General features: G+C 58.9%; 51 protein-coding genes, 2 tRNA genes and 1 pseudogene (1 of these 54 running past the window's edge). 38 read left to right on the forward strand and 16 right to left on the reverse strand.

Going from position 1 to position 57,671, the window contains the following annotated elements:
- Window positions 1-365: 365 nt before the first annotated feature.
- Window positions 366-605 (forward strand): annotated as a pseudogene (locus J2D73_RS13175) (recombinase family protein); the annotation flags it as partial.
- A 314-nt stretch (window positions 606-919) separates the two neighbouring features.
- Here J2D73_RS13175 and J2D73_RS13180 read toward each other — a convergent pair.
- A tRNA-Arg gene (locus J2D73_RS13180) sits at window positions 920-996 on the reverse strand.
- 400 nt (window positions 997-1,396) lie between these two features.
- On the reverse strand, window positions 1,397-1,600 hold the full coding sequence (gene rpsU, locus J2D73_RS13185) for a 30S ribosomal protein S21 (RefSeq protein ID WP_084440514.1): 204 nt from the start codon (window positions 1,598-1,600) through the stop codon (window positions 1,397-1,399).
- Between the two features lie 221 nt (window positions 1,601-1,821).
- Between rpsU and def the strand changes: the two genes are divergently transcribed.
- The 5 genes from def (at window position 1,822) to J2D73_RS13210 (ending at window position 5,956) form a co-directional block, all read left to right on the forward strand.
- Window positions 1,822-2,373: a peptide deformylase gene (def, locus tag J2D73_RS13190; RefSeq protein ID WP_207882000.1), complete on the forward strand. Its 552-nt coding sequence runs from the start codon at window positions 1,822-1,824 to the stop codon at window positions 2,371-2,373.
- Window positions 2,370-2,987 carry a hypothetical protein gene (locus tag J2D73_RS13195; RefSeq protein ID WP_207882001.1) on the forward strand — a complete coding sequence of 206 codons (618 nt, stop codon included), beginning with the start codon at window positions 2,370-2,372 and terminating at the stop codon, window positions 2,985-2,987. The genes def and J2D73_RS13195 overlap by 4 nt, the downstream gene beginning before the upstream one ends.
- 3 nt (window positions 2,988-2,990) lie before the next feature.
- Window positions 2,991-3,548, forward strand: coding sequence for a MarR family winged helix-turn-helix transcriptional regulator (locus J2D73_RS13200; protein ID WP_207882002.1), 558 nt, complete (start codon window positions 2,991-2,993; stop codon window positions 3,546-3,548).
- Complete coding sequence (locus J2D73_RS13205; RefSeq protein ID WP_207882003.1) at window positions 3,538-4,308, forward strand: response regulator; 771 nt, start codon at window positions 3,538-3,540, stop codon at window positions 4,306-4,308. Before J2D73_RS13200 ends, J2D73_RS13205 begins: the two co-directional genes overlap by 11 nt.
- A 280-nt stretch (window positions 4,309-4,588) precedes the next feature.
- Entirely contained in the window at window positions 4,589-5,956 is a 1,368-nt protein-coding gene (locus J2D73_RS13210; protein WP_207882004.1) for an ATP-binding protein, read from the forward strand.
- Window positions 5,957-6,004: 48 nt separating this feature from the next.
- Here the strand turns inward: J2D73_RS13210 and J2D73_RS13215 are convergent, their stop codons facing one another.
- A complete protein-coding gene (locus tag J2D73_RS13215; RefSeq protein ID WP_207882005.1) occupies window positions 6,005-6,595 on the reverse strand; it encodes an outer membrane protein assembly factor BamE in 591 nt (196 codons plus the stop codon).
- A 168-nt stretch (window positions 6,596-6,763) separates the two neighbouring features.
- Here J2D73_RS13215 and J2D73_RS13220 point away from each other — a divergent pair, with 168 nt between their 5' ends.
- The 7 genes from J2D73_RS13220 to J2D73_RS13250 all read left to right on the forward strand — a co-directional run bounded on the left by J2D73_RS13220 (window position 6,764) and on the right by J2D73_RS13250 (window position 11,005).
- On the forward strand, window positions 6,764-7,336 hold the full coding sequence (locus tag J2D73_RS13220) for a DUF177 domain-containing protein (RefSeq protein ID WP_207882006.1): 573 nt from the start codon (window positions 6,764-6,766) through the stop codon (window positions 7,334-7,336).
- A 149-nt stretch (window positions 7,337-7,485) separates the two neighbouring features.
- Window positions 7,486-7,689 carry a 50S ribosomal protein L32 gene (gene rpmF / locus J2D73_RS13225; RefSeq protein ID WP_084440511.1) on the forward strand — a complete coding sequence of 68 codons (204 nt, stop codon included), beginning with the start codon at window positions 7,486-7,488 and terminating at the stop codon, window positions 7,687-7,689.
- Between the two features lie 76 nt (window positions 7,690-7,765).
- Window positions 7,766-8,875, forward strand: coding sequence for a phosphate acyltransferase PlsX (gene plsX / locus J2D73_RS13230; protein WP_207882007.1), 1,110 nt, complete (start codon window positions 7,766-7,768; stop codon window positions 8,873-8,875).
- Between the two features lie 61 nt (window positions 8,876-8,936).
- Window positions 8,937-9,902, forward strand: a complete 966-nt coding sequence (locus tag J2D73_RS13235; RefSeq protein ID WP_207882008.1) for a beta-ketoacyl-ACP synthase III — start codon at window positions 8,937-8,939, stop codon at window positions 9,900-9,902.
- 60 nt (window positions 9,903-9,962) lie between these two features.
- Window positions 9,963-10,286 (forward strand): integration host factor subunit alpha, encoded by a 324-nt coding sequence (locus tag J2D73_RS13240; RefSeq protein ID WP_086643132.1) that lies wholly within the window; start codon window positions 9,963-9,965, stop codon window positions 10,284-10,286.
- Window positions 10,283-10,843 carry a MerR family transcriptional regulator gene (locus J2D73_RS13245; protein ID WP_207882009.1) on the forward strand — a complete coding sequence of 187 codons (561 nt, stop codon included), beginning with the start codon at window positions 10,283-10,285 and terminating at the stop codon, window positions 10,841-10,843. The genes J2D73_RS13240 and J2D73_RS13245 overlap by 4 nt, the downstream gene beginning before the upstream one ends.
- 88 nt (window positions 10,844-10,931) lie before the next feature.
- Window positions 10,932-11,005: transfer RNA gene (locus J2D73_RS13250), tRNA-Pro, on the forward strand.
- A 24-nt stretch (window positions 11,006-11,029) separates the two neighbouring features.
- On the opposite strand, the gene J2D73_RS13255 is transcribed toward J2D73_RS13250, so the two are convergent.
- Entirely contained in the window at window positions 11,030-11,782 is a 753-nt protein-coding gene (locus J2D73_RS13255; RefSeq protein ID WP_243429939.1) for a LexA family transcriptional regulator, read from the reverse strand.
- A 683-nt stretch (window positions 11,783-12,465) separates the two neighbouring features.
- On the opposite strand from J2D73_RS13255, the gene J2D73_RS13260 reads away from it, so the two are divergent.
- The 17 genes from J2D73_RS13260 to J2D73_RS13340 all read left to right on the forward strand — a co-directional run bounded on the left by J2D73_RS13260 (window position 12,466) and on the right by J2D73_RS13340 (window position 30,518).
- Window positions 12,466-12,897 (forward strand): hypothetical protein, encoded by a 432-nt coding sequence (locus tag J2D73_RS13260; RefSeq protein WP_207882010.1) that lies wholly within the window; start codon window positions 12,466-12,468, stop codon window positions 12,895-12,897.
- 21 nt (window positions 12,898-12,918) lie between these two features.
- Window positions 12,919-13,383: a hypothetical protein gene (locus J2D73_RS13265; protein ID WP_207882011.1), complete on the forward strand. Its 465-nt coding sequence runs from the start codon at window positions 12,919-12,921 to the stop codon at window positions 13,381-13,383.
- Complete coding sequence (locus tag J2D73_RS13270; RefSeq protein ID WP_207882012.1) at window positions 13,384-14,712, forward strand: hypothetical protein; 1,329 nt, start codon at window positions 13,384-13,386, stop codon at window positions 14,710-14,712.
- 80 nt (window positions 14,713-14,792) lie between these two features.
- Window positions 14,793-16,298: a phage portal protein gene (locus J2D73_RS13275; RefSeq protein WP_243429940.1), complete on the forward strand. Its 1,506-nt coding sequence runs from the start codon at window positions 14,793-14,795 to the stop codon at window positions 16,296-16,298.
- Complete coding sequence (locus J2D73_RS13280) at window positions 16,299-16,865, forward strand: phage scaffolding protein (protein WP_207882013.1); 567 nt, start codon at window positions 16,299-16,301, stop codon at window positions 16,863-16,865.
- A gap of 16 nt (window positions 16,866-16,881) precedes the next feature.
- On the forward strand, window positions 16,882-18,249 hold the full coding sequence (locus J2D73_RS13285) for a DUF4043 domain-containing protein (RefSeq protein WP_207882014.1): 1,368 nt from the start codon (window positions 16,882-16,884) through the stop codon (window positions 18,247-18,249).
- Window positions 18,250-18,352: 103 nt separating this feature from the next.
- A complete protein-coding gene (locus J2D73_RS13290; protein WP_207882015.1) occupies window positions 18,353-18,751 on the forward strand; it encodes a hypothetical protein in 399 nt (132 codons plus the stop codon).
- Window positions 18,752-19,427: 676 nt separating this feature from the next.
- Complete coding sequence (locus J2D73_RS13295; RefSeq protein ID WP_207882016.1) at window positions 19,428-21,359, forward strand: hypothetical protein; 1,932 nt, start codon at window positions 19,428-19,430, stop codon at window positions 21,357-21,359.
- Window positions 21,360-21,582: 223 nt separating this feature from the next.
- Entirely contained in the window at window positions 21,583-23,148 is a 1,566-nt protein-coding gene (locus tag J2D73_RS13300; protein ID WP_207882017.1) for a phage tail sheath protein, read from the forward strand.
- Window positions 23,145-23,570, forward strand: a complete 426-nt coding sequence (locus J2D73_RS13305; protein ID WP_086643141.1) for a hypothetical protein — start codon at window positions 23,145-23,147, stop codon at window positions 23,568-23,570. Before J2D73_RS13300 ends, J2D73_RS13305 begins: the two co-directional genes overlap by 4 nt.
- A gap of 664 nt (window positions 23,571-24,234) precedes the next feature.
- Window positions 24,235-24,675, forward strand: coding sequence for a hypothetical protein (locus J2D73_RS13310; protein ID WP_207882018.1), 441 nt, complete (start codon window positions 24,235-24,237; stop codon window positions 24,673-24,675).
- A gap of 830 nt (window positions 24,676-25,505) precedes the next feature.
- Complete coding sequence (locus tag J2D73_RS13315) at window positions 25,506-26,426, forward strand: hypothetical protein (RefSeq protein ID WP_207882019.1); 921 nt, start codon at window positions 25,506-25,508, stop codon at window positions 26,424-26,426.
- Window positions 26,427-26,770: 344 nt separating this feature from the next.
- Window positions 26,771-27,820 (forward strand): phage late control D family protein, encoded by a 1,050-nt coding sequence (locus J2D73_RS13320; RefSeq protein WP_207882020.1) that lies wholly within the window; start codon window positions 26,771-26,773, stop codon window positions 27,818-27,820.
- Complete coding sequence (locus J2D73_RS21175) at window positions 27,817-28,365, forward strand: phage baseplate assembly protein V (protein ID WP_207882021.1); 549 nt, start codon at window positions 27,817-27,819, stop codon at window positions 28,363-28,365. Before J2D73_RS13320 ends, J2D73_RS21175 begins: the two co-directional genes overlap by 4 nt.
- Before the next feature lie 38 nt (window positions 28,366-28,403).
- Window positions 28,404-28,760 carry a phage tail protein gene (locus J2D73_RS13330; RefSeq protein ID WP_143217304.1) on the forward strand — a complete coding sequence of 119 codons (357 nt, stop codon included), beginning with the start codon at window positions 28,404-28,406 and terminating at the stop codon, window positions 28,758-28,760.
- Between the two features lies 1 nt (window position 28,761).
- The gene (locus J2D73_RS13335) at window positions 28,762-29,904 is read left to right on the forward strand and encodes a baseplate J/gp47 family protein (protein WP_207882022.1); all 1,143 of its coding nucleotides are present in this window, start codon (window positions 28,762-28,764) and stop codon (window positions 29,902-29,904) included.
- Between the two features lie 38 nt (window positions 29,905-29,942).
- Window positions 29,943-30,518 carry a hypothetical protein gene (locus J2D73_RS13340; RefSeq protein ID WP_207882023.1) on the forward strand — a complete coding sequence of 192 codons (576 nt, stop codon included), beginning with the start codon at window positions 29,943-29,945 and terminating at the stop codon, window positions 30,516-30,518.
- 182 nt (window positions 30,519-30,700) lie between these two features.
- Here J2D73_RS13340 and J2D73_RS13345 read toward each other — a convergent pair whose 3' ends face one another.
- Both J2D73_RS13345 and acpA read right to left on the reverse strand, forming a co-directional pair.
- Window positions 30,701-31,495 (reverse strand): DsbA family protein, encoded by a 795-nt coding sequence (locus J2D73_RS13345; RefSeq protein WP_408736845.1) that lies wholly within the window; start codon window positions 31,493-31,495, stop codon window positions 30,701-30,703.
- 26 nt (window positions 31,496-31,521) lie between these two features.
- Complete coding sequence (gene acpA / locus J2D73_RS13350) at window positions 31,522-33,066, reverse strand: acid phosphatase (protein ID WP_207882025.1); 1,545 nt, start codon at window positions 33,064-33,066, stop codon at window positions 31,522-31,524.
- A gap of 47 nt (window positions 33,067-33,113) precedes the next feature.
- Between acpA and J2D73_RS13355 the strand changes: the two genes are divergently transcribed.
- Window positions 33,114-34,481 (forward strand): cytochrome-c peroxidase, encoded by a 1,368-nt coding sequence (locus J2D73_RS13355; RefSeq protein WP_243429942.1) that lies wholly within the window; start codon window positions 33,114-33,116, stop codon window positions 34,479-34,481.
- An 18-nt stretch (window positions 34,482-34,499) separates the two neighbouring features.
- On the opposite strand, the gene J2D73_RS13360 is transcribed toward J2D73_RS13355, so the two are convergent.
- Both J2D73_RS13360 and J2D73_RS13365 read right to left on the reverse strand, forming a co-directional pair.
- The gene (locus tag J2D73_RS13360) at window positions 34,500-35,843 is read right to left on the reverse strand and encodes a sugar porter family MFS transporter (protein WP_207882026.1); all 1,344 of its coding nucleotides are present in this window, start codon (window positions 35,841-35,843) and stop codon (window positions 34,500-34,502) included.
- A 554-nt stretch (window positions 35,844-36,397) separates the two neighbouring features.
- Window positions 36,398-38,377 (reverse strand): S9 family peptidase, encoded by a 1,980-nt coding sequence (locus J2D73_RS13365; RefSeq protein ID WP_207882027.1) that lies wholly within the window; start codon window positions 38,375-38,377, stop codon window positions 36,398-36,400.
- 387 nt (window positions 38,378-38,764) lie between these two features.
- Here J2D73_RS13365 and J2D73_RS13370 point away from each other — a divergent pair, with 387 nt between their 5' ends.
- From J2D73_RS13370 to leuB, 4 genes are all read left to right on the forward strand, one after another.
- The gene (locus tag J2D73_RS13370; RefSeq protein WP_086643154.1) at window positions 38,765-39,340 is read left to right on the forward strand and encodes a DedA family protein; all 576 of its coding nucleotides are present in this window, start codon (window positions 38,765-38,767) and stop codon (window positions 39,338-39,340) included.
- 60 nt (window positions 39,341-39,400) lie between these two features.
- Window positions 39,401-40,333, forward strand: coding sequence for an SDR family oxidoreductase (locus tag J2D73_RS13375; protein ID WP_207882028.1), 933 nt, complete (start codon window positions 39,401-39,403; stop codon window positions 40,331-40,333).
- A 99-nt stretch (window positions 40,334-40,432) separates the two neighbouring features.
- Window positions 40,433-41,599 (forward strand): mechanosensitive ion channel domain-containing protein, encoded by a 1,167-nt coding sequence (locus J2D73_RS13380; RefSeq protein WP_207882029.1) that lies wholly within the window; start codon window positions 40,433-40,435, stop codon window positions 41,597-41,599.
- Between the two features lie 226 nt (window positions 41,600-41,825).
- Window positions 41,826-42,929: a 3-isopropylmalate dehydrogenase gene (gene leuB, locus J2D73_RS13385; protein WP_086643157.1), complete on the forward strand. Its 1,104-nt coding sequence runs from the start codon at window positions 41,826-41,828 to the stop codon at window positions 42,927-42,929.
- Between the two features lie 42 nt (window positions 42,930-42,971).
- On the opposite strand, the gene J2D73_RS13390 is transcribed toward leuB, so the two are convergent.
- From J2D73_RS13390 to J2D73_RS13410, 5 genes are all read right to left on the reverse strand, one after another.
- Window positions 42,972-45,251: an FUSC family protein gene (locus tag J2D73_RS13390; protein ID WP_207882030.1), complete on the reverse strand. Its 2,280-nt coding sequence runs from the start codon at window positions 45,249-45,251 to the stop codon at window positions 42,972-42,974.
- A gap of 220 nt (window positions 45,252-45,471) precedes the next feature.
- Window positions 45,472-45,996: an adenine phosphoribosyltransferase gene (locus tag J2D73_RS13395; protein ID WP_086643159.1), complete on the reverse strand. Its 525-nt coding sequence runs from the start codon at window positions 45,994-45,996 to the stop codon at window positions 45,472-45,474.
- Window positions 45,997-46,143: 147 nt separating this feature from the next.
- Window positions 46,144-48,381: an ATP-binding protein gene (locus J2D73_RS13400; protein ID WP_207882031.1), complete on the reverse strand. Its 2,238-nt coding sequence runs from the start codon at window positions 48,379-48,381 to the stop codon at window positions 46,144-46,146.
- 247 nt (window positions 48,382-48,628) lie between these two features.
- Complete coding sequence (locus J2D73_RS13405) at window positions 48,629-49,894, reverse strand: multidrug effflux MFS transporter (RefSeq protein ID WP_207882032.1); 1,266 nt, start codon at window positions 49,892-49,894, stop codon at window positions 48,629-48,631.
- A 264-nt stretch (window positions 49,895-50,158) separates the two neighbouring features.
- A complete protein-coding gene (locus J2D73_RS13410; RefSeq protein ID WP_243429943.1) occupies window positions 50,159-50,914 on the reverse strand; it encodes a TVP38/TMEM64 family protein in 756 nt (251 codons plus the stop codon).
- A gap of 120 nt (window positions 50,915-51,034) precedes the next feature.
- Between J2D73_RS13410 and J2D73_RS13415 the strand changes: the two genes are divergently transcribed.
- Complete coding sequence (locus tag J2D73_RS13415) at window positions 51,035-52,081, forward strand: COX15/CtaA family protein (RefSeq protein WP_207882131.1); 1,047 nt, start codon at window positions 51,035-51,037, stop codon at window positions 52,079-52,081.
- Between the two features lie 23 nt (window positions 52,082-52,104).
- Here J2D73_RS13415 and J2D73_RS13420 read toward each other — a convergent pair whose 3' ends face one another.
- The 3 genes from J2D73_RS13420 to J2D73_RS13430 all read right to left on the reverse strand — a co-directional run bounded on the left by J2D73_RS13420 (window position 52,105) and on the right by J2D73_RS13430 (window position 55,801).
- A complete protein-coding gene (locus J2D73_RS13420) occupies window positions 52,105-52,803 on the reverse strand; it encodes an urease accessory protein UreE (RefSeq protein ID WP_341535094.1) in 699 nt (232 codons plus the stop codon).
- A 427-nt stretch (window positions 52,804-53,230) separates the two neighbouring features.
- A complete protein-coding gene (locus tag J2D73_RS13425) occupies window positions 53,231-54,859 on the reverse strand; it encodes a stimulus-sensing domain-containing protein (RefSeq protein ID WP_243429955.1) in 1,629 nt (542 codons plus the stop codon).
- A 228-nt stretch (window positions 54,860-55,087) separates the two neighbouring features.
- Window positions 55,088-55,801: a response regulator transcription factor gene (locus tag J2D73_RS13430; RefSeq protein ID WP_026397924.1), complete on the reverse strand. Its 714-nt coding sequence runs from the start codon at window positions 55,799-55,801 to the stop codon at window positions 55,088-55,090.
- A 214-nt stretch (window positions 55,802-56,015) separates the two neighbouring features.
- Here J2D73_RS13430 and J2D73_RS13435 point away from each other — a divergent pair, with 214 nt between their 5' ends.
- Complete coding sequence (locus J2D73_RS13435; protein WP_243429944.1) at window positions 56,016-56,660, forward strand: nucleotide exchange factor GrpE; 645 nt, start codon at window positions 56,016-56,018, stop codon at window positions 56,658-56,660.
- Between the two features lie 203 nt (window positions 56,661-56,863).
- A protein-coding gene (gene dnaK, locus J2D73_RS13440; RefSeq protein WP_207882034.1) for a molecular chaperone DnaK crosses the window boundary here: on the forward strand, window positions 56,864-57,671 show its beginning. The gene runs 1,094 nt beyond the window's last position; the window shows 808 of its 1,902 coding nt (coding positions 1-808); its start codon is at window positions 56,864-56,866; its stop codon lies beyond the right edge, outside the window.

The following is a 57,671-nucleotide window of genomic DNA, read 5'->3' on the forward strand; positions in this document are numbered from 1 at the left end:
CGTCCACATCCAGAGCTTGAATCACATCAGACCGATTTTCCAAACAGGCTCTAAGGTTTGCGGCCGAAACCGAACCTTCTGCTTCCCCCATTGCAATGGTAATTAGATAACATATGAAAAACTAGGCCCAGCACCATTCGATTACTACGAATTTCACATTTCAAAACAAGAATTTATCCAGCCGCATCAAGCCGGTTCCACCAACAATCCCTAGACCTGCCGTACGAGTAACGCACCCAAAACGTTTCACCCGGGCATGCCTAGCGGAGCAGTGCGGGACTCCCTGTTTTTTGCTCCACACGCGTTGTACGGAATTTGGGACTGTGTGGCATAATCCCAAGGCGCTCTATTGGAACATTTTTGCCGTGAAAATCGGATACGCGCGCGTCAGCACCAGCGATCAGGACGCGGGCCTTGCTGCGCAGGGGCGGGATCTTCGGGCGGCAGGTTGCGAGAAGGTGCTCGCCGAACGGATCAGTGCCGTGAAGGACAGTCGCCCGCAGCTTGCCACTGCCGTCTCGTTCCTATGCAAATGTGACACCCTCGCGGCCACAAAGCCGGACCGCCTGGCGCGCTCCACAGGAGATCTGCTGGTGCCAGTCGACCGCGAGCGCAAACTCAAGCGCTGAGCGAGAGCCTTGGCGAGGTAGCCATCCAGACGTGTGACGCGCCCCTCAGCGCCTCGCGTCGCAGCCGGATCTCGATCATGTTGAGGATAAGAGCGTGAAACGGTTTCAGCGCCGCCAGACACCCCGTCCTGGCCTGAGGCCAGACGTCGCTAACGTGAGCAGCGAGTGGACGTCACAGCCTGTAAGCGGCGCGGATCAGGCACCGTATGGGATGAGTCCGGAGTGAGCTCGGAAGCTTCTGACAGGGGAAAAGACCGAAAGGTTAATTTCAAAAATTTTCTGAAATAATCTGGCGCACCCGAAAGGACTCGAACCTCTAACCCCCAGATTCGTAGTCTGGTGCTCTATCCAATTGAGCTACGGGTGCGGACGAGGGGCTATGTAGCCGAGAGGATTCGTCTCTGCAACCCCCTATTTCACGCCTCAGACACAAATCTCTCTACGAGACCCTCTTGAACACTCGAAGGAGAAAACTCTCATGGTCTGATTGGAAAGTTCATGATCACCCGCGCACGGCTACATGACCGGGCTAGCGCCAAAATTAGCAACACGGATCAAAATATCGGCGTCTCTGCAAACGTGCGCCGGAAATGTCAGTCTCGCGCTTCATCAACCTGCTCGTTCGAACCTCAGCACGACGAGGCAAACCGCCGGACACGCGAAGCGGGTTCTCCTGCGTCGGTCAGCTTGCCGTATCAGAGAAGGCAAAAAAAAACCGGCTTCAGAAGAAGCCGGTTTTACGCATAATCCGTCTGGAACAAGGCGGATTAGAAGCCTTCGCGCTCGAGACGCTTACGCTCCATCTTGCGGGCGCGACGCACGGCCTCGGCCGCTTCACGCGCACGGCGCTCAGACGGCTTCTCGTAATGGCGACGAAGCTTCATCTCGCGGAAAATACCTTCGCGCTGCATTTTCTTTTTGAGCGCCTTGAGAGCCTGGTCGACATTGTTGTCGCGAACGAGAACCTGCACTGCGTGGTCTACTCCTGATCGAACCTGGTGACCGTGACGGCGCGCCGGATTCTTGCCGATTGGTAAGGACGAAAGCGGCGACCTGAGACGCCCTTACGTCGAAGAGGGCCGCTCCTTAGCACGGACGAACAGGAAAAGACAACTCGATTCCGCTGAACACGTTTTCCTGAACGGCGCATCGGGCTATCGTTCGTGCAGTCTGCAGGGGTGATCTTTGTCTTATGGCGTTACTCAAGATAGCACGCATGGGGCACCCTGTGCTTCTCACAACGGCCCAGATCGTCGACGCGATTGATGATCTCGCCGTGCAGAAGCTTATCGACGATATGGTCGAGACGATGTTCGATGCGGCCGGCGCCGGATTGGCAGCTCCGCAAGTGCATGTTTCCAAAAGAATAATTGTATATCGCACACCACCTGGACGTGTCGAGGAAGAGAGCGATCAGGACGACAGCGTCAAGGTGCTGGTGAATCCGGTGTTAAAGCCTTCAGGCGTCGAAACGACGCTGCGCCTCGAGGGCTGCCTGTCTATTCCGGGCCTGCGCGGCTGGGTGCCGCGCTACACGCGGGTCTTCTATGAGGGATATGATCGGCGGGGCGAACGAATCGCCGGCGAAGTCGGTGGATTTCAGGCGAATGTGCTGCAACACGAGGTCGATCACCTTGATGGCGTTCTGTACCCAATGCGCATGACCGATCTGCGTCTCCTCGGCTTTGACACTGAAGCCGAACGCCATCTCCGGCTCGACCAGATTCAAGGCGACCGTTCGTGATCGGGCTGGCGACGCGCCTCGCCGTCCCCCGAGCGATCGAATGCAGCGAGGAACGCGACTCGGCCCTGAAGGCGTTCGCCAGAGAGGCCGGGCAGGCAGGCTGGTCGATAGCGACCCTTCAGAGAGCGGCCGGCCCCGACGCCGACCTTCTGTTTCCGGGCGGACTACGCGAGGTCACTGAAGCCTGGGGCGATCTGGCGGATCGGTGGATGCTCGCCGCTATGGCGGGGTCAGAAGCAGCGGAACCCCGCCTGAGCCGACGCGTACGACGCGCCGTGCTGGAGCGGTTGGATGCGTTGACGCCTTACAAGGCGGCAGAGCGCCGCGCAGTGGCGTTTCTGACGCGCCCATGCGGGCAGGCCGCAGCTGCGCGGATTGCGATGCGGACAGTGAATGCGATCTGGGAAGCCGCAGGCGACGAAGCCACAGGCTTCACCTGGGCGACAAAGCGCGTGTCTCTGTCGGCCGTATATGGCCCTACGTTCGCAACGTGGCTTGCGAGCGATGATCGAGGAAAAGTCGAGCGCATCCTCGACGCCGGACTTGAACGCACGCGGCGTATTGGCGCCTGTCGGCAAAAACTTTCTACGCGCTTTCGTCCGGGCGTCGGCTGAACCATGGCGATCGAGCAGCGCAAGACATCGACTGACGCTGAGGATGCGCCCGGCGACGGCGTACTTTTTTTACGCGAGCAGCAGCTCAGGCTCGCGCAGGAATTGTTGATCCTTACGGCTCGCGACATGGGCGAGGCCATAGCCCCGGTGCTTGAAGAACTGAAACTTGGCGGCGCGCAGCATAGAGCCCTGCAGATGCTCGCGCTTCACCCCGGAATGACCGTCGGCTCCCTGCAAGACGCCCTGGCGGTCACGAAACAGAGTCTTGCGCGAACGCTGTCGGAATTACAGGATCGGGGGATGGTGACGGCGTGCGCCGGGACGCAGGATCGTCGCTGCCGGTTTCTGGAGTTGACTGCGACAGGAAAAGCCGCCGAAGCACGGCTATTCGGTGTGCAGCGGGAGCGTCTTGTCGCCGCTTATCGTGACGCAGGCGGCCCAGCCGTTGCGGGATTCCGCCATGTGCTCAGAGGGTTGCTGACGCCTGAGAGCAAGGCGCTTCTGGGAGGTTCTCCCCAGACGAGAGAGCCTATGAAAGGAAGATCTCGCGATGGCAAATGAGCAGGCTGGAGACAGGAGCGTCCTCGACGAACGGCCCGCGCCTTTTCAGGTGGCGCGCGACGAAAGCGTGTCGGGCGCCCACGTGCTGGTGGTGGACGACGACCCTCGCCTGCGGCGGCTGTTACAGCGTTATCTGGTTGAACACGGTTTCCGCGTCACCGCCTCGGCGTCGGCGCTTGAGGCGCGGCAGGCGCTGGGGTTCATGCTGCCTGACGCCATCGTGCTCGACGTGACCATGCCGGGGGAAACGGGACTCGAATTGACACGCGCACTGCGGACGCAGGGACTGGACATCCCGATCCTGCTTCTGACGGCGCGTGGCGAACCCGAGGACCGGATCACCGGTCTTGAAGCCGGGGCTGATGACTATCTCGGCAAGCCGTTTGAACCGCGCGAATTGCTGCTGCGCCTGAAAGCGCATCTGCGGCGACTGACGCCCTCGGCGCCTGCGGATAACCTGCGTGTCGTGCGGTTGGGCATGGTCGAATTCGACCCGGCGCGCGGCGTGCTGACGGGCGAAAATGGCCCGGTGCATCTGACTGGCGGCGAGGCCGCACTTCTCGCAGCGCTTTCGCGCCGCCCGAACGAGGTGCTGTCGCGCGAGGAGATCGCCGTTGCCCTGGACATGACGGAAATCGGCGAACGCGCTGTCGACGTGCAGGTGACGAGGCTGCGGCGCAGGATCGAGCCGGACCCGCGAGAGCCACGTTATCTGCACACCATTCGCGGCAAGGGGTATGTTCTGAAGCCGGGCTTCTAGGACGTTTCCACCCACATAGCGTCCGGGTCAGGGGCGAGCATTCGGATACCGACGCCGCCATATCTTTTTACGATCGACGCCCCCGGCCTGCCGGGCTTGTTTGATAGGATGAAAATCAAGGGCTTCCTCTCATGACGGCCCATCGATCAGGCTCCTGCCTTCGGCCCAAAGTATATGCTGTCATGACGATTAAACAGCTCTCGCCCGACGACATTCGGAGCGCCTGAGCGGCCGTCGACCCACTGACGACCGATTCCTATTGGAGGCGACGATTTTCGGCATGTTACGATGGCGCGGCATGTGGAGCGAAGAGCGCGTCGACAGATCGGTACGCCGCGTGCTGCCTCGTTCGTTTCTCGCCCGTTCACTACTGATTCTATTGCTCCCGCTACTGGTGACGCAGGGCATCGCTCTCGAACTTTTCTACGGGAACTACCTGCGCGTCGTCTCGCGCCGCTTTTCGGACAGCGTCGCCTCCGAGATCGCGCTGTCTCTCGATTTGATGGAGCGTTATCACGCACGCGGCGATCGGGCCTGGCTGATCACAACAGCGCGCAATCGCACGCAATTGGCGATGACTTGGCGACCGGGGCAACGATTGACGCGGTTCGGATCGACACACGTTCTCGGGCCCATGGACGATGATCTCGTTCGCGCCATGCAGGAGATCGTCGCCTATCCCTTTTTTATCGACTGGCTGCGCGACGAACATACGGTGTTCATCGATATTCAGGTCCCGGACGGCGTAATCTCGGTGGAGGCGCCGCGCAAACGCCTTGATGTCGGACAAATATGGCTGTTCGTGCTGTGGGCGCTTAGCGGTTCGATTTTGCTATTCGGCATTGCGGCCCTGTTCATGCGGAATCAGGTGCGGGCGATACGTCGGCTGGCGAAAGCCGCCGAACAGTTTGGCCTCGGGCGTGATCCGGGGCCGATTCGCCCTGAAGGAGCGCAGGAAGTGCGCAAGGCCGCAGTGGCGTTCAACCGCATGCAAGATCGCATTCTTCGCTTCGTGTCACAGCGCACCGCCGTGCTTGCCGGAGTGTCGCATGACCTGCGCACCCCACTTACGCGCATGCGGCTATCCTTGGCGATGTTGCCGCATACAGGCTCTCTGGACGCCACCGACCTCCGCGAAGATATCGCAGACATGGTCGCCGACGTCGCAGAAATGGAGCGCATGATCGAAAGCTACCTCTCATTTGCGCGCGGAGAGGGGGCGGAGAATCCCGTCACAATGGATCTGGCCGCGTTACTCGACGATGTGGCCGCATCGGCGCGACGGGCTGGCGTTGCGGTGCATGCTGTGGATTGCAGCCCCGGCATTACGCTGCAGGCGCGCCCGGATGCGATGCGCCGGATGCTCAGCAATCTCGCAGAGAATGCGCGCAGACACGGTGCAGGTGTTTGGCTCTCCGGTCGCGGGGAACGAAACACGGCGGTAATCGAAGTTGACGACGACGGCCCCGGCATACCGGCAGACCGCCGGGAAGATGTGTTCCGCGCGTTCAGCAGCGGTACGGGGGGCGGTGGAACCGGACTCGGCCTCACTATCGTGCGCGATATCGCGCGGGCGCACGGAGGAGACATCCGGCTGGAGAGCAGCCGGATGGGCGGCCTCAATGTAAAGATCACACTTCCACGGTGACTCTGGGATTCTCGTAGTCAGACCCAGAGTCGACAAGTTAAATCTGGATCAAGGCAAGCTGTTGCCGGTGCCGCCGTGACCAGGACCGTTGTTACTGCCCATGGGGCCAGTCGATCCGCCGAAGGTGCTGCCCATGCCAGACATCGGGTTGTAACGTCCGACGTTGCCCAGGATCTGCTGCATGACGTTGATCTTGGTGCCAGGCGTCGGCGTGACTGCGCCAACCATGCCAACCTTCTTGGCGTCCTTCAGATCCAGCGTCCTCAAGGAACGCAGGGTGCCTGCCGGATCGAAATTAAGCACGACGACCTGCTGCTTGGTGATGCGCGGAAAGCTCGCCGGCTCAGGTATGGTCATCATGGATATGTAAATCCATGTATTGTCGTCGAAGGTCGCTTTCGTCGTCGGGGATCCCAACAGATCAATCGCGTCCGCGCGGTTACTGACGCCCGGCTTGAGCTGGGTGTAGTCGTCGGCCTCGATCAGCGAGCCACGCGGCATCGGGGGCGATTGAAAGAACGAGCAGGCCGAAAGCAGGCAGGCGGAGCCGACGAGAACCAGCACCGGAGCCAGCGCGGCGCGGCCGCGGCGCGGTCGGGGGCCAGTCGGAGGGGACAAGGGCGTTTCGCGTGCTGGCATCGAGAGGTCTGCTATCCTTCGCAGGCGCTGCGATCCGATTAACGCCACGTGCCGGGCGTCGATCGGAAATCGCGGGACTTGATTGTCCGGTGCCTGATAGCATGCTTTCTGTCAATCATGTCGGACGGCGACGCCATCAGGCGCCGGGCGCGTTGGGGACTGCAGAATATGGCCGATCATGAATCTCTCGAATTCTCCCGCCCGATCCTGGTGCGGTCGTTGCGTAGCAGCCAGTCGGGCGCTCCACGGGAAGTCTCGATAGAAGCGAATGAAATCGAGAGAAATGCTATGGCCCGGCGCCTCGGGTTGCCTGCGATCGCGAGCTTTTCATGCCGTTACCGATTGAGCGCGGAAGCCCGCGGGCGAGTTCTCGCCGAAGCGACACTCACCACACGTCTGACGCAAATCTGCGTCGTCACGCTGGAGCCGTTCGAGGACGCACTGGTCGAGCGTTTCGCTGTCAGATTCGTTCCGGAGACTGACATGCGCGAGGACGATCTCAGCGACGTCGACTCCATCGACGAGACGCCTTACGCGGGCGACAACATCGACATTGGAGAGGCGGCGACCGAGCAGTTGGGCCTGATTCTCGATCCCTACCCGCGCCGGCCAGGGGTCGAAATTCCGGCGGAATGGCGTGGGGACGAGGGCGGTGCGGTCAAGAGCGACGAGCGAGAGAACGACGGCTCGACGCGTCGTCCCTTCGCGGCGTTGGAGCAGTTGAAGCGTCGTCAAAAATAAATCAGACACGGGGATCCGTAATCGGACAGGCCGTTGGGTTCTTGCGAAACCGCCGCCTGTCTGGTAGAGGCCCCCGCTCAATTGATGTTTTTGTCCGGCTTCGCGCTATGCGGCTCCGGGCTGATTCCAGTTTGGAGGGGCTCGGACCCATGGCTGTACCTAAAAGAAAAACTTCCCCCTCACGTCGCGGCATGCGTCGCAGCCACGAGGCTCTGCGCGTCGAGTCCAGCGCTGAATGCGGAAACTGCGGCGAATTGAAGCGTCCGCACCACATCTGCAGCCACTGCGGACACTACGATGGCCGTGAAGTCATCGCCGCCGGCAAGGCGCTTAAGGTCGCGGTTCGCGCCTGAAAAACGGCCGCCGGGGAGACTATTGTCGCTTTGATGCGGCGGCTGCCAGCTTGGATCGGATTGGCGGAAACCGTTCATGAGCATGACTGATAGCTCCAACGTGCTGTCCGGGACGCCCGAGGAGCCCTACGCACTGGCGATTGACGCCATGGGCGGCGACGGTGGCCCTGAGGTCGTTATCGCGGGTCTCGCGGTGGCGGCCGATCGTCACCCTGGCGCACGGGTTCTTCTGATCGGCGATGAGGCCCGTCTGAAGACGATCCTGCCGAAGCACCCGAAAGCTGCGGCGATCTGCACGATCCGCCATGCCGCCTCCTCAATTGCGATGGACATGAAGCCCACGGCGGCGTTGCGGGTTCGCGACTCGTCGATGCGGCTCTCCATGGACGCGGTTGCGAATGGCGATGCGCGCGGCGTGGTTTCCGCGGGCAACAGCGGGGCCATGCTGGCCCTCGCCAAGATTATCGTCAAAACCCTTCCAGGGATTTCGCGCCCCGCGATGGCGGCGATCAACCCGACCATGAAGGGTGACGCCGTGATGCTGGACCTTGGTGCCAACGTCACGTGCGACTGGCGCAATCTGGTCGAATTCGCTGTCATGGGCTGCGCCTTCGCCAAGGCCGTCCTTGGCCTCCCCGCGCCCACTATCGGGCTCCTCAACGTCGGGTCCGAAGAGCTCAAGGGCGATGAGAAATTGCGGCAGGCGGCGGAAGCTCTGCGTGACAGCCCTCTTGCCTCGCAGTTTTACGGCTTCGTCGAAGGCCACGACATTACGGCGGGCACGACGGACGTCGTCGTGACCGACGGATTTACCGGCAATGTCGCGCTGAAGACCGGCGAAGGGACAATGAAGCTGGCGTCAGGCCTGTTCAAACAGGTTTTCACCAGCAGTCTGCTGGGACGAATCGGGTATCTTTTGGTTCGCCCCTCTCTGGAGCGCATGCGCGACTGGCTCGATCCCCGGCGCTACAACGGGGCCGTGTTCGTCGGCCTGAACGGTGTGGTAGTCAAATCCCACGGAGGCACGGACGCCGAGGGCTTCGCGTCGGCATTCGATGTGGCTATGGATATGGTCACGCATGGCTTCAACGAAAGCATCCGCGAAGGCCTGCTGCATATGCCGTCCCTGACGGGCGGAAAGTCCGCGGCTGGGCAGGAGCGTGAGGACGCGGTGCTGTCAACCTGAAGCGGCGTCGAATCTGCGTTCGTAGCGCGGGGCCGTTTTCGTGCTTTGAGAGTAAATAGATATGACGACTCGCTCCGCTATGGTTGGTTTTGGCGGGTACCTGCCTGAACGCGTAGTGACGAATGACGAGCTGTCCGAGCGGTTCGACACGTCTGATGAGTGGATTCGCGCACGTACTGGCATCCGGCAGCGACACATTGCTGGCGAGCAAGATACGGCGGTCAGCATGGCGACTCGGGCGGCCGAAAGGGCGTTGGAGTTTGCCGGCATCGCGCCCAAGGACGTTGACGCGGTAATCGTGGCTACAGCCACTCCAGACCAGGCCTTTCCATCCACGGCGGTCCGCGTTTTACACCAGCTTGGCGTCGCACACGGCTTCGGGTTCGACGTTTCAGCGGCGTGCTGTGGCTTCATATACGCTCTGTCGTCCGCGGATGCGTTTATCAGATCCGGGCAGGCCCGCACGATTCTGGTCATCGGCAGCGAGGTTTACTCGCGGATTCTCGACTGGTCCGATCGGGGAACCGCAGTACTTTTTGGCGATGGCGCGGGCGCTGTAGTACTGCGCGCGACTGACGGCGACGGATCGACCGGACTGATCGGCACCCACCTGCACGCCGACGGCTCTACGGGCGATCTGCTTTATGTGGATGGCGCCGTTGGACGTCGCGAGCATCCGGGTCACTTGCGCATGAGCGGGCGGGATGTATTTCGTCACGCTGTGGCCAAGCTGTCCTCATCGGTTGACGAGGCTCTTGATGCTGCGGGACTGACCTACGCGGACGTTTCCTGGCTGGTGCCGCACCAGGCCAATATCCGCATTATCGAGGCTGTTGCGCGCAAGCTTCAGATGCCGATCGAACGCGTGGTGGTGACGGTCGAACGTCATGCGAATACCTCCGCGGCGTCGATCCCTCTTGCTCTCGATGAAGCCGTGCGAGATGGGCGGATTCAACGCGGCGATCTCGTTTTGATGGAAGCGCTGGGCGGTGGCCTGACCTGGGGTTCTGCGCTCGCTCGAATGTAGAGCGCTGCACACGTTGCGTGTCCCGATTGACGAGGGATCATGGCGTGTTACCCTCGCTCCATGAGCACTGTTACGCGCGCAAGTTTGGTGGAACAGATTTACACGCAGGTCGGACTGTCGCGAAGCGACTCGACCGCCCTGCTTGAAGCTGTTCTGGAAACGATGGGACAGACGCTTGAGACGGGCGAGACCGTCAAAATCAGCGGCTTTGGAACATTCATGGTGCGCAAAAAGGGGCGTCGCAGCGGGCGCAATCCCAAGACAGGTGTCGAAATCCCAATCCTTCCGCGCTCCGTGATCGTTTTCCGGCCGAGTCAGATACTTCGCGCCAAGGCGAATGGGCAGGAGCTCACAACTGAAACCGATGCGGATCTGGACGAATGACCAGCGCAACGGCTGAATCAGCTGAATTCAGTGAAGACTTGCCGCCGTCTGCGGATCAGGCGCCTGAAGACGGGGACCTGAAAGGGCGAAAAGGACCGCTGGCGTTCAGAACGATCAGCGAGGTCGCCGACGAGTTGAACGTTCCTCAGCATGTGCTGCGCTTCTGGGAGGCGCGCTTTGAACAGGTAAAGCCGCTCAAGCGCGGTGGGGGACGGCGTTACTATCGCCCGGAGGATGTCGAACTCCTCAAGCGCATTTCTACGCTTCTATACGTTCAGGGATACACCATTCGTGGTGTCCAACGCGTTTTGCGCGGACAGGAGAGCGAACACTCCGACGATCCGGTTGTAGTAGCCAGCCAGCCTGATACGTCTCTCACATCCAGTCCTCCGGATCACGATAGGGCTCCGGATAATGAAAGCGCAGTGGCGCCCGCTGATCTGAACTCCATCCCACCCGTTACTGCCCCGCCCCCTCGTATCGACGCCAATCGCCTTCGAGAGGAACTGTCGGAGATATTGGTGGAACTGGAGGCTTTACGCCACTATCTGGGGTAGGCGTTAAATCGCAGCGCCGCAGCTACTGTGCCGAACTCGCGGGCTTGCGGCGTTCTCAACGCCCTGCTAAACAGCCTCACCGATATGACGGGCAGTAGCGCAGCCTGGTAGCGCATCAGTCTGGGGGACTGGGGGTCGTGGGTTCGAATCCCGCCTGCCCGATATCGAGAATCTCTCCCCTACCTATCAAATATTTGGCTGAAATCTGGCCATCACACGGCCGATAATGGTCAGGTCGCGTGCCTCCCCTGCACGCACCCAGGCCACCTGTTCTACAGGCACGTCGAACGACGGGTAACGGGCATTGTCGCTTGTTACTGTGAAGGTTTCTCGGTCCTTGATCGTCAACCTCTTGACGATGAACATACCGTGGAAATTCATCACATATATCGCTTGGGCCAAGGCGTCGGGAGTATAATCCACAAGAAGCGTGTCGCCAGGATTGATAGACGGCTGCATGCTGTCCCCTTGGACGCGGACCAGAAACAAATCCTTTTTCCAAGTCCCGAAAACGCCTGCAAGAAAATGGCGAGGCAATTCGTATTCGTCATACCCTTCCCACTCATCAGGGGTAATGCCCCTTCCAGCCGACGGTTCGGCATGAAAAAATTTCAACGCCACCGAATCGGGTTTCTGCCCCGTCAATTCGAGCCCGTCATTCGTCATCGCTCCATCGCCCGACGCTAGCCACGACAGTGACACCCCGCATGCGCGAGCGAGCGTAACCATCGCATCCGCCTTCATGTCGCGGCCTGCCAGATAATTGCTTAGTGTACTAAAGGGCACCCCAGAACGCTCGGCCACCTTCGTATTGCCGCCGCCGAACCTAATCGCCACCTTCAGGCGATCAGCGCGCGCCGTGATGGTGTCCGATCCGACGGAAAGCTTCGACTCTCTCAACAAACCATCTCCCAAAACATACGGCCGGGACTCTGGCATAATTTTCCACGCGCGAATAGAAAATACCCATACGAGATTTTATTTCCCATTTGGGTATTTTGTGCTACACAAACAGGCACGCAGTTCGAAAGCAGCTTACACGCGCCACATGACGGACTGTGGCGAAGATTGTCGTTTGGTGAATAGTTGGGGACATGTAATACACTCTTAGATACACGACAAACGGGACATGCATTACCTAGTAATGCAAGATAAAATCCAAAATTCGGAAAATATATATGAGCGTCTCTTGTACTCGCGATTACGCGCGCCATCGGCGACTCAATACAGCTTCACGTAACTTGCGTAGAGCAAAGATAAACGGCTGAAAATGCACACGTCAAACATTCCTTTGCGGTTAAGAGTATGGCACGAAAATTTGACGATTCAGAAAGAGAGCGCTGTGTTCTTGCACTTCCAGGCTGTCATGATGAACGATTATCCGTTCGACAAACAGCACGACGTCTTGGCGTAAGCAGAAGTTATATTCATAGATTATCTGTCGAGCTTGGATTATCTCAAGGGGCCATGAAAAACGTCTCGGAACGCCGCAAAGTGCACGGCTGGGAACCCTTGGCTGCAGGAAATTCTATTTCGTGCGGCGCCATCCAAATGAAAAGTTCCGTTTCGAATGGTCAAGACCGTTCGTTGTCTTCGTTTTTTATCCGCAAGGAGTTACAGCCATGAGTAAAATTAGTCGCGGAGACATCATAGCTTTTCGCGAAAAATTCGCGGTAGTTATTTTTGTTCTGACGAATGGTGAACTTATTTGCGCGCCCCTTGAAATTGAGCCCGCATATGATCATCGTGCTTTTATTTTTTTGACGCCAGACATGTTACATCTGGAAGAAGACATTCATTTAGAAACACTGGCTATCCTGTGCGTCTTGGGACGAACTACGCGACACGAAGATATGGCCATTCGCGGAATGATAGAATCGAATGTTCTGGACCAAATCGAATTCATCGCGGCGATGGAAATTCGTGCGCGAAAGGCCGAAGATTTTGGGCACTCAAGCAGCGCCAGCGCGATCGCTCTGCCCGCAGGCGCGCTGATGAGTTCCTCATCGGTCTGGAATGGACGCCGCACCCCCAATCGTCGTCTTGGCGGCTAAATGCGTAAACAGCGCAGATCCATGACGCAGGCCGAGTTTGGCCAATTGTGCGACTGCGTCGCTAAAAATGGAAATACTTCACACTGCATACGTCTCATCGGGTGTTCTTTGGACGATCTTTATCGCTTCCTCAAACACCACGCAGACGAGCGGCCACGCCTCACGCTGGCGCTCTCCGTGTTTCACGATGACTTTATTGCAACTGTAAGAGATTTTGCCATATCGGGCATCCCGGGAATTCGACGCGGAGAAAAAGGGGCAATCATCCTAGGGGATGATGGAGAGCCCGTTATAGACCGCTCTCCCAACCCACAATTGCTGGCAGCCGTTCTCAGAGAAAGTTCCGCCCGTCTCACCCGTTCTGAACAACGTGACCGAGAAAACAGCCTCGCCGCTGGCTCAGAAGATGCGGCGAGTTCGATCATGCAGGCAATCAATTCGGATCCATCGCCTGTGATGCTCGCAGTTGGCAAGAGCTGCGATTAGATGGCCTTCCAACGCGCGCTGACACGCCCTCAAATGACCATTTACAACGCCGGGTGGGACAGCAATTCACGATTCCGGGTCGCTGTCTGTGGACGTCGTTTCGGGAAAACGTATTTAGCTGCCGAGGAGATTCGTCGAGCCTTACGTATCGCGATAACTCGCGGTATACCACCAGAAAACGAAATTTGGTATGGTGCTCCCACCTACAAGCAAGCCAAGAGGATATTTTGGCCCAGATTGAAGCGATTTATTCCTGCCCAATGGCTGCTCATGAGTCCAAACGAAAGCGAACTGACTATACGGTGCAAGCCTTATGGCCACACAGTTCGCATCGTTGGTCTCGACAATTACGACTCGCTCCGAGGGACAGGCCTATTTTTTTTTCTGGGTGACGAGTGGGCGGACGTAGCTGATGCGGTATGGCCAGAAATACTACGTCCCATGCTGGCGACAACGCAAGGACATGCATTGTTTCTTGGCACTCCAAAAGGATATGGGAATTTTTACGACTTCTACATGAAGGGACAACCTGGCGAAACTAAGCACGCAGGTTGGTGGTCCTGCCTTTATACAACCATAGACGGTGGCAACGTCCCTGCTCATGAAATAAACGGAGCTCGCGATACCCTTGATTCTCGGCAGTACCGCCAGGAATACGAAGCTTCGTTCGAGAATTTCTCAGGGCGTTGTCTCTACTCTTTTTCGAGATCCGAATCTGTGAAAAAAGTAGCTCGCGATCCGAACTCAACGCTACATATCGGGCTGGACTTCAACATAAACCCCATGTCGGCGACTGTTTGGCAGGAAAATCTGGATGCTGGCGGGCAAATTATAACGTGCCAGGTGGACGAGTTAGTTCTCTCCACCTCAAACACCTCGGAAATGGGCAACGAAATAAAGCGGCGATATGGACGTTTCGAAAATGATTTTTCTTCTTCGTCGCGCGTAGCTTTATCACATATCACGATATATCCGGACCCAGCCGGTCAGGCGCGTCGAACTTCCTCTGGCGGGCATACCGATATATCTATTCTACGCGATTTCGGCTTCCAAATTTTCATAATGAATCGAGCGCCACCTGTTAGAGACAGGTTAAATTTTACAAATGCGATGTTTCAAAATTCACTCGGGATTCGAAAGGCATTCGTATCTTCGCATTGCTCAAAGAGTATAGAATCCTACGAACGTTACTCATATAAAAGCGGATCGAGCGAACCGGAGAAGACAGGAGGATTCGATCATCTTGTCGACGCCACCGGGTATTATTTCGTTGCACGTTTTGGACGTGATAAATTTTCCACAATTAAAACAAGCATTTTAAATCGGTGATTTTTTATCAAAATAATGTCAATGCTGCGCTTTCTTACAAATAAAACTTCTTGTATCTTACATATTTCAAAGGAGAAGTGATGGATTGGTCTGAATTAAAAAAAGGTATGATGTTCTCAAATCGGTTATCTGCTCGGGCCCGCGAACTTCTTGCGCTTAGTCGTGTTCTGGACGGAACTCTATACGATCACATTCCTCACCCGTTTTTCAAAAGTTGTGGAGCAGACGGATCTTACATCCCCATCAATCGGAGGCGACCATCAGTCCGCACGCATCTGTGTAACGTCGTTGTCGAGGATTCAACATCCCTGCTTTTTAATGCTTCACATTGGCCACTCGTCACCGCCCGTTTCGACGACGGGAGCGACGACCCCGTCCGTGAACAGAAGCTTCATTCAATCATTTTCGATAGCGGTATTCCGTCTTTGATGGAGCAAGCCGCGATTATAGGATCGGTTGGTTCCGTAGCAATATTGGTGCAGGTTGTAGACAACGAACTCGTTATAGAAATAAAAAGAACATGTTATCTCGAACCAACGTTTTCCCTATCAGAACCCAGTCGGCTTGTGATGGTTCGCGAACAATATGTTGTTGATGCGGACTCGCTCAACAGATCGAATATTGGCTACTTCGAACCAGGAAACTACTGGTTTATCCGAGATTTCACCGAAAAGGAGACAATCTGGTACCAACCCGTACCCGTCACAGACGGTGTTCCTGTGGAGGAAAATCTGATCAGGGATCAAGATCGCTCTACGACCCATAGCTTGGGTGTAACGCCGATCATATGGATAAAGAATTTACCCGCAATTGATCCCACAGCTCCCGATGGCAAAAGCACCTTCTCTGCCGGGATCGACGCGATGATAGACGCTGACTATCTACTCTCTCAAACGGTTCGCGGTTTGCGTTACTCGGCGGACCCTACAATGGTACTCTCCGGTGACGAATACCAGATGTCAGGCGGTATTTCCGCGTCGCTCCCAAAGGACCCATCTTACGCGATATCCGTACCAGCGGGCGGCGACGCAAAGCTTCTCGAGATTAACGGTACTGGAGCAACTGCGTCGCTGAGTATGTGGGAAGCGCTTCGCTCCCTGGCGTTGGAAGCCATGCACGGCAACCGTGCGCAAGGCGATCGCGTCAGCGCGGCACAGTCCGGGCGCGCCATGGAGTTAATGTGCCTAGGTTTGACGTGGCTGACCGGCCGTCTTCGACGATCCTACGGCGAATCCGGCTTGCTCTCCCTCCTCAGGTTAATTTGCAAGATTACCGAATCAATACCAGACGTAACAATATCGGGAAAATCTTACGGTCCAATAAATTCCAAGAATTTATCTCTGATATGGCCTCCTTGGTTTGAACCGACTTTTGGAGACATGCAGACTATGGCCCATGCAGTGCAAGCCGCCAGGACCGCAAACGCTGTTTCGATGGACACCGCCGTAAAGATGATGAGACCGGCGACCAGAGTCCCACACATTCATGAGGAACGTGAGAAAATCATGAGCGATCTCGCGGAGCATGATCAACGCTTAAAAGCCCTCAAAGCTGCGGTCGAGAATCGCGATACTTCGGAGATATAAATGAGTTCTGACAAACACAGCTCATCCTTGGGCAACGAAAGCGCCGGTCGTGACGTTTCACAGGGACCTCAGTCAGCTGCCGACAGCGTTGCAAACGCCTTTTCGGGACAGCTTGCGCAGTTGCAGGCCGATCTTGCGGAAGCGCGGGCGCGTTCAGTTGCTCTCGAAGCCGAGCTCACAAATGCTCATGCCGAAGCACAGGCCAGCGCGGACGCTCGCGTAGCAGAAATCTCCCTGATGAAGCGTAACGCCGCAATTCGTGAGGCAGCAATTGGTGTAGGCTTTGTCGACATGGATTGTCTACCGCTTCTCGACACATCGCGAGTTTCCATATCTGAAGACGGGTCAATAGTCGGTGTCGACGACGCGTTTTCCGCTCTGAAATCAAACAAACCGTTTCTATTTTCCTGTAAGGACGGCGAAAACAGAAAGACAAGCGCCGCACGTCCGGCAGTCGCTCCAAGAGAGAGAACCCCGGTCTTTTCCTCGGTCCGCGACATGACCGACGCCGAGTACCGTGCGTCCTTGAAGAGAGTTGCGCCGTCATACGCTCGGCGATCAAATTAAGTAGGGAATATTTAAATTGGCGATTGATAATTTTCCGGCACAATTACAGCCCATCATTCAACAGGGCTATCTGGCGCGCGAATTCACTGCAGGGCTCCAGTCTCGAATTGCCTTTCGCGCAATTGCCGACCGAGAAATTTTTCCCAACCGAATTGGCGAAAGCATTACGAAAACACGCAAGGGCCTCAAGGCCCCAGTGACCACGCCAATGAATCCGTCTCAGAACACCAACTTCGATAACGGATTGACGCCATCAAGCTGGTCTGTCGAACAATACACGCTATCGATTAACCAGTATGGAGACACGATCGACCTCAATGTGGTCAGCGAAGGCGTGGGAATTGCCGATCAATTTCTCGCAAATGCCAATACGAACGGCATCCAGGCTCTCCAGTCTCTTGATCGTATTGCTCGCAATACCTTGTTTGGCGGTGGAATCGGGGGGGTAGGCGGATACATTGGTGGCAACACGCGTGTGACCACCGCCCTCAGCGCTGCAGGCGCCGACGTAGCCGTGGACGATATACGTGGCTTTCTGTCGCTCCTGAACTCCTCTGGACAGGTTGTGTCAGTGGCGCAGTCGTCGGGAATGACCGTAACAATCGGTAGCAACGCGTATACCCTGATCGCCGCCACGGCGGACGCAGTCAACGTCTCGACAGCGCCGTTGGGAAAGTCCGGCATATTGACTTTTTCCACATCAGTAGCCGTCAGCGACGCGGTTGCCGGCAGTCCTGTGGTCGCCTCCACCGCGCCATTGGTGCTTCGCCCAAATAATCGTCTTACGACAGCCCAACTCGTCGCCCCCACCGGCAATTACGGGTCCAGCACGTATGTCCCAGGCGATACTCTCGGCATTCAGACCGTTCTTGCGGCGGTAGCGGCTTTGCGCATGAACAATGTTCCGACAATCGACGGAGCATATCACTGCTACCTCGACGATCAGCAGATGCTTGGATTGTTTAGAGATGGAGATTTCAAATATCTATACAGAGGGGCATACGGCAGTGATACTTATCGCGCCGGATCTGTCGTTGAGTTGCTTGGGGTCCGCTTTATCCCGACCACAGAAGCGCCTCTTCAGGCATCTTTGGGCGCTGGCGTAATCCATCGTGCTATTGTCTGCGGGCAGGGAGCCTTGATCGAAGGCGATTACAATGGCGTTGTCGAAATTCCAGACAGCGATCGCGCCTTGATCGAAAATCTTGACGGGATCATGATGATCACCCGAGAACCACTCGATCGTCTGAAACAGATTATTGCCCAATCATGGTACTGGATCGGCGGTTTTGCGCTTCCCACCGACGCAACCGTAAATCCTTCGATTATTCCCACTGCTACAAACAGCTATTTGAAACGTGGCGTGGTTATCGAAAGCCTCTGATCTAAACGTATTACGGCCGAATTTCATATATTTGGCCGTATTCACATCGGATCTTACTAAAAATTCCTGGTTAAATCGGGATTCGGATTTTAGGGTACAGCCTATGAGCGAAACGTCCAACTCAAATACCCTAACCGACATTGAGCGAGTCAACGTCCGTAGGTACTGCTGGTACCCTGCTTTTGGAAGCGAGAACGTCGGGTTTTCTTCGTGGCGTTTTTTTGATCATTATGGTCAGCTTGAATTTCGGCTCACAAATTTATCCATGTCAGAAATTTCAGTCGTCAGGGGCATGCTTTCCACTTTGGTTATACTCGAAGCCGGGCCTTCTGACGCGGCCAATCAAATAGACACTGACAAAGCTGCAATTTGGACTCGCAACAAAGATGAAGTAAAAGATCGCGTCGATTTGTACAACCAGCAGCGGTTAGAGTTGGTGCAATTTCTAGGCATCCCCCCTGGCCCGGCACGGTCCACATTTTCAGTTCGATTGAACGTTTAATGGATATCTTCCGTCTACAAAAGCGGATAGCTTTAGGGTTTCAGAAAGCGTCTCAGTCATGTGGCGTTCCAACTTTACATTACAGGTCACTCTCTTCACAATCCCCCGTAGACCGGAATCCGATCAACGATTTTTTTTGTATTTTTGACGACGTACCAAATTTTTCCTTCAAAACACCCGCACCATGGGGACACACATTTCGTTATGCAGCGCTAGACAACTCAAGCATATTACCCGGCGATTACCTGGTCACAAATTCGGCACTTACCACGGAAAATTGTTTTCGGGACATTTACTTCGTTTGTCGCTGCGAACCAGCACGCCCACTCTTAGTCACGTTGACGAATACGACGATATCGCTATGGCGCTGCGGCTCGTTCACAAACGAAAACATAGTTGGCCTCAAAGCTCCTCAAGGTCCGGTGCTCAGCGCCGATACTATGATAGCCGAGAACTGGCCAGTTTCCCTCTTAACAAAACATTCTGGAAAGCCACCTCCCGCCAGATTGCCCACCGACGTTCCAGCTCAGGCATACTCACTTTTAATGCCAAACATTCCGACGATCGAGGTAAAAATCGGATTACGAGTTATCGATAACTTCAATTCAAGTTACCATATTTCCGGAATAGAACGCTCTCCATATGGCTTGCGTGTAGATCTCGAAATCGATCAACTATGACAATCACTACCGCTGATATCGAACAATCTCTCGCTGCGAAAATTGCTTCATTCGTGTATCCAAGCGAGTCATCTGGTGAAAGTATCTTTGATTTTGACGTAAAAATTGCCCGTGGATGGCCCCCGGCCGCGGAACTTAACGCAGATTTGACGGCAGCATCTCCACTCGCCTGGATCACGGTTAATCAAAAGTTCGGGATGACTCGTGACAAGACGCGGTATGGGCGAGGATGGACCCCCAGCCGCACTCAAAGTGATATCGGAATAACAGCGAAAACGTCGAACGGAGTATTACAATTCAATGGCGTCGCCACTGCAAGCGGAGTGGCGGGCGCAGTCGTGGATGATGTAGCTTATCCCGTGTATGTATCGGTCGGCGATACGGCAACCCTCGTCGCCCAGAAAATCGGGGCGCAAATTCGGGAGGTCGGCCGCTCTACAATTGCAACCGCAGGCTCGTCCCTATTGAACTCATCCGCGCGAACATTTTATGCGAAAATTTCGAGCAATATTTCCATAGAACGTGAGCTATGTCGCGTCGAAGAGGGATTTTGCATCTCATTATTCGCGCCATCGATTGCGTACCGTGACACGCTGGAGAGTGGTGTGATGACTGCTTTGCTAGCCGGTAGTGAGCTACTTCGTGACGTTGATTCTGGACCACTAAAATTCGTCAAACGTGAAGCAATTGACTTCAGTTTAAATGAGGGCCTATACCGCCTCGATTTGATATGGACATTTGAATACGGTTGGACTGAAACGCAAGCCGTAGCGCCCACTCTATGGCCCGTCGGCGTAGTTAACGACGCATGGGCGTTTGGGGTTTTGGGCACATACACTCCGCCCAAAGCTCCACCAATCGGCGCCATTCGTTTTGACGCATGGTACGATATGACGAACACGATTGATCAACAATGCGCGGTAGCGTTATCCGACGGGCAGTGGGAATATCGCTTGCCGGCAAATGCCTCGATAACGACGGATGGCTCTGTCACATGGCCGACTGCAACTCAGGATTCCATTGATTTGGAAATTACTGCTGCATTGTCGGCCGGACTATCATTTTGGGCATTCGATTCTTATTCACCGTCAAATACATTAAGTTCAGCTCTATCCTTATATCTTTCCAGTAACAAAAGAGGAAATTTACAATTTTGTATGCTCGGCCAATCTTCAAACTGGGGTGACCCCAGCGGGGTCGATGGATATAGCGCAGCGCTGCACCGTGATATCGATCTGATGTCAGACGATTTTTACTTTACTGTGCTCGATGGAAGACCCTTGTATTTAATGCTGGACGCAACCAGCGACCAAATTAGCGAGTTACCCTCTGGAATAAACGGGGCTGTATCTTACATTCGAAGCAAAGTTGGCCATGACACGGGGAAGGAACCTTATATCGTATACCTCTCTGGGGCGGCGCTTCAAGATTACGACAACACCGCCGCCGCAAATTCTGCCGGCGCCGATGCGTCGGGCGCATATTGTACGCCACGGCTGAACGGCGCGACGCAACCGTATTCGTCACTAACCGCTGCCGCAGCGGCGGATTGGAGCGCGCGCGCGGCGTCCGGGTTTCCGATGATGCCTACTGCTATGGTCGGCTGGGACCAACGCCCGCTCATAAAAAATCCGCAGGCATTTTATCCTCTCGATCCGAGTCTTAATGTTGAAGATTATTATGAGACGGCAACCCCCGACGCGCTCGCTGATCATGTGACAACCATGGCGGAGTTTATTCAATCAACTTCGTCCACTACGTGCGGCGCCGGACTTCTCTATGCATGGAATGAATTCGCCGAAGGCGGTTGGATAGCACCAACATATTTAACATCGGGATCAAATGACGAGCGTGTTTCCGCCTTGGGGTCAGCTATACAAAAGTTAGAGCAAGAAACACTTTATCCAGAGCTACCTATCATCACGTAATGTACGAAGTACGCCTGCATATCGTAACCGCACAGAAAGGAAGCGGAATGAATAAGTCCATCGTAGTCACAACGCCATTTGCATCCTATAAGAAAGGACAAGTAATTTCCTCTTCAACTGAAATTTCTAATATTCTTTCATCAAGTCAAGCAGATTATGTACGGCAAATCAACGTCGCCGTCCCTCAGACCGGTTCTATTCCCAAAGAAAAGGCGCCGATTTAATGGCGACGATATCTCAAAGCGGCGAACTAAACACCGCTTCGTTGTCCGTACCTGACCTTTACGTTCAGATTCAAACAGCTGGCGCCACCTCTCTGGCCGGCGTCGGCACAAACACCATAGGTGTCGTTGGAACAGCGTCCTGGGGCCCTGTCAACGCTCCCTGCGTCTTCGGCACCTCTCAGGAGCGTGTCGTCCTGTTCGGTCCTATGCAACAGACATCCTACGACCTTGCTACTCCCGCCTCAGTCGCTATCGTTCAGGGAGCAAGCAGTTTCGTGGGCGTGCGTGTCACAGACGGTACAGATGCCGCGGCGACATACGCTTTGCAATACGACACCACCTCGTCCAGCTATCCAATGATGCTGTCAGCCGCTTACACCGGCTCCGCTGGCAACACCATCAGCGTCGAGTTAACTGCAGGCTCAGCTCCCGGCACCTGGAAGCTGGTTGTCCAAATGCCAAACGCCGTTCCTGAGTCATTCGACAATCTGTCGACGGAAGGGGGCAACGCCAGCTTCTGGGCTACGGTCGTGGCTGCGGTCAATAGTGGCCAGTCAGCGACACGGGGTCCCAGCACTCTTGTTGTCGCCTCATTGGGAACCGGGACAACCGTGTCCCCAGCGATCATTACAGACCAGTATCTTATGAACGGCTCTGATGGAACCTCCGGCGTAACCGCCGAGACATTGATTGGTTCTGATGACCTCAAACGTACCGGAATGTATGCGCTCCGTGGACAACAATGCAGCCTCGGCGTCCTGGCCGGCGTAACAGACGCCACAACATGGTCGACGCAGGCGGCATTCGGCGTTCAGGAGGGGGTATATATGATTAGTTCTGGTCCTTCAGGCGACACAATCAATAGCGCCGTGTCCACGCGGACCTCCGCCGGCGTCGACTCCTATGCGCTAAAAGTTATGTTTGGTGATTGGCTGTACTGGTATGACACTGAAAATGCAGTTACACGCCTGGTTCCCGCTCAGGGCTTCGTCGCCGGATGTCTATCTTGCCTTTCGCCGCAGCTTCCGAGCCTGAACAAACAAATTTACGGCGTGATTGGCAGTCAGAAGTCCGGACTTTCAAGCACAGGACAAGTAACAACCTACTCCTCCGCCGAGCTGACTTCTTTGTTTCAGAACGGGTTAGATGTTGTCTGCAACCCCGCGCCTGGTGGTAGTTACTGGTGTGTGCGGGGTGGTTTCAATGTGTCGAGCAACGCAGAAATTGACGGAGATGAATATACACGTGTTACAAATTTCATCGCCGGCACAGTGGCATCCGGGATGGGCGTGTATGTTGGTCAGCCAATTTCACAGACCTTATTTTCAAACATTGATGCAACACTTACGGGATTTCTCTCCGACCTTCAAAGTCAGGGCATTATTGGAACCGCGTCTGGCAGTGCTGCGTACTCCGTGACATGCTCGGCAAAGAATAATCCGCAATCGAGAATCGCTCTCGGTTATCTTCAGGCTGACGTTAGCGTAACATATTTCGGAATCAACAGAAAATTTATTCTTAATATAAACGGAGGCGCTGACGTTACTGTCACCGCAAATACATGAGCACTCCCTACACAATCGGCCGTCAAGGATCAATCGTTCTCATCTGGAATGGCGAGCGTATCGATCTGCAGGATGTCGTGAATTTTTCTGTTCAACAGGAAAGTCGTCGACAGCGAACGAATCCTCTTAACAAACCTCCGGTAGAATTCAGCACTCCAGCCGGGTGGCGCGGTTCATTTACCATAGACCGCGGAAATTCGGCCCTTGATAAACTATTCGACTCGGATGAACTTGCTTACTGGAACGCCAATTCGATTTCATCCGGCGTTCTTTACTGCTACATTCAAGAGTCGGATGGAACAACATCGAAATATGAGTATAGCGGACTTGCATTGACGTTTACTAACGCTGGCTCCTTTCAAGCGGAAAATATAGTGACGCAGACAGTGACCTTTTTTGCAAGCCAACGACGTGAGATTTAACCGTGCCTATTCACCATAAAGAACCCGTCATACTCACGACCGCCAGCGGAAGAAAGCTGGAGTATAGGGAGTTAAATCCAGGAGAAATTCTGGACCTTTTGCTCGCATGCGGTGACGGATCGCAAAATCAAGCGTACATAAACGTAGTCCAAACATGGTGCTCAATTCGCGCAATCGAAGGGATTCCCATTCCGTTTCCCCGCAATCATGCAACGATCCGAGACCTCGCTAATCAGATCGGGAGCGACGGGCTCGACGCATTGCACAGTCACATTGACTCTCTCGAATCAACATCTGATTTGAAAGTAAAAACCGAAATAAAAAACTAACATACTCTCCGTCCTTGTCCACACTCATGGGTTTGTTACGTGCCAACGTCCCCTATGACGTGATCTGCGGTTGGGATCCACGATTGCGTGCCGCCGCGTTAGTGGTTGCAGGTCAACTGGACGGAGGGGTTTATAATTGGGAAAGCGGCACATGGACAAATTGTTTAGATAATTATTTCTTTTTTTCATATAAATTTGTACAGCACTATAAAGGTTTACGTTATATATTAATATTTATCATTGAGTTGAGAACAATATTTGTTTCTATGATCAAATATTGTTATCTTGATGATAATTCAATTTGTATCAACGTTATAGATCACGAGGTCTAAGCCGTGTCTTCAACCGAGTTTTCCAGGCCTCGCATCCTTGGCTCCAGTTTGAAAAATAAAACAAATATTTTCATTCCATCTCGCAATATTATTCTAAAAACGTTACAGAAAATCATACGAAAACAACCAAGCAGTAAATTTAATTTTTTATATTACGCGAAGATCCGAAAGCTTTCTGTTGACCCTAGGGCGAAAATTGGAACAAGACATCAAAAGCAAGGTCGCGATGAAAATCCTATACACATCTCATTTCAAAAACCTGAAATTGCTATAAATAGGACAATAAAACCTTCCACACTTTATTTACTTACAAAAAATAATTTTGAAAAAAAATTAAATTTAAAAACATCATTCCGCATAAAACTTCGCACAAAGAGACTGAACAGAAGAACGACTACCTGGAAGAATCCGGAAATTATAAAAAATTCAAAATCAATAATTTAACAAGTCCCAACGCCAATCCTTCGGGCCCAGGAGTCCCTTGTGCAGTAAACTCTCTGCATTCAAAAAAATATATCGCAAACAACCTGAGTAAAATAAATAAACCAAAAAAAATTATGGTAAAAATAATATAATTTTAAATAACTCTTTGAATTCGTCGATAAACAGCGACTTTTTAACCAATTATAACAATCTTTTTTGGGCCGTAAAATCGAATCGATCCAAAAAATCTCAGTGTTTTGTTTCGAAAAACAAAACGAACATTAACTATTCAATATCTAGAAAACATTCGCGCCACCCGTCGTTTATACTACCTTTCGAAGATAACGTTCCAACAATAAAGAACACACGTTCACTTACAAACCTTTTCCACAAACAATCCGCAGCAGCGGATCATGAATTCAAGAAATATCGATTCCAAAAAGAAAGTTTGAAAAAAATCATTGCAGATGAACCAAGGAATTCTACTTTTTTTTCCCCACTTCCATCAACAAATTACGCACGGTACGAAATCAATTCACTCCGACTCCGTATCGAACTTTCACCAACGCTCCATCTCAATTGCAAACATCACGTGACGCAGAACAGAAAAATTTTGAAGTTTTTCAAAACTCTTCTGGTAAATTTAATACAAGCGAATCTCATTCACCACGATATACACATGTTGAACGTTCGATTTTTGCAGATCAGAAATCTTCAGCGACCTACCAACCGAGTATAAGTGAATTTGCTGATGCCGTGACCCTTCATCTGGTGAATGAACTATCGGCCGCACCAACGCATTCCACACTGTCATGGCCACAAGCAGCACCTAGCTATCCAGGATGGCATACATGACGAGTTTACTAAGAACATCCTCTGCTATCGCATCCCTTTCAAGCGCGCGCGCGTTTTCTCTCGGTTCTTTTATTTTTCTCGACACTGAGGTTCCCTCTTTTTTACCTTGGGGAGGAATTCAGAGTGCCTCAGTTTCATGGGCTCCGGGAGGAGCCAAGACGATATCACAAGAAGGATATTTCGACGCCCCTCTGGAGTGGAGCGGCCTTTTCCGTGGGTCTAACGCCGTGACGCGCGCCCAGGCTCTTGAAACTATGGCTCGCGTGGGTAACGTGCTTTCGTTTGTCGGCGCCGCGTTGTCGAGACAGGTAATCATTACGTCGTTTCAGGCAATATACACAGAAAATGGAAATGTTGTTCCTTACAACATAAGGTGTGAGGTTGTACCCACCAGGCCAAACCCGCTTAACGGCACAAAATCCGCACTGGCCAACCTCATCGGCTCCGACGGAGCGACGGCAGTGTCAACACTCTCCACCGCGATGAGTTCCCTCGCTTCATATGCCGCAGGGATAACGTCGGCGGCGGGCGTCTACGCTGGCCAAATAACTCCTCTAGCCAGCCTTTTTGGAACGGGGAATTCTATGACAGCATTATACGCTCAGCTAACCGGCGCAGCAACAGTCGCGGGAGGTCTTTCGTCTACGAGTTCCACGTCGTCTCTCAACGGCGCCGGAGAGCAGTTGAGTGCTCTGAGCTCATCTTTGTATTCCATGATGGGTCTATCAGGGCAGGAGCTTTCCTCTATTGCAGAAAGTTCGGGACCGGATGTCGTCGGCAGCATGAGCGCCCTATCGGCTGCAGTAGGACATTCCGGTATCTTGGCGTCTGTCGCCTCTGCCAACGCTTACGTCACTCGCGCAACGGCAAATGTAAACATTGCAACTGGCGCATCAAATTTGACGATAAAATCCTGACTATGGCGAATATTCAAACTATTGGTCCTTCTGATGTATCTTTGTGGCATGTCGCCGCCCGTCTATTGGGCGATGCAACCCAGGCCAACAGAATAATGAGCCTCAATGGACTTAGCGATATCTGGATTCCTGGAATCATAACCATAGCAGTGCCATCAGTCGATGCGACCCAATCTGGAGGCGTTGATCAGACATGATTACGTGACGCCCGATTCTCAGAATACTGCGAAAACCAGTTAATTTTGAATCCACGCGCCACCCCACATTGCGAGAAATGACCCATGCTTACATTAAACCAGCCCGTAGCCGTAGGCGATTCAGTGGTGCGACCTCGCCTTCTGGTCATGACTAACGGAACGGTGCTGCCTGACGCCTCAAACATTCATATAAAGAAAACAAGATTGTCTGAATCTGGTACGTTTTCCTTAACTTTACCGGTGGAGGCGTCATCTCCGCACTGGTTCGATCCTGATGTCGGAATATTTGAATTACCTATAGAAATTTACCTAGGATTCCTTCCACCTGGCCAAGACGAGGGAACCCAACCCTATTCTCTTCTCTTTGGAGGCGTTGTCGATCACGCACACTATACCCCCGCAGGTAACAAAGTGGTCGTCTCCGGCAGAGACCGATCAGCACGACTCATTGAGCGTGAACTTTCCGGGAAATCGTTTCTAAATTTTACAGCTTCAGACGCAATTTCTCAGTTGGCTACGGAAGCTGGCCTGACACCGGACGTCGATGCGACATCCGGTCTCGTCGGACAATTCTATCAGTACGAACACAAAGCTCACGGCCTTCGCGGCATGCACCGATTCCAGACGGCATGGGATTTCTGCGTCGGAATGCAGCGACGATATGGTTACGACCTATGGGTCGACGGAAATACTCTTTACTTCAAAGCCCCCGACAAAAACAGTGAGATTTTATATTTGAATTGGAAGCAGGCCAATTCAGAAACAAAATATCCCGTTTCGTCTGTGTGGAATCTCGGGCTTTCTCGAAGGATCGCATATTCTGACGGCACCGCAGTAACCGTTTCTGCATGGGACGCCCGGCAGAGAATCTCTCACTCCGCGACCTACCCGTCGGACATATCAGCAGCTGGTCTCGGCTACGCTTATACCGCCGCTGTTGGCACAACGCTGGATGAATGCGCCGCTCTGGCGCGACAGAAGTACAATGAAACGATGGCTCATGCCAGGACATTGTCCATGAATGTCCATCCGTCTCTGTCCATATCGCCGCGCCAACGCGTGACCATTCAAGGAACCGGAACTTCATTTGACGGAGTTCCATACACCGTTGATGAAGTCATTCTCTCTATGAACGGCCCGCGCATAGCGCAAAATATTACCCTGAGAAACAGAAGCAATCTGAAGGATGCCTCGTGAGTAGCTTACGTAGCGTCCTCGACATGCAAATGCATGCGCACGCCAGCAGGATAGGACGCGCTCGACTTGGCGTCGTGAGCGCCGTCGATCCGTCTGCCGGACTGGTCAAGGTAAGGCTTCAACCCGAGAACACAGAAACAGGCTGGATCTGTGATACGGCGATCGCCGTGGGTTCGACTGTCTGCTACGCGCCCTCGGAACTAGGATCTCATGTCCTTGTTGAGACAGTACAGGGCGATGGGGACAACTATATCGTAATAACAAGAATTTTCGACGCCGTCTCGATGCCGCCTACTTTCTCGGCGCTTGGAGACGCCGTGCTTCAGGCAGGGCAGTTTGGCGTGAAAATTGCCGATACTGAAATCGTAGTATCTGAAAGCGGAGTTACTGTCGTCGGCCCCCTCATTATCCGCGGAGATGTTTCCGTTCAGGGAACCATCAACGCTCAGGGCGATATTTCGACGTCCGGGGTTAGTTTGGAACAACATATACACCGCGGCGTACAAAGTGGGTCAAGCGTCTCCGGCACGCCTGTTTCAGGATGACATCCCTTGCACGCACATCAAACGATCGGAACGAGAACATGCCTGACGCCTATCATGTCCCGGGTTCGGATCTGACCCTGGGCTCCTCGGGCGACATTGCGGTAGCGTCAGGCGTTGACGCTTCGAACCAGAGGATTCTTCGCCGTCTTGCGACGAATGCGGGAGATTACATATTTTCTCTCGCTTATGGGGCGGGGCTTCCGGGTCGAGTAGGAGGCTCGGACGTTCCTGCGGATCTGGAGACATTGATTTCCCAACAAATCCTGCTTGAAGCGTCGGTCTCTTCGACACCCGCGCCGATCGTATCCGTCACCAGATCGGGGCAAAGCATTACGCGTATTTCGATAACATACAGGAACACGGAAACAGGCGACACTGTCGCGCTGGAACTTTGATATGACTCCCTCGCTCCAAAATTTTTCGACCATGGTGTCTAACGCCGCCGCCGCCGCTCAGGGCGCCTGCAAGTCCCTTCTCGACTTCACAACTGGTTCTGTCTCACGCTCCCTGATGGAAGCCAATGCGACGGTCGCACTGTGGCTGCAATATCTTCTGCTTCAGGTTCTGGCGACGACGCGTCTGGCTTCCTCTTATGGCGAGGATGTCGATTCATGGATCGCCCAGTTCGGTATGAGCCGGCTGGGCGCGACTGCCGCCACCACTACCGAGACATTCATCTGTCTCGCGCCACAGAGTTCGTCCGCCGTCGTGCCTGTCGGAGCGATCGTAAAATCCTCAGATGGGACAGTTTCATTTTCTGTAGTGTCCGACACGTCGAATCCCTACTGGTCGACGTCCGCCGGCGGATATATCCGGGCAAAGGGAGTCGCTTCCATCACCTGCCCGGTTCAATGTTCGGCCACAGGAACAACAGGGAACGTGACAGCGGGCGTGCTCAATCTTCTGGGCACGCAGATCTCTGGTATCGACACCTGTTCCAATCTCGCAGCCGCCACAAACGGATCCGATCAGGAGAGCGACGCGGCTGTGAAAGCGCGCGTGACTCTTTGGTTCGCGTCCCTGTCTTCCGCGACCCTGAAGGCCGTTGAGGGCGCCATCGCTGGCGTATCGTCTAACCTGACTTATCAGGTCATCGAAAATACTACGCCCGATAGTGTCTATCGTCCTGGGTTTTTCTTCGCAGCGATCGACGACGGTTCGGGCGACGCCCCGGACGCCACCGTAGCAAGCGTCGAGGCGGCGATCGAAGCGCAACGCGCCTGTGGCGTCGAGACGGCCACCATCCGCGCAGCGCTGGTTCCGGCGGTAATCGTCGTGCCTGTCACGCTCGCCGACGGCGTCGCACTGGCGTCTGTGCAAACCGCCGTGGAAAGTGGCGTTCTCGCATACGTCAACGCCCTCGCGGTCGGCGCCACCTGTAGTTACACAAGAATCTCCAGCGCTGCACTTACGGCGGCGGGAACCCTCGTAAAGAGTGTGGGGATTGTTACCGTCAATGGAGCTGCAGCGGACATCGGCGGCGACACAGGAAGTGTCGTGCGCGCCGCATCGGTGACGGTCACACTGATCAGTTCGTGATTATTCGGAATATATACCAGTACAGGATCTGAAAACTCATGGCGATCGGCGATCTTGAGGATATGGCCGCGCGTATCCGCGCAGTGCTGCCGCAAGGATGGTTTCCATCAACCGAAGAAAACAGCACGCCCGTTCTGGACGGCCTGCTGACCGGATTCGCGTGGCCCTGGGCTCAATTGCACGCACTGCTCGCCTACACTGCGAATCAGGCGCGTCTGCAAAGCAGCACAGGAAATTTTATTGACGCTGCAGCAGCAGATTACTTTGGAAGCGATCTCGCACGAGTCACTTCCGAAACGGATACCGCATATATCACGCGAATCCAGCAGACGCTCATAGCTCCTCGCAACACCAGACCAGCTCTTGTCAGCAAGCTTCAGGCCATCGCGCCGAACGTGGCCATTTTTGAACCGTGGCGTGCACCGGATAGCGGATGCTATGGGCGCGACGGCTACAACACGACGAAACACCGTTATGGCTCACGAACGTCTCCTGCCACCGTCTTTGTCGAGGCGCCTGCTGGAACCGACTCAGACGCGCTGAAGGCTACAATCGTCGATACGAAAGCCGAAGGCGTGGACGTATTTTACAGGGTAATGGAGACAACTGACTGAAAAACGCCCCGAACTTCGATTTCGCGAAACCATCGGATATATCTGGCGGCGCCATCGCTCTCTCTCTCTCTTGACGAGCGAGAACGCGCTCAACTCGACCTGTTCAGAGCAATCATGCCTCAGGCGAACGGGTGAGTTCACAGCGCAGCTATCCGCTTCAAGACTTCAACGCCGCCAAAAATTCAACCCGGCTTGCGCAGACTGTCCACTGACGACTTCAGATCCTCGAACGACGCTGCCCCCGGAATGATCGCTTTCTCGCCGATCAGAAATGTCGGCGTGCCTTCCAGCCCTATCTGGCGCGCCAGATCCATGTTCTCGTGCAGGATCGCAGCGACGTCCGGCCCCTTCATATCCCGCTCAAGCCTGTCCGCATCCAGACCCGCAGCGGTCGCCAAAGCCCGGATCCGCGCGATCGAAGCCGGTTGCGAGTCGCTCATGAGCGCCTGCTGAAGCTTGAGGTAGCCGCCTTGCAGCCCGGCAGCGGCAATGGCCTGCGCTTCCATCTGACTCGCCGGACCAAGAACAGGAACAACCTTCTCAACCAGCCGCAGATCGGGCTCGGCCGCCACGAGCTTATCAAGATCCGGCAAAACCTTGCGACAATAAGGGCATCGCGGATCGTAGAACTCCACGACCGAAAGGGAGCCTTTGGGGTTGCCCAGAACGATGTCGCCGGACGATCCCGCGAGCTTGGCGCGGTTGGCGCGCACTGCCTGCAGACCCTTGGCTTGTTGCTGCGCCTCCGTCTCCGCGCGCATCGCGGTGATCGCGTCGGCAAGGATCGTCGGGTCCGTCTTGAGCGCATTGCGCACGATGGCGACGATTTCCTGCCGCTGCGCTGGCGTAAAGCTGTCCTCCGCCCAAGAGGAGTCGGCAGGAAAAGCCGCAAGACCGCCAACGATCGCGGCGGTGAGCAAAGAGAGGCGAAGCCTTGGGAAGCGCGTCATATTCGATCCTGTAACCCAGCCGGCCATGCTTGTGAATGTCGCACGACCCGGCCTCATTTCCCCAGCGCCAGCGCGTTGCTCAAGTCCCCCAACGGTGCATTGCCGTGCGCCGCGATTGCAGCGTCGCGCGCCTGCAGCCCCGGCAACACGTCCAAACTGAACCTACGGGTCAAGAACCGCAGAATGGAACCAGAGTCATACGGAGTGTGATCGACGAAGCCCCGTTTTGCGAAGGGCGAGATGATGATCGCCGGCACGCGGGAGCCCGGCCCCCAGCGATCGCCCTTGGGCGGCGCCACATGGTCCCACAGGCCGCCGTTCTCGTCATAGGTGACGATCACGAGCATGTGGCCCCATTGCGGGCTCCGCTCCAGATGCTCGATCAAGTTCGCCAGGTGGGCGTCGCCCGACATGATGTCCGCATAGCCGGAATGCTCGTTCAACGTCCCCTGCGGCTTGTAGAAGGAAACCTGCGGCAGACGTCCGGCGTCGATGTCGGCGAGCAGCGCCGCGCCCGCCATCCCGCCGTCGCGCAGATGCTCTCGCCGAGCCGCAGTGCCCGGAGCGTAGGCGAGAAAGTAGTTGAACGGCTGATGATGCGTCTGGAACTGCACCTCGCGCGACCGCAACCCGTGAGTCAGAACATAATCCCACCCGCCCGAATACCACGCCCAACTGACGCCTGCGCGAGTCATGACGTCGCCTATCGTCGGCGCGGTCTGCGGAGGCAGCGTCGTCTTCTTCGCAGGGTCGGCCAGCGCCGGATCGTCGCCGGGCGCAGGTGGGTTTTCGCTCGGCTGGTACGGAGGCTGCATCGTGTTCACGGCGTAGAAATCCGGCGTCAGATTGCCGTCATGAACAAACTTCGGCGGCCCGCCCAAAGCAGACTCAGGCGCGTTCGCCGCCACCTGCAAGGCCCGTCCGTCGGCTGTTGTCACCGCGATCAAAGGCTGGGCCGGGCTTTGATCCGCGTGCGGATAAAACGCAACGCAAGAACAGATCAGCCACTGATGATTCATGAAGGAGCTGCCGAACGCTCCCATGAAGAAGTGATCCGCCAGCGTGTAACGTCGCGCGATGCCCCACATCTTCATGTGCGAGCCGTCCCAGTTCCCCATCGGCATGGCGCCGACGTCGGACCACGCCACGAACTTGTCGTTCAGACCACCGTCGATCTGCATCTGGTTCTGATAGAACCGATGCCACAGATCCGCCGTCACAGCTGAATCGGGAACGTTCAGACCATTCTTGCCGTCAACCGAAAATGGCGCATTTGGCAGGTGCGCGCTCATGGCCTGCGTCACCGGAGGCGTGACGCCGGGCATCGTCACGCCGCCCCATACAGGCGGCAGTTCCGGCAGGACCTCGCCATTGCGGTCACGCTGCAGACGCGCGGACTCCGGCGCCTGCGCCAGCCCATCGGCGCCAGGAAACCGCCCGTAGAGGCTGTCGAACGAGCGGTTCTCGTCGTAAATGACGACGACCGTCTGAATCTGCTCAAGACCGTGGCCTGCAACGGCGGTTGCGCCCGCCGCCGGGGGCGGCGCAAAAGCGCAGGCGGCCAGCAGGGCAAGCCCGGCTTGCGGGGTGCGACGCATATTGTCAGTCTCCTCGGCTGATTTTCGAACGAGGCGACGCCGCGTCGATGGGTGCGAAGGCAATGTATCGGAAGCGAAAACTGCGGCCAACCACCTCGCCGCCAAAACAACACACGCCAGCGAAGCCCGCTCTGACGCGCGTGACAGTCACAGGCGCGGCTGCACGCATCGCTCTGCCCCGCCACATTACGGCAGGACTTGTTCTGGCCGGACTCGCAATGCCCATCAGCCGCGACGCGTCCGCTGCCGCCCTGTCCCGTGAAAACGCCTTCAAGCGCGTAGAAACGCTGTCGAATCTGGGCGCGCGTCTGTTTCGAGATCCCCGCCTTTCCGCCTCCGGTCGCCAGTCCTGCGCCTCATGCCATGACCCGGCCCATGGCTTCGCGCCGCCGGACGCCCGCGCCGTCGAGCCCGGTGGCGACGCGATGACCCGGTTCAGCTTTCGCGCCCCGCCGTCCCTGACCTACCTCGCCGCCGTTCCACGCTTCACCGAACATGCCTTCGACTCTGAAGACGAGGCCGACGAGAGCATCGACAACGGGCCGACCGGGGGCCTGACCTGGGACGGGCGCGTCGACACGGGGGCGGCTCAGTCGCTTATCCCGCTGCTTTCCTCCGACGAAATGGCGAACCGAACGCCGCAGGACGCCGAGGCGCGTCTGGTCGGCGCCGGTTACGGCTCTGAACTGGACGCACTCCGACTGCCGATCCGGTCGGGCGCGTTGCAATCGCGCCTGTCCGTCGCGCAGGACGCGTTCGAGGCGTACGAACAGGACTGGAAGACGTTTTATCCGTTCAACAGCAAATATGATCTCTATCTGGCTGGAAAGGCGCGGCTGTCTCCTGCGGAGACGCGCGGCCTCGCTGCGTTCGAAGACCCGGCCAAGGGCAATTGCGCGTCCTGCCACATCAGCGAACCTCGCAAAGATGGCGCGCCGCCGCTATTTTCCGATTTTGGCATGATCGCGCTGGCTGTTCCCAGGAACCGCGACATACCGGCGAACCGCGACCCGCAGTTCCATGATCTCGGCCTCTGCGGCCCCCTACGGAAAGATTTCCTCGACCGCTCCGAATACTGCGGCCTTTTCCGTACGCCGTCCCTTCGTAACGTCGCTCTGCGATCGAGCTTTTTTCACAACGGCGTCATGCATAACCTGCGCGACGCAATCGCGTTTTACGTGACGCGGGACACCGATCCCGCGCATTGGCACCCACACGGATCAGACGGCGTACGGCCCTATGACGACCTACCTCGTCGTTATTGGAGCAACATCAACAACGATCCACCCTTCGGCGGGAAACCGGGAGACGCCCCGCGTCTGACCGATGCGGATGTTGACGACATCGCAGCCTTTCTGCGCACCCTGACCGATAACTGGAAACCAGACGACCAAACCTCCGGAAGCGCCCGCTGAACAAGCGCCCGGCAGCTTTCAGGCTTCCGTGAACCGATGCTCCCTCAGGCTTGCCTCGATCTCTTCAAGCGAGCGTCCCCGCGTCTCCGGCACGCAGAAATACACGAACACGGCGGCAGCGGCGTTGACCCCGGCGAACAGCCAGAACGTGCCGGACGGCCCCATGAACTGGATCAGCGATAGCGTCACCAGCGAGACTATGAGATCGGCGCCCCAATGACTGGCGGCGACAAGGCTCATGCCCTTGCTGCGAACCGACAGCGGATACACCTCCGCGCCGATCAGCCAGATTGCGACCGACAGGCTGCCCGCGTTGAAAATCGCATAGGCGACCAGCGCGCCGACAGCGACCCACGGGTTGGCGCCCTGCGTCGCGCCCATCATGAAGACAAACCCAAGCACGACGAGCGACAACGCCGCGAACGGAAGGAACACGAGCATCAGCTTGCGCCGTCCCCATGAATCGACGGCCCAGCTTCCGAAAACAGTCGCGACGACCATCGCGAACCCTATGGGGATCGAAGCGAGCAGCGCCGACCCTTCGCCGAACCCGACGCCGGAGAAAATCGTCGGCGCATAATACAACACGGCGTTGATCCCGGTCAGCTGGCAGAGAAGGGCCACGCCGACGGACGCCACGATCGCAGGCCGTAGCCAGGGCTTGGCCAGTTCCTTCCAGCCAGCTTCAGCGTCATGCGCGTTTATGATCTCCGTAAGCTCGCGTTCGGCCTCGTCTTCGGTGGACCGAACCTGCCGCAACACGGCGCGCGCCGCAGGAAAGTCGCCCCGAAGCGCCGACCAACGCGGGCTGTTCGGCAGGAACAGCATCCCGACCAGCAGCACGACCGCCGGAATGGCGCCGAGCCCGAACATCAGCCGCCACGAATGATCGCGCAGAAAATACCCGGCGACGAACGACACGGTGATGCCCGTGACCACCGCCATCTGAAACAGGACGACCAGTCGCCCACGCCGGTTAGCCGGAACGATCTCGGCAATGTAGACCGGCACAATCTGAGACGACGCACCCACCGCCAAACCAAGAACAAAACGCGACAGTGTCAGGACTATCGTGTCCGGCGCCGCCGCCGCGCCGATCGTTCCCACAAGAAAGATCGCCGCCGCCAGCATGATCGTCCGGCGTCGGCCGAACCGGTCCGAAAAAGGCGCCGCGCCGACGCACCCGACCAACGCCCCGGCGACGATCGCCGCCGTCACGATCTGTTGTCCGGGGACGGACAGGGAAAAGACGTGGGTGATCTGCAACAACGCTGCCGAGATGATCCCGGTGTCGTAACCGAAAAGAAGACCGCCGGTAGCCGCGACGACGGCGATCACTCCGACGAGAAGACTGTCATTCATCCGTCCAGAATCCGATCTTTTTCTAAACGCAACGTCGTGCGTTCGCTATTATTGATCGTAACGAAAACATGCCGATGCTCCGCTACAACGAAACGTCCTCTCCACGTCGAAACAGAACCTCCACTCAAGATTCTCCTTGATGGAAGCGGGAAAGGAAAAGAAAAATCTCCCTCCGAAAGAGTTGCGGCGACCTTGCCGCGCCAGCCCTTCGCGCGAAGCTTCAGACGCCCGCCTCGTGCGGCGGGCGCCCCTGCGCCACCACAGTGCTGACTTTTCGAGGAAAAAGGAACGAAAAGAATTTCTCGAACCCCCTCCGCCGTTAACGGCTGGACACTACGTCAAACGACAATGCGCCGGGCTCTTTATCCTCCAAAAACCTCTCCTCCGCGGTCCATATGGTCCCCCTGCCAAACCGCGCCTTACTCAGGCGAAAATCTCCAGTCAGACGACGACACCCGCAGCAGCAAACGTATGAAACCCTTTCCTGTGAAGAAAAACGGGCGAAGATACAGCAAGGATGCGCAATCCTGATCCGGCGCGGAGGGACGCCCCCTCTAGAGCGTGACCCGATCCTCAGCGACAAGCGAAAGCCCTGAAGGCTCGAAACCGAAAACCCTCCCGTAAAAATCCAACTCGATCTGAAAGACTCTCGCGATCGTGGCCTCGTCTCTGAAGCCGTGCCCCTCCCCCGGAAACTCATAGAGGGCGCACGGTGTGCCCCCACCACGCAACGCTTCAACCATCGCGCGCGCCTGCCCCGGAGGCACGACCCTGTCCTCCAGCCCCTGAAGAAGAAGAACCGGCGCGCGAATGCGATCAGCCATGAACAGAGGCGAACGCGCACGATAGACCGCCTCCGCCTCAGGCCACGGCCCGACAAGCCCGTCGAGATAACGCGCCTCGAACTTGTGCGTTTCCTGCGCCAGCGCCCGCAGGTCAGTCACACCATAAAGGCTGACGCCCGCAGCGAAGACGTCGGACACCGCCAACGCCGCCAGAACAGTCAGCCCTCCAGCGCTGGAGCCCCGGATCGCGATCCGCTCCGGATCGACCACGCCACTTCCCGCAACATGTCGGGCCGCCGCCACACAATCCGCGACATCCCGGACGCCCCACTCCAGATCGAGCCGCTTGCGGTACGTCCGCCCGAACCCCGTCGAGCCGCTATAATTGACATCAAGCACGGCGAACCCGCGACTGGTCCACCACTGGACCTTGAAGGAGAACGCCTCGCTCGCCCGCGCCGTGGGACCACCATGAGCCGTGACGATCATCGGCGGCCGCTCGCCCTCGGGCGCCGTACAACACGCATTGGTCGGGGGATAGAACAGTGCGTGCCCCTCGACGCCGTCCGGCAACGGAAAACGAATCTCCTCCGCCACGGCAATGTCATCCGCTGCGAACGGCAACGTCGTCGCCGCCCGCAGCACGCGCGGCAACTCGCCTTCGCGCCCGACAACGATCGCCGCCGGACGGTCAGAGGGCGCGTCCAGCCAAGCAAAAACGGGCGACGACCTGTCGGCGACGAGGACCGGGCATTGTTCCGGAGCGCCAAGATCCATTTCACGCGCCATCGCATCGCCTTCCGCCCCCGGGGAAAGCAGAAGCATGCGCGCCCGGCCGTTACGAACGCTGAGCGCGACAACGCGGCCATCTGGCAAAATAGAAAAGCTCTGTTGTCCGAACACCCAGTGCGGCTGCCCGATTTCCTCCGCCGCAGCGTAGAAAATGCGTCTCTCTCCAGTCACGACATCAAAACGGTGCAAGTTCCACCAGCCGTCACGATCAGTCGCCGCGAGCAGCGCCCGGTCGTCTAGCCAACGTGGCTCGACGACGGATTCTGCGCCGCCAGACAATGTCCGCATTTTTTCGAGCCGCAACGTTCCGTCTGCACGCACGACCTGCGCCACCCGAAGCCGTGTTTCATCCCATGGCATGGATGGGTGGCTCCACTCGACCCACGCCAGATAGCGGCCATCGGGCGAAAACCGGGGCGACGTGTAGAAATCCGCACCACGCGCGATCACCGTTCCGCCATCGACAACAGCGTTCGGCGACGTGGGCAGGAGAGTCAGCGTGTTCTCCGCTTCGCCCTCGACACTGTGATCCTCCCGCACCGCGACAATCCAGTCGCCACACGGGTCGACCGCAAAATCTGCATAACGCAACCCATCGCCGGCTGCGACAAGCACGAGATTCGGCGTCGTTCCGCCCTCGCCCAAACTCAGCACGTAGACGCCGCCGTCGCCACGATGGCTGAGAACCGCCTGACGCCCGGCGACGCTATATGCGCCGCCGCCGTATTCGTGGACGCGCGTGGCGACGTCGAAGCCGGACGAGGTCAGATCCTGAGGAGCCTCGCCCTCCCACCAGCCCACGAGCGTCGTTCGCCCGCCATTGGCCGGTCGCCGCTCCAGCCAGAACACAGCGCCCGCGCTAACGGTCACGGAAGAGAGAGTCACGGTTTTGCCCGCAGCCAGCGCCGCCGTCACCGGGGACGGCCACGCGCCGCAAGGCGTCGGGTGTTTCGGCATCGGGCCTCCTTCATTCCGGCAGGTCGTGCGTCGCCCACCGGATTCCTCCTATGGTTGGCCATGGGGAGTGGTTCCTGCAAGCCGCCCGGTCCCGGAGGCCCTGACGTCGCCCCCAAAACCGATGACCCACAAGCTGGCCAGATCATTCGATCATTCCGCCGCACTTTATCCGCCGCGCAACGCACCGATCGTCTGGATCTTCTTCCTCATTCCAAGCGTTTGGCTCGCCACCTCCGGCTCCACAGAAAGGCTGCCCGGACTTGACACGGATGAGCGCAGAAGGTTCCTCAGGCGCTTTGCTCGACCAGCACGGGGCGCCTGACGCTGTTACATTTTCTGGATTCGCTCTTCTCCCAATACGGTTACGGCGTGATAGGCGTCGTCGTCATGCTGGAGAGCATGGGCCTGCCGCTGCCAGCCGAGAGCCTGATCATCACCGCCGCGCTTTATTGCGCGACGACGCACAAGCTCGACATTTACTGGGTCGCCGGGGCCGCGGTGATCGGCGCCATCATGGGCGACAATTTCGGCTTTCTCATCGGCAAGGCCCTCGGCTTCAGAATGCTGCGCCGTTACGGCGGGAAGGTCGGCCTGACGCCTGAACGTCTGCTGGTCGGACGTTACATCTTCCGACGGCACGGCGGAGTGGTCGTATTCTTTGGCCGCTTCATCGCCGTGTTGCGCGTTTTCGTCGCGCTGCTCGCAGGGGCGAACCATATGCCTTGGCATACGTTCCTGTTCTATAACGCCCTAGGCGGCATCCTGTGGGCCGGCGGCTATTCGCTCTGCACCTATTATCTCGGGCATGAAGTGCTTCAGTTGTCTGGCCCGATCGCTTATGGCGCCGCAGCGCTCGCGATCGCCGGGATCGCCGGAGGGTTCCTCTTTCTGAAGAAGAACGAGCATCGGCTGATTGCAGAAGCGCAGGAGGCGGCCGAGAAGGACGCCAGCCTGAAACACTGACAAGACCGTCCGGCGACGGATAACGGGGGCGCCGACGGCGTCAGACGACGAGGTGCAGCGATGATGCAACCCGAGATGACGCGCCTTGACGGCAAGCTGGCTCTGGTGACCGGCGCCAACAGCGGCCTTGGCTTTGAGGCCGCCTGCGGCCTGGCTGCTCTGGGCGCCCGCGTGGTCCTCGCCGCACGCAATCCGACACGTAACGAGGAAGCGCTGGCTCGCCTGAAAGCCCGTATCCCGCACGCACAGGCAGAGACGGCTTTCCTTGACCTGGCCTCGCTTGACGATGTGACGGCCTTCGCCAGCGCTTTCGCCGGGAAAGAGGCCGCGCTCGACATCCTCGTCAACAACGCGGGCGTCATGGCTCCACCGATGCGGCAGGAAACCGCTGACGGCTTCGAACTGCAACTCGGCGTCAACCATCTTGGGCACTTCGCGCTGACCGCGCGCCTGATGCCGCTTCTACGCGCCTCGCCAGGCGGCGCCACGGTCGTCCCGGTCGCGAGCCTCGCCGCGTGGCGCGGACGCATCCAGTTCGACGACCTGCAATCCCGCTATCACTACAGCGCCTTCACCGCATACCGCCAAAGCAAGCTGGCGAACCTCCTGTTCGCGACGGAACTCGCGCGCAAGGCCCATGCAAACGGATTGCCCCTGCACGTACGGGCGGCGCACCCCGGGTGGTCACGCACCAGCATCGGCCTCAACGGCCCTTCGCTCGGCGCCACAGCGTTGCGCGCAAAACTGTCGGAGCGAGTGATCTCGCTTGCGTTCGGTGCGTTAGGTCAATCGGCGGAGGACGGCGCCCGCCCCGTCATCTATGCTGCGGCGTCGCCAAAAGCAGAAGACGGACTGTATTACGGCCCCTCCGACCGGGGCGAACGGCGCGGACCGCCTGGCCTCGCGATTATCCCGCCTTCGGCGCGTGGCACGGCGACCGCTCGTCGCCTGTGGGACGTATCCGAGCGATTGACAGGCGTAACGTTCGCCTGATGAAAACCCGCAGCCGAATGCGGGACAGACGCCAAGCCGGTTTTTCGGGCGTCGCAGCACACCACTGCCTGTTGAGGCCCCTTCAAGGAGAGCGATTGCGTGAGGCATGACTACATCTCGGCGCTTACAGATCTTCGCCGCATGTTCGACTGGCTTCCTCCCGTTTTCGCCTCCCTCCTCATCCTCTTTGGCCTCGGCGGCCTCTCCGCACTAGCCTGCGGCATCGTCGCCAACCGTATCCTCGCCCGCCTGAAGGGCCAGCGCCGGGGCGCGTTCATCCACGCTTTCGCCAGCGGGCTGCGCCACCCGATCCAACTTGTCATAGCATCTACAGTGATGCTCTCGGCGCTACCGGCGCTGGATTTTTCCACGGTCATGCTCGAGCGACTGGCGCATCTGCTCGGGGTCGTGCTGGTGATCTCGCTCGGCCTTGGCCTTGGTCTCGGCGCACGCATCACCGCCTCGGCCTACACCACACGCTGGAGCGCCTCGGGCGACGACCGGGAGGAAGATATCCAGGGGCGCAAGCATCTGACGCAGGTCCGCCTGATGCAACGCATGGCGGAAATCGTCATCGGCGTGCTGACCGTCGGCGCGGCGCTGATGACTTTCGAGCCGGTGCGCCAATACGGACTAAGCCTGCTGGCCTCGGCGGGGGCAGCCTCGATCATCGTCGGTCTCGCCGCCCGTTCCGTGCTCTCCAACCTGATCGCCGGCGTACAGATCGCGGTGACGCAGCCCATTCGCATGGGCGACATGATCTCCTTCAACGGAGACTGGACATGGGTGGAGGAAATCAACGCGACCTACGTCGTGTTGCGCGCCTGGGACAAGCGCCGCAGGATCGTCCCGCTTTCCTACTTCCTGGATAATCCGTTCGAGAACTGGACCTACAACTCCGCCGAACTGGTCGGCGCAGTCTATCTCTATCTCGACTTCGTCGCCCCAATGGACCGCATCCGCGCCCGGCTTGCCGAAATCGTGCGGACATGCCCCGAATGGAACGGCAAGGACTTCAGCGTGCAGGTCGCCGACGCGACGGACCGTACGATCATGATCCGCATCACGGCGGGCGCGCGCACCGCCGTAAGAAGCTGGGATCTCCGCTGCGCGCTGCGCGAGGGGATCGTCTCGTGGATCCGGGAAAACTGCCCTGAAGCCTTCCCTCAGACCCGCTTTCTGCCTGGCGGCGATGCGTCGGGAGGGCTGCCGCCCGACGCAGACCCGTTCCTGCCGACCAGCCGGACCCCGCCACCGCCGTCCTGATTTTTGCGCCGCACACTCTGCGCGCGGCGGTCTACCGCCGCTGCGCATTGAAACTTGGGGTGAGCGCTGGTAAGCACGCGGACTTCAAACCGTCTGTTCGCGCGGGCCGGAGACGCCATGTTTTCGGGCGAAAAGATGCGCTTCCAGAAAGAACGAAATGTGCGCGCCGACCGCCGTCGGACGCGGACCGCGACCCCGAGCGGGACAGCCAAGGCCGGAGACGATCATGAGCACCAAGAAACTGCTGATTCTGCCCGGCGACGGCATCGGTCCCGAAGTCATGCGCGAAGTCGCGCGCGTCACGGCATGGCTGAGCCGCAAACGCAACATTGCCTTCGAGATCGACGAGGACCTCGTCGGCGGAGCGTCTCTCGCCGAATACGGCGTGCCGATCCGTGACGAGGTCGTCGAAAAAGCGCGCGCCGCCGACGCCGTGCTGTTCGGCTCCGTTGGCGATCCGGCGTGGTCTCACGTCGGTTTCGACAAGCGTCCGGAAGTGGCGATCCTGAAGCTCCGGCAGGAACTGGGCCTTTTCGCCAACCTGCGCCCCGCCAAGGTCTTCGACGCGCTGGTTGACGCCAGCACCCTGAAGTCCGACGTCATCAAGGGACTGGACATCATGATCGTCCGCGAGACCGTGGGCGGCATCTATTTCGGCGAACCGCGCGGGATCGAGACCCTGCCCAACGGCGAAAAGCGCGGGATCAACACCGAGGTCTATACGACCAGCGAGATCGAGCGCGTCGCACGCGTGGCTTTCGATCTGGCTCGCAAGCGCAACAACTCGGTCTGCTCGGTCGAGAAGTGCAACGTCATGGAAAGCGGCCTGCTGTGGAAAGAGGTCGTGACCGATCTCCACGCCCGCGAATATTCCGACGTGAAGCTTTCGCACATGCTGGCCGACAACTGCGCCATGCAGCTGGTCCGCAACCCGGCCCAGTTCGACGTGATCGTCACCGGCAACCTATTCGGCGACCTGCTCTCCGATCTGGCTTCCATGTTGACCGGCAGCCTCGGCATGCTCCCCTCCGCGACGCTCGGCGCTGTGCAGGAAGACGGCCGCCGCCCGGCGCTTTATGAGCCGATCCACGGCAGCGCGCCCGACATCGCAGGGCAGGGGATTGCGAACCCGATCGCACAGATCCTGTCGTTCGCGATGCTGCTGCGCTATTCGTTCGATCTGCAGGCCGAAGCCGACATGATCGAGGCGGCGGTCGCGGCCGTCCTCGCCACAGGCCTGCGCACTGCGGACATCATGAGCCCCGGCCTCGCACGCGTCGGCACAGACGTTATGGGCGAGGCCATCGTCCGCGAACTCGACAAGATGTGATCCTTGCGCCCGCCGACGCGACAGGCGTCCGGCGGGTGATCGTCACCGATACGCCCGGTCGAGATACGGACTGGACGCGTCAAAGAATGGTCGACTGGTCTGCAATTCCGCCGAAATAACCCGTAGGCTGGCGAGGGCGCGCAGGATTTCGACGCGTTGCGTCAGGTTCGCCTCGTGCTGCTCCCGGCGAACAAGCAGCGCAACCGCCAGATCAGTAGCCCGCGCCGTTCTTCCGTACTGCCCGCCATACCGCCCGCTGAAACGCGCCATCCGCGCCAATGTCTGACGCAATGCGCGCTGCACGTCCGGCGGCGTCATCCCACGCGCCAAAATCGCGCGCAGGTTGATGATCGCCATGCCGACCGTCATTCCGGACAGAACCCCGCCGAGATAGGCGTCGACCACCGGCCCCCGTTCGCCTCCTGACGTGTTGAGCAGCTTCAGCATCCGCTCCACCGTCAGGCCAATCAGATCAGCCCGAGCCATCGGCAGGCGACGACTGGCCAGGCGACGCAGGGTGCCCAGAATGCGACGCCGCATATCCCAACGCACCCCGTCCGGATCCAGCGGCAGAAACACCCGATACATCCAGGTGCAGAACGCCATCGCCAGAACCAGCGGAACAGCGGTGTTGAAGAAACTAATTTCGTCGAGACGCCCGCCATTCAGCGGACCGACAAGAATGGTGAGGAAGAGGTTGTAGGCGACGGCGCCGAGGACCATCGCAGAATTGGCGAAAGCCAGCCCTCCAATCATCATCGGTAAAGCCAGCCCTGCAGCGAGGAGTTCATACGTCGTGACGGCAGGGACGACGTAGAACGCAACAACCATCGCCACGACGGACACGCAGAGCGCTCCGTGAAGAAAGGCGCGGGTCGCCATCGCAGGCGTCTCCAGAGTCGAGAACAGACTGGAGACGATGCCCACGAACATCAGAAACGTCAGCCCGTCCGGCCACGCCGTGGCCACCCAGATCATGCCTGCGATGAACACGCTGACCGAAGCACGCAAACTGTTGCCTATCGCGACGCGCCAATCCCGCCAGGTGCGCATGGCGTAATGAAACGCGTCATGAGATTGCGGATTGCGGCTCAGGTCGAACTGAGTCAGAGCGTAATTGAGTTCATCGCACATCTGGCCAAGCGTATGCAGCGCCTGCCCCTGCCTCGTGATCGAAATTTCCCGCCCGACATCGACCGGTGGACTGGTGACGATCTTCATCTCTGATTCAAGACAGGTCGCCGCCTCGATACGGATCGCGGCGCGCAAGGTCGCAAGATCCGCCATGACCGCCGCAAAACCGTCAGCCGCATGCAGACGTTCCGCGAGCGGCTCAAGAAAATCGCAAGTCTGCGCCGAAAGTCGCTTCCATGCCTCCCCATAGGAAGCGGGGTCGGCAAGCAGCGCCTGAAGATCCAGTCCCCGAGCGAAAAGAGCCGTCACGGCCGCCATCGCCGCCCGTGCATGGTCGCCTTCGTGGCCACGGCGCCCGCCGAGTTCAACTTCGGCGAACTCGACCTGATCGCCCATCGAAGCAAGCGTCGCCAAAAGGTCTGCGGATGAACGTAACGCCGCCTCTTCGCCCGCCAGCATGCGCCTGAGCAGGCCGGTCGTGCGCCCGATCGCCGTGATGAAATTGTCCGCCAGCCGCGACCGCGCGCGATCCTGCAGGCGATACTGGAACAGGGATGACACAACCGTTTCGATGACCACGCCCAGCGTTATGTACGTGAGGCGCGCCATGGCGACATCAAAAATCCGCTCAGGAGCGGCAATGCCGTCCAGCGAGATAATCACACAGGTGAAGCCGCTCGCCCGCATCCCGTGAATACGGTAATTGGTCATCGTCGGCGGACCGGGAAGCAGCGTTCCCACAAAGCAGAAACCGCCTACGCACGCTGCAAGCAACAGGATGAAAAGCGCTGGCTGCTGCGGGCACGCGGCGACCAGCGCCACGCCGGCTGTTCCGCCGACGATCATACCGAACAGATGCCATCGCGCCTTGGCGATCGACTTGCCGCGCGTACCCTGAGCGATCATCCAGACAGTCAGCGCGGCCCATTGCGGGCTACCCAGCTCCCACCAGAGAGCTATACCGAGCGCCAGAAGGGAGGCGAGCGTGGTTCTCAGCGCATAGCCGAAAGCCATCACGTCCGGGGCGATCAGCCATCGCACCCGATTGAAAACGCCCTCGCTGGAAAGAACGGCGAGGACACGGCGACCGCACGAAACAGCCCCCTGTCCGCCAAGTCGCGAAACAGCCTCCCACGCCTCCGCCACAAGGCGGTGCAATCCGGCGGCTCTGCCTGCACGAAACGTCATGGTTTCCGGTTAGAACAGAACGCGCCGACAAACCTCGGATGACCGCGAATAACTGTCTTCCCGGTCCGGCATGGCGCGCATTCCCCGTCTCCCGCTTCTTTCGAAAATCCGTGGATTACCGCGATAAAAAATCACATGACCGACTGCGCGCCCGATTGAACGATTTCAAACGCGCGGCGGCCATGCGCTTCAGGGAGCGTCGTTGATCGAGGAAAGAAAACTACTCTTCGTAGGAAAGCAGTGAGTGGACCGGCACGTCCAGCTTGTTTCGCCCGCCCAGCGCCGTCAGTTCAATCAACACCGACGCGCCGATAACGTCGGCCCCGGCCTTGCGAAGCAATGCGACCGAAGCCGCCAGCGTTCCACCCGTCGCAAGAAGATCGTCTGTCACGACCACACGCTGACCGGGCTTTATTGCGTCCGCCTGAATATGCAGACTATCCGTGCCGTATTCGAGGTCGTAGCTGAGCGAAATCGTGTCGCCGGGCAGCTTTCCCGGCTTGCGCAGCATAACGATGCCGCAACCCAGACGCGTCGCAAGCGGAGCCGCGGTCAGAAAACCACGGGATTCAATGGCCGCCAGTTGATCCGGCTGCCACGGACCTACGGCGCGCGCCATGCGCGCCGTCGCAAGCTGCCAGGCGTCAGCGTTCCGCAGCAACGTCGAAATGTCGTAGAACAGGATGCCGGGCTTCGGAAAATCCGGAATGCCGCGAATATACTGTTTGAGATCGATGTCCTGCATTGTGTCCCCGCCCGCGTAGGAATACCAGCCGCATCGGCGCCGAAATTCATCTATCTATTTGATAGAGCTGTATTTTTTTCGGGAAACACCGCCTGCCGCCAAACCGGGCGGGACACTAACTTGCCCGGCGCCGCCCTGCAAGGCTCGTCAAACCGGAATAGCGTCGCCCATCGCAGACGCCACAACCTTCAAAAACCCGTCGCGCCGGAACGGTTTCGGCAGCAGCCGCGCATCGGGCGGAGCGGCCGCAGGTCGCGGCGCATCGGCGGTAAAATCACCGGACATGCAGACGACGCCCAGCTCCGGGTAGCGCTCCTTCAGCACCCGCGCGAGCGAGAAACCGTCAAGCGGTCCTGGAAGCTGCACGTCTGTCACCAGCAGATCGATGCCGTCTCCAGCGTCAGCCAATGCATCAAACGCCGACTCTCCATCCGCCGCCTCCCGCACCCGATACCCGGCCAAGCCCAGGATCGTAGCCACGATGTCACGGATGGCCGGATCGTCCTCGACGACAAGCGCCCGCCTGCTCTTTGGCTCAGAAGCAGGCGCCGCCAGAACCGGGGCGGAAATGAACTCCGCTTTCGCGCGCGGCAACCAGACTGTGACTTGGGCGCCGCGCTGCGGCGCGGAGGAAACCACGACGCGCCCCCCAGACTGGTGCGCGAAGCTGACGACCATGGCCATGCCGAGGCCAGTTCCGGCGCCGTCCTCCTTGGTGGTGAAAAAGGGCTCAAACAGTTGATGCAGAATCTCCGGCCCCATGCCGCAGCCGCTATCGGCGACGTCGATCCGTATCCACGACCCAGCCGGAAGCGGCGTCTTTTCCGACGACACGCGTAACCCGCGCTCTCCCTCGACCGGCAGACTCAACAAATCGACGCCCGCCGGAAAGGTCACGTTCGCGGCCCGAATTGCGAGTGTCCCGCCCTTCGGCATCGCATCGCGCGCGTTGATCGCAAGATTGAGAAGCGCGCTTTCAAGCTGTGCGGCGTTCACATGCACGGGCCAGACAGTCGTCGCCTCGCCGCAATCCACGATGATGCGCGGACCGATCACGCGCGCCAGAAGTCCGCTGACGTGAAGAAATATATCGGCCAGCGCCACCATGTCCGACGCGGGTTTGTCGCGTCGCATGAAGGACAGAAGCTGACCGGTCAGCGCCTCCGACCGGCGCGCCGCGTGGACTGCGGAGTCCAGGCAACGTCGGCCACGCTCGCCATCACCGACCTCGCCAGCCTCCCCGGCAAGCTCCAGATTGCCTAGAATGACGGTCAGCAGGTTTTTAAAATCGTGCGCGATCCCCGCAGTAAGCTGCCCGACGGCGCGCAGCTTCTGCGCCTCGCCCAGAGCGCGCTCGCTCCGCAGCCGCAGGGTGATGTCGTTTGCGGTCAGCACGAAACCGCGCCTGTCCTCAGAACCCGACGCGCCATCAGGCGCGAAAAACACCGTGCGGCATAATTCGAGATCCGCGCCGTTAACGCCCTTGCATTCCACCATCACCGGCGGGGCGAGCTCGCCCCGACGAAGCGCTCGTTCAACATGCGCGAACGGCTCAAGCAGCGGCGTTCCTCCGACGATCAGAGCCGAGCTGAGATCGTCGTACCGCAAACCCGGCCGCAGGACGCCGTCTTCCAAACCCAGTATGGCGCCCAGCCGATCGTTCCAGTGCCGGAGCTGGCCGTCCGTGCCGAAGACGGCGACGCCAATCGTCAGACTGTCCAGCACCGCGCGCATCTGCGCCGCCAGATTGCGGCTGCTCGCCTCCGCCCGCGCGGCCGCAAGCGACGTGCGATCAAGAATCCAGCCAGCGGTGATCATGATCAGGACGCCGATGACAATGCCGAGCGCGTCCAGGCGCTTCTGCCAGCCGGTGTTCCGCAGCATGTCGGCCAGCCTTCCCGCGCGCTCCATCGTGTCCGCGTGGCTCAACTGTGACAGGGCGCCGTCAAGGGAGACAAGCGTGGCGTCGGCGTCAGGGGCACCCAGCGCGTGGGCGGCGTCCGGCTTCCAGGCCGCGACGCGGTCCAGCGCCTGACGGAGCTGCTCGATGCTGCGGTCATGTTCGGGATCGAGGCGACGCTGCGTCGCCGCGAAATCGGGGAAATCGGCACGGGCCACCAAGAGCTTGCCCACCGCGTCGGCGAAACACGCAGCGTCGGTGGGAGAGTGCTCGGCCAGCCAGGCGAAATGGCAGATCCGCGCGTCGCTTACTTGCCGATTAAGGTTGCGAAGATACTGGTCGGAACCCGCGCTCTGGCGGTCGAGCTGGCCATGCCGCGCCATCTCGTTGCCGAGCTGCATGGCCAATGTTCCGAACGTCACGATCAAAAGCGCGGCGCCAAGGAGAGCAAGCATATGCGCTCGCTTTGCCGGATGACGCGCCATCGCTCCTCCCATGGGGTAGTTCGCGGCAAGATACGGCTCTCATCCGCGCCGGACGTCAAGCCCAACCTGGACGCCCGACCATTTTTTGACGCGAAATCGCCCACAGGAAAGCTTCGCCACGGACGCGGCGCTGTCTGCTCAACCACGCTGGACGCCCTTTTTCAGACGGTCGCGCGGCGCAAACAGCAAGCAGAGAGGAGTGTGCGCCTTGGACCATTCTTGAGCCCCCCCCGGATCAAGGCAAGGCTCAGCGCGGCCTGAATGGCAACGTCGCCAGCATCATGAGCGAGCCGAGCAACATCCCCCCCGCCATTGGCAACGCAGTCCCTGAAGGCAGCACGCCCAGCAGGGCTCCGGCGAGCGCCCCAAACGCGTACTGCATCGTACCCGTCAACGCCGATGCAGCGCCGGCCATGTGCGCCTGGTCCGCGAGCGCGCCCATCGTCGCGTTGGGATAGATCAATCCGGTGGCGCCCAGCGCCACCGCCATCGTGCAGATCGTGAGAATGACGATCAACGACGCCCCGTGATCGTGACGGTGCGCCGGCAGGTGAAGCGACCAGATGGAGACAGCCAGCAGCGCGAGCGCCCCGACCACCGCCAGCAGGACCGACCCCGTCAGGATACGCCCGGCGTCGACGCGGCCGACCAGCATGCCGTTGACCTGCGAGGCTCCAATCATGAAGACCGCAAAAACGCCAAACAGCATTGAGAAATGCAGCGGCGAAAACCCAAACCCGACGATAAAAACCGGAGACGCGGCGGTCAGGTAGCTGAAGGACATGAACGTCGAAAAACCGCCGATCAGCGCGTGGGTCAGGAACCCGCGATGTCTGAGCAGCAGGAGATATCGGCTCACCAGAATAATCGACGAGAGGCGCTGGCGCCTGCGGCGCGGCAGCGTCTCCGGCAGCACGCGCAGCACAAGCAGGGCGCAAATCGCGCCGTAGACAGCGGACGCCCAGAAGATCGTCCGCCAGGACGCGAAAGTGACCACCAGCCCGCCAAGCATTGGCGCAAGGATTGGCACTACGCCCATCACCATCACCAGCTTCGACATCATTCGCGCGCCTGCATTGCGATCAGGCACAAGATCGCGCACGCAGGCCGTCGGCACGACAAGGCTTGCAGAGGCGGCGAGGGAAGCCACGAAGCGCGCGACCGAGAACACGGCCACGTTAGGCGCAATGGCGCACACCACAGACGCCAGCGCGAAGATCGCATTACCCGCGACCAGAGGCGCACGACGACCGTAGCGGTCGGATAGCGGGCCCACGGTGAGCTGCCCTATGGCGAGACCGACGAACCAGATCGACAAGGTCATCTGTACCGAGCCCAACGTCGTATGGAGCGAACGCACCATCGCCGGGAACGCAGGGAGATAGATATCCGTCGAAATCGGACCGACGGCGGTCAGCACGCCGAGCAGGATCGGCATCCATCCCGGCGTGGTTGACGGAGGTTCGTATGCGCCGCCGACCTTCGTGTATGGCGACTGAACGGGAGAGGCCATGTACAGGCTCCGGAATAATCTCGGTCTGGGCGATATGGCTGGAAAGTATTCGACGGGTGGAAAAACCACCGACTAGTGGACGCTGGCGCCTTACTGTCGCGCCGAACTGGCGTAGCCGCACAGGGATACAGCGCAAGACTTCACGCGCAACGCCTCCCCAACGGACTGGATGCAATGAACCGATTCATCGATTCTCCTGCGGCCGGACGCCTCAAAACGCGACCGCGCCGGACGGTGGCGCGAGTGATGGCGGCCTTAAAGGGATCAGACGTCTGGACTCAGGGTCCCACCGTCCGTCCCGCCCACACGGCGCAACAGCCATAACCCGAGCAGGCCCGACGCAGCAAACAGGAAACAGCCGACGGCGATCCGACCGCCGCCGCCGATCTGCGCGCCCGCTCCGAGCAAAACGAACACCACGGTTTGCGGCGCCGCGCCCAGCGCTGTCGCTGCGGCAAACGGGATTACCCGCGCGCCCGAGAGGCCGGCAAGAATATTGAGTAAAAGGGAGGAGCCGACCGGCAACAGCCGAAGCGTCAGGATCGTCGTGAAGGGATGCGTCTGGATCGCACGATCCATGCGCGACACGCGGGCGCGCAGGCCGCCGCCCCGCGACGCAGCGGTCGGATCATGAGAGGAAAGCCATCGCGCCGCAGCCTCCCGGCCGCCCCAGCGCGCCCAGCCAAACGCGAACACGCACCCGGCCAGAGTCGCCACGACGCTGAGAACGGACCCTTCCCACACGCCATAAGCGACCCCTCCGGCGAAGCAGAGCGCCTGACGGGGGAGCCCGAACGCACACCAGACCGCACCACACAGAAGAAAAGCGATGCGTCCAGAGGCTCCGGCGCGCAGAAGCTCCGGACTGTCGAGCACATGGCGAGCGGACGGAAACTCCCGCAGCAAAACTGCGCCAGCGGTCAACGCCAGAAGCATGAGAGCAGGACGCAGAAGGACGCGCGGACCGGCGGGACCTGCGGCCGGACGTGGGACGCGGAGCGCGTCGGGCGGTCTGGTCATGCTGCGCCGTAGCATCGGCTTGCCCGCACTTGCAAGGCGGGAGTAAAGGGCCTCATGCCCGACGCAGCGACCGCTTTCTCCGTGAAGGCCCAGGACTCAGACTCGATCCCTCTCGACGGCATGACGCCGCGCGACCGCAGACGCGTATCGAACTGGCTGCTGACCATCTGCGTCATGCTGCTCGGCATGATCGCGCTGGGCGGCGCGACGCGCCTCACGGGTTCAGGCCTGTCAATCATGGACTGGCGTCCTGTCACGGGAATTCTGCCGCCGCTCAGCCATGCCGAGTGGGAGAGACAGTTCGAACTCTACAAGGGCATTCCCCAGTACAAAATCCTGCATGACGGGTTCGGACTCGCCGGCTTCCAGAAGATCTTCTGGGCCGAGTGGACCCATCGTTTCTGGGGTCGGATGATTGGTCTTTATCTGCTGCTCCGTCTGGTCTGGTTCGCTGCGACAGGCGTCCTGACTCGCGCCCTGATTCTGCGTCTGGCTCTGTTTTTTGTGCTCGGCGGCCTGCAGGGCGCCATCGGCTGGTTCATGGTCGCATCGGGCTTTCGCGCGGACAGCACGGCGGTGGAGCCAGTGCGCCTCGTGCTGCATCTGAGCGCTGCGTTCATCCTCTACGTCGCCATCCTCTGGACAGCGCTCTCGATCCGCTTCCCGCGCCCGTCGATCATTCCAGACCGGCAGGCTGGACGTCGCGTGCGTGCAATCCTTGCCGCGGCCATCGGGTTGATCTCGTTGACGATCGTGGCTGGCGGGTTCACCGCCGGGACGCATGCCGGATTTTCCTACAACACGTTCCCTCTCATGGAAGGGCGATTGATCCCCGAGGGATACGGAAAGCTCTCGCCGTTCTGGTTCAACTGGATCGCCAATATCCCGGCGGTGCAGTTCGACCATCGACTGCTCGCGACACTGACGGCGCTATGCGTCGGACTTGTCCTGCTGATCGGGGCTCGCGCCAATCTGGGCGAACGGGCCCACCGGGGCGTCATTCTGCTGGGCTGGGCCGTACTGGCGCAGTATTCGCTGGGCGTAACCACTTTGCTGCTGGTCGTGCCTGTTCCGGTGGCGACTTTGCACCAGACTTTCGCGGCGGTGCTGCTCAGCGTCGCGGTGTTCACACTGCACGCACTGCGCGGCGTGGGCCGCGCGTCCTAAAGGGCGCGAGCCTCAGACTCGTTTCATGCTCCTGAAATCGCCTGCCCGGACTCACTGCGCCCGGGCATAGCGCCAGTTTCGGGATCGAACGGACCGACCACCGCCTCCACCTTGCCTCCCAGCCCACGGATCACATCAGCGATGACGTGGTCGTCGCGGATCAGGATGACGTCGGGACTGATGGCCGCCGGAAGGTGCCGGTTACCCAGATGCCACGACACGCGCAGCAAATCGTGCGCCGTGTCCGCCGTCACCCGAAGCAGGTACTCCGGCAGCGCCGAGACAAGCACGACCCCGCCAGTTTCGAGCTTGAGGCCATCGCCGTCCTTGAGGTGGTGGGTATGCTCCAGATCCAGCAACATGCGAGAACCTGAATCGAGATCGAGCATCATCCGTCGCCGATGACGTCCCTCGTAATCAGCTGTGAAGACATCGATCGCCGTGGCGGCGTCCCAGGAGCCGGCTGGAAGAATCGTCGTGCAGCGCATAGTCAGAATGCAACCTCCACAAGAAGAACAGAGCGAGACTTCAAAGCGCCGTCCTGACCGTACGCGCGCGTCGTTCCACGGCGACCGCAGTTGACCCGCCAGATAGTGGTTCGCGACCACACCGCACGGCTTGAACGTAAACGAGAATCCCCAACCTTCGGCTTCATTCGCCCGGAACGTAACGAAGCGTTCGCGCAAATCACGAGGCTGGCAAGCCCTCTGTGACAAGATCACGCATCACGAGAGCGCCATATTGCCTCACCGGGACAGCGCTAACTCCCGTATCTGCACAGCGACCGCGCCTGGGGCGTCGTCGCCATGTCCAGCGCGCCCTTCAGGATTGCACGACACGGGGGAATAACGGCGCAATGTTACAGGGAATGCGGCATAGCTCTCTGCGGCTTTGCGCACTCGCCCATCGTTCACTTTGCGCTCGGCGTGCCTGGAAAGGTCTGGCCCTGAGTGACGGCACGCCCGCAACACCCCACCCGCTCTCTTTCTCGTACAGCGCCGGGCAATACTCTGTGCAGGCGCCTTGACCCATCGAAACGCGCTCGCGACTTTAGGACACCCTCTTAGACCAGCTGCAACCGGATACTCGCACCAGCACGATCCGATGGCGCCTCGTGTAACGCCGCCCTGAGCCTCCAGCCACCTGAGCTCAGGACACGCGGGGCAAGCGGATGACGAACCGGGCTCCCAGTACGCGGCCATCAGACGCGACGCGGTTATCGGCATGGATTGTCCCGCGCAGCGCCTGGATGATCTGACGGCTAATCGACAGCCCCAACCCGGAATGCTGGCCGAAATTCTCGGTTTGGGGGCGCTCCGAGTAGAACCGGTCGAAAATCGAATCGAGCTTCGCCTGCGGGATGCCGGGACCTTCGTCCGACACGGCGATTTCCACCATCGCGCCAGCTGCATTCGCCTCAAGAAGAATATGTCCGTCGGGCGGCGAAAAGGAGACGGCGTTTCCGATCAGGTTGCGAAGGACCTGCACCAGCCGATCCTCGACGGCGAGCGCGCGCAGGGGCCGCGTCGGATCGTCGTCCACCACGGAGACGTCGATCTCCGGCTGCCCCGGCTTGCGGGTCGACTGATTGATTTCCGCCAGCAACGACAGCAGCGGCGCCACCGCGATCGGAGACGGCTGAACGCGCGACATTTCGGCGTCCAGCCGACTGGCGTCCGAAATGTCGGTGATCAACCTGTCGAGTCGACGCACGTCGTCCCCGATAATGGTCAACAGACGGCGGCGGCGCTCTGCGTCTTCGACGCGACCGAGCGTCTCGATCGCCGAGCGGATTGAGGTCAGTGGGTTTTTGATCTCGTGCGACACGTCCGCCGCGAACCGCTCGATCGCGTCCATTCGCGCCCATAACGCTTGCGCGCTGTCCTGCAGGGCCCGTCCCACGTCTCCAATCTCATCGCCGCGACTCAGCAGCCACCCCGGCACAGCGCCAGCGCGGCCGGAGCTTTCTCGCATCACGTGCGCAGACGCCGCCAGCCGCAGCAACGGACGCGCGATGGTCAGGGAGAGATACCAGGACAACAACACCATGATCGCCATCGCCAGCAGGAACAACGACAGGATCGACGAGCGTATTTCGAACAGCGACGTGTCGACCGCCTCGCCCGTGCGGGTAAGCTGAATCACGCCAACGGTCTGGCCCTCATGCATCACCGGTTCTGCGACGGTTACCACCAGAGTACGGTTGGCGGTGCGCCTGATATAAGGCGGCGTCTCCACCTCATCATGCGCGCTGTCGGCGCCGGGGCGACTTCCAGATTTTCCAGCGGCACGATCTTCGGTCAGCGGGCCGTCGTCGGCTTCTCCGATCACTGAATTTATCAACCGTTCCAGCAAACTGCGATGCAGGGGCGGCGCGTCCTGCTCGTCAGGCGGTAAGGGCGGACTGCCTGGCGCCCGGTGGGCCAGCTTTTCCTGTCGGCTGTCGGCCACAAGCCGTCCGTCCGGCGCGTAGATACGCGCCTCGGCGCTGGGGCTGGGCTCCGTCAGGCGCAACAGCAACGGCCGGACCAGAGACGGTTCGAGGAGGTAGGTTTCGCCAAGCGGCGCAGCACCGTCCTCGTCGCGCCCGCCACGACCGCGGGAACGCGGCGCACGCGTGACGGCGCTCTCGCCGAGCGCGCCGGCGTAGATGCGCGCCTGCTCTCGGAGCGCCTGCACCTCGCCCGTAAGCAGACTGTTGCGGAACTCATTCAGGAACAGCAGCGTCAGGCCAAAGACGACCAGCGGCAGCATGTTCGCGAACAGTATCCGCCGCATCAGGGGGGACACGAGGCGACGCTCGGACGCCTCCAGCGCTTCGGCCGCGCGCCGGTCCGACCGCCGACGCGTTATCGAGCGCGAGGAGAACTGTTTACGCAGCAGATTCGTCAGGGCGCGAAGCGGCCCGGTGAAAGAGGAAGACCGCGCCGACGATCGGACCGGCGCGCCCAGTTCGACCCTCTCCGGACCGGCGCCGTCGCCGCCCGGGCGCGACGCGTCCATGCCTCAGTCTTCCTTGTAACGGTAGCCGATGCCGTAAAGCGTCTCGATCTGGTTGAAATCCTCGTCAACCTGTCGGAATTTCTTGCGTAGACGCTTGATGTGGCTGTCGATGGTGCGGTCATCGACGTAGATATTGTCGCCATAGGCGGCGTCGATCAGCTGGTCACGGGACTTTACCAGACCCGTCCGGGCGGCCAGCGCCTTGACCAGCAGGAACTCCGTCACCGTGAGAGGTATTTCGGCGCCGCGCCATTGGCAGCGATGGCGCAGCTCATCAAGCGTCAGGCTGCCGCGCACGAGCGTGCTGCCTGCGCTCTCTCCGGCCGCTTCAGCGCGGTTGACCTCCTTGCGCCGCAGCAACGCGCGGATACGCTCGATCAGCAGACGTTGGGAAAACGGCTTGGTGATGTAGTCGTCCGCGCCCAGCCTGAGGCCCATCAGCTGATCGACTTCCTCGTCCTTCGAAGAGAGGAAGATCACCGGCAGATTGGAACGCGCGCGCAGACGCTGCAGAAGTTCCATGCCATCCATACGCGGCATCTTGATGTCGAGCACGGCGAGATCGACCGGCCGCGCCGCCATTCCCTGCAACGCCTGTTCCCCGTCGGTGTAGGTGCGGACCTGGTATCCTTCCGCCTCCAGAGTCATCTGCACGGAGGCGAGAATGTTCCTGTCGTCGTCCACCAGCGCGATCGTCTGCTTCGTCGTCTCCGTCACGTATCCTCATCTCCCGGCCGCAAACCGCGCGGCCAATCCTCCGCTATTGGGGGCGACCATAACCGCACGCGGACGCATGGACCATGGGGGGCCTCGTTACTAAGAAGCAACCTTGGAGCACGCCCGAGAGCGCCGCGCACGACGGCATCGCAGTGGAGCGCCGCGAATTCGTCACGTTTTCGTAGCTTCACGCGCCTTGCCGAGCGCGGTGAGGATGCCTAATTCTTGCACCATGACCAACACAGCAGACACCTTCGGGGTCGGCTCTCCGGCCGAGCAGGCGGAATCCGACCGCACAGACCATGATCAGCTCCACGAAGCCACCGAGACGGGCGATGAGGTGATGAACGCCGCCGCCGCCCGCATCAAGGCGCTCGAGGCCGAAGTAGCGGAGGCCCATGACAAGTGGCTCCGCTCCGAGGCTGAAATGCAGAACCTCCGCGCCCGCGCGAAGCGGGAAGTGGACGACGCCCGGCAGTACGCGGTGCAGAAATTCGCCCGCGACGTCGTCGAGGCGGCGGAGAACCTGCGGCGCGGGCTTGCAAGCCTGCCTCCGGCCACGGAAGGCGAAGACGGCATCCTTGCCAAGATGCGCGAAGGCATCGAGAGCACGGAGCGGTCCTTCATCTCCATCCTCGAACGCCATGGCGTGGTCGGTCACGACGCCGCTGGCAAGCCGTTCGACGCCAATCTGCATCAGGCGATGGCCGAGCAGCCGAGCGCCGAGCATGAGCCCGGCACGGTGATTCAGGCCTGGACCCCGGCGTGGACGCTCCATGGACGGCTGCTCAAGCCCGCCATGGTCGTCGTCGCGAAAGGCGACGAAGCCGCTCCGGCGACGCCGGAAGCCGGGCAGTAATCACCCACGGTGGAAGCGGCTGGAGGCGGCGTGCGGCGATTTTCGACAGGTTTTCCGTCGGCGTCGCCCTTGCAAGGCCCCTCAACCGATCTTACATCGCAATAGCTTGAACGGTCCGCCGCATTACGGACGGGCCACAGCAATCATAAGGGCGACATCCGGTGCTTCGGGCCGGAGGACGCCGCTGAGAGGAGATTGAGTTCATGAGCAAAGTTATCGGTATCGACCTCGGCACGACCAATTCCTGCGTCGCGATCCGCGAGGGCAACGAGAACCGGGTTATCGAGAACAGCGAAGGCGCGCGCACGACGCCGTCGATGGTCGCCTTCACCGAAGGCGGGGAAATGCTGGTCGGACAGGCCGCCAAGCGTCAGGCCGTCACCAACCCAACCAACACGCTGTACGCCGTGAAGCGCCTGATCGGCCGTCGTTTCGACGACGCCACCGTCCAGAAGGACAAGGGGCTGGTCCCCTATTCCATCGTCAAGGGCGACAACGGCGACGCATGGGTCGAAGGGCGCGGCAAGGGCTACGCCCCGTCGCAGATTTCCGCCTTCATTCTCGGCAAGATGAAAGAAACCGCCGAAGCGTATCTCGGCGAGAAAGTCACGCAGGCGGTCATCACCGTTCCGGCTTACTTCAACGACGCCCAGCGTCAGGCCACGAAGGACGCGGGCAAGATCGCGGGCCTCGAAGTCCTGCGCATCATCAACGAGCCCACGGCGGCTGCGTTGGCCTATGGCCTTGAGAAGAAGAGCGGCGGCACCGTAGCGGTCTACGATCTGGGCGGCGGCACGTTCGACGTCTCGGTTCTGGAAATCTCCGACGGCGTGATCGAGGTGAAGTCGACCAACGGCGACACGTTCCTGGGCGGCGAAGACTTCGACAACCGGATCATTTCGTTCCTGGCCGATGAATTCAAGCGCGATCAGGGCATCGACCTGCGTTCCGACAAGCTGGCTCTGCAGCGCCTGAAGGAAGCGGCGGAGAAGGCGAAGATCGAGCTGTCTT

It is taken from the genome of Acetobacter sacchari (assembly GCF_017377715.1).
Taxonomy (GTDB): domain Bacteria; phylum Pseudomonadota; class Alphaproteobacteria; order Acetobacterales; family Acetobacteraceae; genus Acetobacter; species Acetobacter sacchari.

What these genes read in the sequence shown, in the direction of transcription:
- J2D73_RS13305 (WP_086643141.1), top strand. Translation starts at nt 23,145, where the DNA reads ATGAGCACTCCCTACACAATCGGCCGTCAAGGATCAATCGTTCTCATC.
- J2D73_RS13410 (WP_243429943.1), bottom strand. Translation starts at nt 50,914, where the DNA reads ATGACCAGACCGCCCGACGCGCTCCGCGTCCCACGTCCGGCCGCAGGT.
- J2D73_RS13235 (WP_207882008.1), top strand. Translation starts at nt 8,937, where the DNA reads ATGACGACTCGCTCCGCTATGGTTGGTTTTGGCGGGTACCTGCCTGAA.
- J2D73_RS13375 (WP_207882028.1), top strand. Translation starts at nt 39,401, where the DNA reads ATGATGCAACCCGAGATGACGCGCCTTGACGGCAAGCTGGCTCTGGTG.
- rpmF (WP_084440511.1), top strand. Translation starts at nt 7,486, where the DNA reads ATGGCTGTACCTAAAAGAAAAACTTCCCCCTCACGTCGCGGCATGCGT.
- J2D73_RS13220 (WP_207882006.1), top strand. Translation starts at nt 6,764, where the DNA reads ATGGCCGATCATGAATCTCTCGAATTCTCCCGCCCGATCCTGGTGCGG.
- J2D73_RS13370 (WP_086643154.1), top strand. Translation starts at nt 38,765, where the DNA reads ATGCTGGAGAGCATGGGCCTGCCGCTGCCAGCCGAGAGCCTGATCATC.
- J2D73_RS13360 (WP_207882026.1), bottom strand. Translation starts at nt 35,843, where the DNA reads ATGAATGACAGTCTTCTCGTCGGAGTGATCGCCGTCGTCGCGGCTACC.
- J2D73_RS13335 (WP_207882022.1), top strand. Translation starts at nt 28,762, where the DNA reads ATGACTCCCTCGCTCCAAAATTTTTCGACCATGGTGTCTAACGCCGCC.
- J2D73_RS13390 (WP_207882030.1), bottom strand. Translation starts at nt 45,251, where the DNA reads ATGACGTTTCGTGCAGGCAGAGCCGCCGGATTGCACCGCCTTGTGGCG.
- J2D73_RS13260 (WP_207882010.1), top strand. Translation starts at nt 12,466, where the DNA reads ATGAGTAAAATTAGTCGCGGAGACATCATAGCTTTTCGCGAAAAATTC.
- J2D73_RS13345 (WP_408736845.1), bottom strand. Translation starts at nt 31,495, where the DNA reads ATGGCCGGCTGGGTTACAGGATCGAATATGACGCGCTTCCCAAGGCTT.
- J2D73_RS13425 (WP_243429955.1), bottom strand. Translation starts at nt 54,859, where the DNA reads ATGCGGCGGATACTGTTCGCGAACATGCTGCCGCTGGTCGTCTTTGGC.
- def (WP_207882000.1), top strand. Translation starts at nt 1,822, where the DNA reads ATGGCGTTACTCAAGATAGCACGCATGGGGCACCCTGTGCTTCTCACA.
- J2D73_RS13240 (WP_086643132.1), top strand. Translation starts at nt 9,963, where the DNA reads ATGAGCACTGTTACGCGCGCAAGTTTGGTGGAACAGATTTACACGCAG.
- J2D73_RS13290 (WP_207882015.1), top strand. Translation starts at nt 18,353, where the DNA reads ATGAGCGAAACGTCCAACTCAAATACCCTAACCGACATTGAGCGAGTC.
- J2D73_RS13255 (WP_243429939.1), bottom strand. Translation starts at nt 11,782, where the DNA reads ATGCCAGAGTCCCGGCCGTATGTTTTGGGAGATGGTTTGTTGAGAGAG.
- J2D73_RS13215 (WP_207882005.1), bottom strand. Translation starts at nt 6,595, where the DNA reads ATGCCAGCACGCGAAACGCCCTTGTCCCCTCCGACTGGCCCCCGACCG.
- J2D73_RS13330 (WP_143217304.1), top strand. Translation starts at nt 28,404, where the DNA reads ATGCCTGACGCCTATCATGTCCCGGGTTCGGATCTGACCCTGGGCTCC.
- J2D73_RS13395 (WP_086643159.1), bottom strand. Translation starts at nt 45,996, where the DNA reads ATGCAGGACATCGATCTCAAACAGTATATTCGCGGCATTCCGGATTTT.
- J2D73_RS13265 (WP_207882011.1), top strand. Translation starts at nt 12,919, where the DNA reads ATGACGCAGGCCGAGTTTGGCCAATTGTGCGACTGCGTCGCTAAAAAT.
- J2D73_RS13300 (WP_207882017.1), top strand. Translation starts at nt 21,583, where the DNA reads ATGGCGACGATATCTCAAAGCGGCGAACTAAACACCGCTTCGTTGTCC.
- J2D73_RS13280 (WP_207882013.1), top strand. Translation starts at nt 16,299, where the DNA reads ATGAGTTCTGACAAACACAGCTCATCCTTGGGCAACGAAAGCGCCGGT.
- J2D73_RS13320 (WP_207882020.1), top strand. Translation starts at nt 26,771, where the DNA reads ATGACTAACGGAACGGTGCTGCCTGACGCCTCAAACATTCATATAAAG.
- J2D73_RS13400 (WP_207882031.1), bottom strand. Translation starts at nt 48,381, where the DNA reads ATGGCGCGTCATCCGGCAAAGCGAGCGCATATGCTTGCTCTCCTTGGC.
- plsX (WP_207882007.1), top strand. Translation starts at nt 7,766, where the DNA reads ATGAGCATGACTGATAGCTCCAACGTGCTGTCCGGGACGCCCGAGGAG.
- acpA (WP_207882025.1), bottom strand. Translation starts at nt 33,066, where the DNA reads ATGCGTCGCACCCCGCAAGCCGGGCTTGCCCTGCTGGCCGCCTGCGCT.
- J2D73_RS13205 (WP_207882003.1), top strand. Translation starts at nt 3,538, where the DNA reads ATGGCAAATGAGCAGGCTGGAGACAGGAGCGTCCTCGACGAACGGCCC.
- J2D73_RS13415 (WP_207882131.1), top strand. Translation starts at nt 51,035, where the DNA reads ATGACGCCGCGCGACCGCAGACGCGTATCGAACTGGCTGCTGACCATC.
- J2D73_RS13275 (WP_243429940.1), top strand. Translation starts at nt 14,793, where the DNA reads ATGGATTGGTCTGAATTAAAAAAAGGTATGATGTTCTCAAATCGGTTA.
- J2D73_RS13200 (WP_207882002.1), top strand. Translation starts at nt 2,991, where the DNA reads ATGGCGATCGAGCAGCGCAAGACATCGACTGACGCTGAGGATGCGCCC.
- J2D73_RS13245 (WP_207882009.1), top strand. Translation starts at nt 10,283, where the DNA reads ATGACCAGCGCAACGGCTGAATCAGCTGAATTCAGTGAAGACTTGCCG.
- J2D73_RS13295 (WP_207882016.1), top strand. Translation starts at nt 19,428, where the DNA reads ATGACAATCACTACCGCTGATATCGAACAATCTCTCGCTGCGAAAATT.
- J2D73_RS13210 (WP_207882004.1), top strand. Translation starts at nt 4,589, where the DNA reads ATGTTACGATGGCGCGGCATGTGGAGCGAAGAGCGCGTCGACAGATCG.
- J2D73_RS13315 (WP_207882019.1), top strand. Translation starts at nt 25,506, where the DNA reads ATGACGAGTTTACTAAGAACATCCTCTGCTATCGCATCCCTTTCAAGC.
- J2D73_RS13355 (WP_243429942.1), top strand. Translation starts at nt 33,114, where the DNA reads ATGGGTGCGAAGGCAATGTATCGGAAGCGAAAACTGCGGCCAACCACC.
- J2D73_RS13405 (WP_207882032.1), bottom strand. Translation starts at nt 49,894, where the DNA reads ATGGCCTCTCCCGTTCAGTCGCCATACACGAAGGTCGGCGGCGCATAC.
- leuB (WP_086643157.1), top strand. Translation starts at nt 41,826, where the DNA reads ATGAGCACCAAGAAACTGCTGATTCTGCCCGGCGACGGCATCGGTCCC.
- J2D73_RS13340 (WP_207882023.1), top strand. Translation starts at nt 29,943, where the DNA reads ATGGCGATCGGCGATCTTGAGGATATGGCCGCGCGTATCCGCGCAGTG.
- J2D73_RS13365 (WP_207882027.1), bottom strand. Translation starts at nt 38,377, where the DNA reads ATGCCGAAACACCCGACGCCTTGCGGCGCGTGGCCGTCCCCGGTGACG.
- J2D73_RS13435 (WP_243429944.1), top strand. Translation starts at nt 56,016, where the DNA reads ATGCCTAATTCTTGCACCATGACCAACACAGCAGACACCTTCGGGGTC.
- J2D73_RS13270 (WP_207882012.1), top strand. Translation starts at nt 13,384, where the DNA reads ATGGCCTTCCAACGCGCGCTGACACGCCCTCAAATGACCATTTACAAC.